Raw genomic sequence first — 53585 nt, 5'->3', positions numbered from 1 at the left:
TGAAAACCGTGTTGAACCAAAAAGCTGCTGACGCTGCTGCGAACTGAGGAATCTTCCCATGCCCAAACGTATCCTTCAAGGCGTCGTGACCTCGGACAAGAACGAGCAGACGATCACCGTCATCGTTGAACGCCGCTTCACGCACCCCGTTCTGAAAAAGACCATTCGTAAATCCAAGAAGTATCGTGCGCATGATGCGAACAATACCTTCAAGGTAGGTGACACCGTTCGTATCGAAGAGTGTGCGCCGATTTCGAAGACCAAGCGCTGGACGGTCGTCGTCGAGGCCTGATTTCCGCAAGGAATGACAGGCCCGGCGATAAACACCAGTTTATCGAAACCCTGGGGCGCCAACTGCATGGTCGTCTCCAAAGGTCGGGAGTAACCCTATGATCCAGATGCAGACCAATCTGGATGTTGCTGATAATTCCGGTGCTCGGAAAGTTCAGTGCATCAAGGTTCTGGGTGGTTCGCACCGTCGCTATGCGTCGGTCGGCGACATTATCGTCGTCTCCGTAAAGGAAGCCATTCCGCGTGGCCGTGTGAAAAAAGGTGACGTGCGTAAAGCCGTCGTCGTTCGCACCGCTAAAGAAGTTCGTCGTGAAGATGGCACCGCCATCCGTTTCGACTCGAACGCAGCAGTCATTCTGAACAACAACAACGAGCCCGTTGGTACCCGTATCTTCGGACCGGTTGTTCGCGAACTGCGCGCCAAGAACTTCATGAAAATCATCTCGCTTGCTCCGGAGGTGCTGTAATGGCTGCTAAACTCCGTAAAGGTGATAAGGTTGTTGTTCTGTCCGGTAAGGACAAAGGCAAACAAGGTGAGATCACCTCGGTTATGCCGGCTTCGAACAAAGCGGTTGTCGATGGCGTGAACGTCGCTATCCGTCACACCCGTCAAACCCAAACGAGCCAAGGTGGCCGTCAGCCGAAGGCAATGCCGATCGACCTGTCGAACCTCGCTCTGCTGGACGCAAACGGCAAAGCGACCCGCGTTGGCTTCCGCATGGAAGACGGCAAAAAGGTTCGTTTCGCCAAGACCACAGGGGACGTAATCTGATGCTCGATCAAGCTACCTACACCCCGCGCCTGAAGGCAGAGTACGAATCCAAGATCCGTGCTGCCATGAAGGAAGAATTCGGTCTGAAAAACGACATGATGATCCCGAAGATCGAAAAGATCGTGATCAACATGGGCGTTGGCGAAGCCACGAAAGACACCAAGAAAGTCAAGCAAGCCGCTGAAGAGCTGACGCTCATCGCCGGTCAGAAGGCTGTCATGACGAAAGCGAAGAAGTCCATTGCAGGCTTCCGCGTTCGTGAAGAGATGCCGCTCGGCTGCAAGGTGACCCTGCGCGGCACCCGTATGTACGAATTCCTCGACCGCCTGATCAACGTGGCACTGCCGCGCGTCCGCGACTTCCGCGGCGTGAAGCCGTCCTTCGATGGCCGTGGCAACTTCGCAATGGGCCTCAAGGAACAGATCGTGTTCCCCGAGATCGATTTCGATAAAGTCGACGAAGTTCTGGGTATGGACATCATCATCGTGACCACGAGCAATGATGACGTGCAGGCGAAGGCGCTTCTGAAGCACTTCAACATGCCGTTCACGGCTTGATCGCGAGGAGAGTGAACAATGGCTAAAAAATCCATGGTTGCGCGCGAAGTGAAGCGTGAGCGTCTTGTTAAACAATACGCCGCCAAACGCGCCGCGCTGAAAGAAGTCATCGCCGATCAGGATCGTCCGATGGAAGAGCGCTTCAAAGCTTCCCTGAAGCTGGCAGAACTGCCGCGCAATTCGTCGGCTGTCCGCTTGCACAACCGTTGCCAGCTGACCGGTCGTCCCCACGCTTACTACCGTAAGCTCAAAGTCTCGCGTATCAAGCTGCGTGACCTGGCCTCGTTCGGCCAGATCCCCGGCATGGTCAAGTCGAGCTGGTAAGGAGGTCGGAATATGTCTATGAACGATCCTCTCGGCGATATGCTGACCCGTATCCGCAACGCGCAAATGCGCGGCAAGTCCACCGTCAAAACCCCCGCGTCGAAACTGCGCGCATGGGTTCTGGATGTGCTTGCAGCGGAAGGCTACATCCGCGGTTACGAGTCGACCACCGACTCGCGCGGCCTGCCTGAGCTCACCATCAGCCTCAAGTACTACGAAGGCACGCCGGTTATCCGCGAAATCAAACGCGTTTCGACCCCCGGCCGTCGTGTGTACATGGCTGCAAAAGACGTCCCGTCGGTCCGCCAGGGCCTCGGCGTTTCCATCGTCTCCACGTCCAAGGGCGTGATGTCGGATGCAGAAGCTCGTAGCGCCAATGTTGGCGGCGAAGTCCTCTGCACCGTCTTCTAAGGAGGTCTCACGATGTCTCGTATTGGTAAGAAGGCAGTGGAACTTCCGAGCGGTGTAACCGCTTCGGTGTCCGGCCAAACCATCGAAGTGAAGGGCCCGAAAGGGACCCGGACCTTCACCGCCACCGACGATGTGACCCTCGCGGTTGAAGATTCGTCGGTTTCCGTGACCCCGCGTGGCCTGTCCAAGCGTGCGCGTCAGCAGTGGGGTATGGCCCGCTCGATGATCGCGAACCTTGTGACCGGCGTCACCACCGGCTTCAAGAAAGAGCTCGAAATTCAGGGTGTGGGTTACCGCGCCACGATGCAGGGCAACACTCTGAAGCTGGCTCTGGGCTATTCGCATGATGTGGACTTCGTTGTTCCGGCTGGCGTGACCATCACGTCGCCCAAGAACACCGAGATCGTCATCGAAGGCATCGACCAACAGCTCGTTGGTCAGGTTGCTGCGAATATCCGCGAGTGGCGCGCTCCCGAGCCCTATAAAGGCAAAGGGATCCGCTACAAGGGTGAGTATGTCTTCCGTAAGGAAGGCAAGAAGAAGTAAGGGGCGCGAAAATGGCGAACAAGAAAAGAGAACTGTTCCTGAAGCGCCGCCTGCGCGTGCGGAACAAACTGCGCAAAATGGCCAATGGCCGTGCGCGTCTGTCGGTTCACCGCTCGTCGAAGAACATCAGCGTCCAGCTGATCGACGACGTCAACGGTGTGACCCTTGCAGCAGCTTCGACCCTCGAGAAGGATCTGGGCCTGGTTGGCAAGAACAACGTGGAAGCAGCGACCAAAATCGGTGCAACCATCGCAGAGCGCGCGAAAGCGGCTGGCGTGACCGATTGCTACTTCGACCGCGGCGGTTTCCTGTTCCACGGGAAAATCAAAGCTCTGGCCGATGCAGCACGCGAAGGCGGTCTGAAGTTCTGATCCTTTCTGCCTCAGGGCAGGGTGATCGAAATCTCTCGAAGGGCGCCCCAAAGCGCCCTTCGATTTTAGAGCAGGGGGCAACCCCTCGATGATCCAGGGACATAAATCCACTTGGATTGGGAAAAGGACTTCGGTCCATATCAGGAGATGTTTTCATGGCAGAACGTGAAAACCGCCGGGATCGCCGCGACCGCGAAGAGACCCCGGAATTCGCAGATCGTCTTGTCGCGATCAACCGCGTGTCGAAAACCGTCAAGGGCGGTAAGCGCTTCGGCTTCGCCGCTCTCGTTGTTGTTGGCGACCAGCGCGGCCGCGTTGGCTTCGGCAAAGGCAAAGCGAAAGAGGTGCCGGAGGCAATCCGTAAGGCGACCGAGCAAGCAAAGCGCAACATGTTCCGTGTTCCGCTGCGTGACGCGCGTACGCTGCACCACGATATCGAAGGCCGTCACGGGGCTGGCCGCGTGATCATGCGCACCGCACCGCAAGGTACCGGTATCATCGCAGGTGGTCCGATGCGTGCCGTCTTCGAGATGCTGGGCGTTCAGGACGTGGTCGCCAAGTCGACCGGTTCGCAGAACCCCTACAACATGATCCGTGCGACGCTTGATGCGCTTCGTCAGGAACAAAGCCCCCGTAACGTCGCGGCTCGCCGTGGCAAGAAAGTGGCTGACATCCTGAAGAAGCCGGAAGCCGAATCGGCTGACGCGTAAGGAGATCAGGACATGGCTACTATCGTTGTGAAACAAATCGGTTCGCCGATCCGCCGTCCCGCTTCTCAGCGCGCTACGCTGAAAGGCCTCGGTCTGAACAAGATGAACCGCACCCGCGAGCTCGAAGATACCCCCGCCGTCCGCGGCATGGTAAACTCGATCCCGCACCTTGTTGCGATCGTCGAAGAAAAAGCCTGATTTCGTTCAGTATTTTTCACAAAACGCCCCGGCATTGTCCGGGGCGTTTTGGTATCAGCCTGTCCTTGCGGGAGAGTAATGATGGATATGAAAGACCAGAAGGCCGAGACCTTCCAGATTTTCGCCGAAATCGCCAAGATGGATGCCGTTCCGGAACAAGGCGTTGTGGCCTTCCAGTTCGTAATGGATGACGCCGGTGCCAACTGGGACGAGCTGTCGGACGCTGCCGAAGGGCTTGGCTACACTGTCGAGTTCTATGAGGCGCAGGATGATGAGGACGAGGCCGTGGCCGAGATCACGACGCCCGTCATCGCGTTGAATGCGGAGAGTCTGTGGACCCATGAAGAGCAGCTGACATTGCTGGCCTCGATCCACGGCTTTGCTCCCGACGGGTGGGCGTTTTCCGGTAAATGAGGGCAGGGGCCCTGCTGATTGGGCGCTCTGTCTAAACGGTTGCCTGTGGGCGTTTGCGGCTGTATAGCGGCGGCAGGCCCCCTCGCGGGGCCCGAATCAATTGCGTAAGCAGAACAAGAAATGCCGAGGCTGACCCAGCTACGCTTCTGGGGTCACGTCCGGCGATAGGAGAAGCGATATGAAACTTCACGAACTCCGTGATAATGCGGGCGCTGCCCAGAAGAAAAAACGCGTTGCCCGTGGTCCGGGCTCGGGCAAAGGTAAAACGGCTGGCCGTGGTATCAAAGGTCAGAAGTCGCGTTCGGGTGTTGCACTGAACGGTTACGAGGGTGGCCAAATGCCGCTCTACCGTCGTCTGCCGAAGCGTGGCTTCTCGAAGCCCAACGCCAAGCACTTCGCGGTTGTTAACCTCGGCCTGATCGAGAAATTCATCGAGGCCGGCAAAATCGACGCGAAAGCAGAGATCAACGAAGACGTTCTGGTTGCTTCGGGCCTCGTGCGCCGCAAGCTGGACGGCATCCGCGTTCTGGCCAAAGGCGACGTGAAGTCGGCTCTGACCCTGAACGTCACCGGTGCTTCGAAATCGGCTGTTGAAGCTGTCGAAAAAGCAGGCGGTAAACTCACCGTTGCGGCTGCCGCTGCCGAGTAAGGCTTAATCAGCTGTTGTGAGCAGGCCCCGGTCTGCTTACAAAGGCATAGGTTTTCTGGCGCCGCCGATCGGGATACCGGTCTGGCGGCGCTGACATGAAAGAGACAGGCATATGGCATCTGCTGCAGAGCAAATGGCGGCGAACCTCTCTTGGGGCGCCCTGGGCAAGGCCACCGAGCTTCGCCAACGGATTTTCTTCACCATCGGCTTGCTGATCATCTACCGGTTGGGGACCTATATCCCTGTTCCGGGGATCGACGCACAGGCCCTGCGCGACTTTATGGACAGCGCGGGCGCTGGCCTCGGGGGCATCCTCTCGATGTTCACGGGCGGCGCACTCGGCCGTATGGGTATTTTTGCTCTGGGCATCATGCCGTATATCTCGGCCTCCATCATCGTTCAGCTGCTGGCCGCAATGGTTCCGGCGCTGGAGCAGATGAAGAAAGAGGGCGAGCAAGGCCGCAAGAAGATCAACCAGATCACGCGTTATGGCACCGTCGCTCTGGCGACGTTCCAGGCCTATGGTCTGGCGAAATCACTTGAGGCCGGTGGTCTTGCGCACGATCCGGGTCTTTATTTCCAGGCAGCTGTGGTCATCACGCTGGTTGGGGGCACCATGTTCCTGATGTGGGTGGGTGAGCAGATCACCGCACGCGGCATCGGTAACGGGATCTCGCTGATCATCTTCGTCGGCATCGTCGCCGAAATCCCTGCGCATTTCGCGAGCTTCCTAGCCCAGGGCCGCGCCGGCGCGATCTCGCTGCCCGCGACCATCGCCGTGATCGTCATGATCATTGCCGTGATCGGTTTCGTGGTCTTCATGGAGCGCGCGCTGCGCAAGATCCATATCCAGTATCCGCGCCGTCAGGTGGGGATGAAAATCTATGATGGCGGCTCCTCGCATCTGCCGATCAAGGTGAACCCCGCAGGCGTTATCCCTGCGATCTTCGCTTCGTCGCTCTTGCTCCTGCCGACCACCATTGCGACATTCTCGGGCGGCAATACCGGCCCCGTGATGTCGACCATTCTGGCCTATTTCGGGCCGGGTCAGCCGCTTTATCTGCTGTTCTACGTGGCGATGATCGTGTTCTTCGCGTATTTCTACACGGCGAATGTGTCCTTCAAATCGGATGAAGTCGCGGACAATCTCAAGAACCAAGGCGGTTTTATTCCGGGTATCCGTCCCGGTAAGAAAACCGAAGATTACCTTGATTACGTGGTTTCGCGTGTGTTGGTGATCGGTTCGGCTTATCTGGCGGCTGTGTGCTTGCTGCCGGAGATCCTCCGCTCGTCGCTTTCGATCCCGTTCTACTTTGGCGGCACCTCGGTCCTGATCATCGTCTCCGTGACGATGGACACGATCAATCAGGTGCAGTCGCATCTTCTTGCGCACCAATACGAAGGTCTGATCGAAAAGTCGCAACTTCGTGGCAAGCGCAAGAAGTCCGGCCGTAAGGCCCCTGCGCGCCGCTAAAAGGAAAATTGATTATGACCAATATCATCTTGCTTGGCCCGCCCGGGGCCGGCAAAGGGACCCAAGCCGGTAAACTCGTCGCGGAACGCGGTATGGTCCAGCTTTCGACCGGCGACATGCTGCGCGAGGCCAAAACCTCGGGCACCGAGATGGGTCTGAAGGTTGCCGAGGTGATGGATCGCGGCGAGCTGGTCACCGACGAGATCGTGATCGGCCTGATCGAGGAGAAGCTGAGCAATACCGATGGTAACGGCTTCATCTTCGACGGTTTCCCGCGCACGCTGGGGCAGGCGGACGCCCTCAACGCGCTTCTGGCGCGTATGGGGCAGAAGCTTGATGCCGTGATCGAGCTGGTTGTCGATGATGCGATTCTGGTCGGTCGTATAGTGGGCCGCGCCGAGGAAGCTGCCGCCAAGGGGCTGCCGGTCCGCAAGGATGACAACGCTGAAGTTTTCGGTGATCGCCTGCGGGAATATTACAAGAAGACTTCGCCGCTGATCGGTTATTACTACCACTCGGGCGATCTGTTCCGTGTGGATGGTCTGGCCGAGATTGATACTGTCGCCGCGCAGATCGCGGCGATCCTGGATCAGCAGCAATAAATCATCAGGGAGGCTTGACGTTGCGGGCGGAACCTCGTAGGTGCAAGTCTCTCTTATGAGAATCAATTTTTCGACAGGATTTATACCCTGCCGGAATCAGGGTCCGAGACATGAGGTTTCGGGCCATCTGTTGTGAAAAAAGGTTCTGGAGCTACGGAACCGCAACGTGAAGGAAGCACGCTTTGGCACGTATTGCTGGCGTCAACATCCCGACCGGGAAACGCACCCCGATCGCATTGACCTATATCACCGGTATCGGCGACGACACCGCGCGTAAAATCTGTGAAGCCGTTGGCATCGACGCGACCCGTCGTGTGAACGAGCTGTCGGACGCAGAGGTTCTCGCGATCCGTGAATATATCGACGCAAACCTCACTGTTGAAGGTGATCTGCGCCGTGAAGTTCAAATGAACGTTAAACGTCTGATGGACCTGGGCTGCTACCGCGGTCTGCGTCACCGCCGGAACCTTCCGGTTCGCGGTCAGCGTACCCATACCAACGCTCGTACCCGCAAGGGCCCGGCAAAAGCCATTGCTGGCAAGAAGAAGTAAGGGGAGGCTTGACACATGGCACGTGAAAAGGTCCGCACGAAGCGTAAAGAGCGCAAGAACATCGCCGCTGGTGTTGTTCATGTGAACTCGTCGTTCAACAACACCAAGATCCTGATCTCCGACGTTCAGGGCAACGCCATCTCGTGGTCGTCCTCGGGCACCATGGGCTTCAAGGGTTCGCGTAAATCGACCCCCTACGCCGCTCAGATGGCTGCAGAAGATGCTGCACGCAAAGCACAAGAGCACGGTCTGCGCACCGTAGACGTCGAAGTTCAAGGTCCGGGTTCGGGTCGTGAATCGGCTCTGCGCGCACTGGCTGCTGTCGGTCTGGCTGTCACCTCGATCCGTGACGTCACCCCGATCGCGCATAACGGCTGCCGTCCGCCGAAGCGCCGCCGCGTCTGATTTTTGAATTCCGGTTGGGCCGTGTGGGGTTTACCGCGCGGCCCAATCGTGTCCGCATTCTATCCTCGGGCGTTCCCTGCTTAGGACATGGGTTGGGAACAGGTATGGAGGCACTGCATGATCCACAAAAATTGGGCCGAGCTGATCAAGCCGACGCAGCTGGAAGTGAAACCGGGTAACGATCCGGAGCGTCAGGCTTCGCTCGTGGCAGAACCGCTCGAGCGTGGTTTCGGCCTCACTCTCGGCAACGCTCTGCGCCGCGTTCTGCTGTCCTCGCTGCAAGGCGCGGCCATCACCAGCGTTCAGATCGATAACGTTCTCCACGAGTTCTCGAGCGTGGCCGGTGTGCGTGAAGACGTCACCGACATCGTGCTGAACCTCAAAGGCGTGTCGCTGCGCATGGACATCGAAGGTCCGAAGCGCGTGTCGGTCTCGGCCAAAGGTCCGGGCGTTGTCACGGCTGGCGATATCGCGGAGACCGCGGGTATCGAGGTTCTGAACAAAGAGCACGTTATCTGCCACCTCGACGATGGCGCCGACCTGTTCATGGAACTGACCGTGAATACCGGTAAAGGCTATGTTGCCGCCGATAAGAACCGTCCCGAAGATGCGCCCATCGGTCTGATCCCGATCGACGCGATCTACTCGCCGGTGAAAAAGGTTGCCTACGAAGTCACCCCGACTCGCGAAGGTCAGGTTCTGGACTATGACAAGCTGACCATGAAGATCGAAACCGATGGCTCGATCACGCCGGAAGACGCCGTCGCTTTTGCGGCGCGTATCCTGCAGGACCAGCTTTCGATCTTCGTCAACTTCGAAGAGCCCGAATCGGCGTCGAAGCAGGACGCGGAAGACGGTCTCGAGTTCAACCCGCTCCTCCTCAAGAAGGTCGACGAGCTGGAACTCTCGGTCCGTTCGGCAAACTGCCTCAAGAACGACAACATCGTCTATATCGGCGATCTCATCCAGAAAACCGAAGCCGAGATGCTCCGCACCCCGAACTTCGGCCGCAAGTCGCTCAACGAGATCAAGGAAGTGCTTTCGGGCATGGGGCTGCATCTCGGGATGGAAGTCGAAGACTGGCCGCCGGAGAATATCGAGGATCTGGCCAAGCGTTTCGAAGATCAGTTTTGATCTCGCGCTTACAGGCTTGACGGATAGGGGGGCGTGGGCTAAACGCCCCCCATTCAATGCCAGCGTAGGCTGGGAATATCGGGCTCCGCCCCAACTGAGGCACCGGCACGCATCGGCGCCCTGACAAAGCAAAACGCAATTACGGAGAATTCACATGCGTCACGCTCGCGGTTACCGCCGTCTCAACCGTACTCACGAACACCGCAAGGCGCTGTTCGCCAACATGTGCGGCTCGCTCATCGAGCATGAGCAAATCAAGACCACCCTGCCGAAAGCAAAAGAGCTTCGTCCGGTGATCGAGAAGCTGATCACGCTGGCAAAGCGCGGCGACCTGCACGCACGTCGTCAAGCGGCTTCGATGCTGAAGCAGGATAAAGACGTTGCCAAGCTGTTCGACGTCCTCGGTCCGCGTTTCAAAGAGCGTAACGGTGGTTACACCCGCGTTCTCAAAGCCGGTTTCCGTTACGGCGATATGGCTCCGATGGCCTTCATCGAGTTCGTCGAGCGCGATGCGTCGGCCAAAGGTGCTGCAGACCGTGCGCGCCTCGAAGCAGAAGAAGCTGCTGAATAATTCGGACCTACCTTTAGGTCTACAAGGTCAAACCCCGTCCCTCTGGGCGGGGTTTTTCAATGCTTTATTTAAGATTTTAGGGGAATGCTTGGGGCAGGCATCCGAAGGGGAGATCCGGTGCCATAATCGGTGTTTGGTTTGAATGACTGTCGGCGGCTTCGACCTAGCTGTTGGGGCGCGCACATATTTTGGCTAGATATTGGGATGCCATGGCATTTGATTCGGAAACAGAGGCATTGCTTGACGAGCTCGATAAGCTCGCCCCGGCCGGATATATGGTCGGACTGCATATCCGTCTGGCGCAGCCCCGTATCTATCACAGCAGCTACCCGCCCGACTGGGTGACGCGCTATAACGAGCGATCCTATTATCTGCGTGACCCTGCGGTGTTCTGGGGAATTTCCCATACCGGTGTGACACGATGGAGTGCAATCCGGCTGCCGGATCCGTTTGGTCTCTTCGATGAGGCGGGGCGGTTCGGGCTCTGTTTTGGCGCGAGCGCCTCGGCGGGTCCGATGTCCTCGCGGTCCATCATCGGCATCGCGCATGCAGAGCGCGAATTTTCGGATGAGGAGTTGGCAGCGCTGGCGCGGATCACGCAGGCGCTGCATGCCCATCACGAGGAGTGCCTGTCGCTCACGCCGGCCCAAGCGGAGGCATTACGCCTGCTTGCCTCGGGAGATCGCCATACCGCGGCGGCGGCCCGTCTGGGGATCAGCGAGAGCGCCTTCAAGGCGCGGCTGAAATCGGCGCGGCTCAGGCTCGAGGCGCGCACCACCTCCGAGGCGATCCGCAAAGCCCGCGAGCATCGCCTGATCTAGCTATTGCGCTTGGCGCGGAGCTTGGCGAACCAGTCCACCCGCTTGCGCATCTCGCGTTCGAATCCGCGATCGGGCGGGTCATAGAGCTGCGCACGGGGCACATTGTCGGGGAAGTAATTCTGTCCCGAGAACCCGTCCTCGGCATCATGATCATAGGCATAGCCCGCGCCATAGCCTTGCTCTTTCATAAGGCTGGTCGGCGCATTCAGGATATGCTTGGGCGGCGGCGCCGATCCGGTCTGCTTGGCCAATGCCCGCGCACCCTTATAACCCACATAGCCCGCATTGGATTTGGGGGCCAAAGCCAGATAAATCACAGTTTGCGCCAGCGCCAGCTCGCCTTCGGGCGAGCCGATGCGCTCATAGATCTCCCAGGCATGGAGGGCGTGGGTCTGGGCCTGCGGGTCGGCCAAGCCGATATCCTCGACCGCCATCCGCACGAAGCGCCGTGCCAGATAGCGGGGGTCCTCGCCGCCCTCGAGCATCCGCGCATACCAGTAAAGCGCCGCATCGGGGTCGGAGCCGCGCACGGATTTGTGCAGGGCCGAGATCAGGTTGTAATGCTCGTCGCCGGATTTGTCATATTGGGCGGCGCGGCGTTGCAGCCGCTGGGCCAGCTCTTTGGCATCCATCGGGGCGCTCACCCGGATCGCCGCGACCTGCTCGACGAGATTCAGCATGGCGCGCCCGTCGCCATCGGCCATCGCCACCAATGTGGCGCGTGCCTCTTCGGTCAGGGGCAGGGGGGTGCCACGGGCGGCCTCGGCGCGCGAAAGAAGCTCCCCTAACGCGCCCGCATCGAGCCTGTGCAGCACCATCACCTGAGCGCGCGACAAGAGTGCGCGGTTCAGCTCGAAACTCGGGTTCTCGGTGGTGGCCCCCACGAGCACGATGGTGCCGTCTTCCATATGCGGCAGGAAGCCGTCCTGCTGCGCCTTGTTGAAACGGTGGATCTCGTCCACGAAGAGGAGCGTCCCTTGGCCCGCGCGGCGGCGGGTCTTGGCCGCATCGAACACCTTGCGCAGTTCCGGCACCCCCGAGAAAATCGCGCTGATCTGCACGAAATGGCGGTCGGAGGCGTCCGCGAGAAGCCGCGCGATGGTGGTCTTGCCCACACCGGGCGGGCCCCAGAGGATCATCGAGGACAGTTTACCCGAGGCCAGCATCCGGCCCAGCGGGGCCTCCTCGGCCAGAATATGGGCCTGGCCGATTACCTCGTTGATATCTTTCGGGCGCAGACTGTCGGCCAGCGGCCGGTCGCGCGACTCGGGCTCGGTTGCGGGGCGCTGGTCGGCCATGTCGGGGCTGTTGTCGAAAAGATCGCTCATGGGTGCACAGTAATCGCCCTTTCAGGCAAGATGAAGACGGGATTTGCGGTGCATCATCCGTGCAGATATGGCACAAGCACACCAAAGATGAAGGATGCAGGGCCCGTCAAGGCGGCGGGTTCCGGCACGCAGGCGGGGCAAAAGCGCCTGCGATAGGAGATGAAGATGTTGTTGACGATGTTGCAAGTGGCGCTGGGTGGCGCGATCGGTGCCTCCGGGCGCTACCTCTCGGGGGTGGCGATCCTGCGGATGATGGGGCCTCAACAGATCCCGCTCGGGGTGATCTTCGTCAATATCGTCGGCTCGTTTTTGATGGGCGCTCTGGTGACGTTTCTGGGTCAGAAAGAATTGACCCACTGGAACGCCTTTCTGGCGACGGGGATCCTTGGCGGGTTCACCACATTCTCCTCCTTCTCGCTTGAAACATGGATGCTGATCGAGCGGGGCGAAACGGGGCTGGCTTCCGTTTATGTTGCGATCTCGCTCGGGGCGTCTCTTCTGGGTCTTATTTTCGGGGTGCATGTAATGCGCTGGGTGCTGGCATGAGCAAGGTTCAAAACGTCAAGGTCGATGCGGATGGCGCGGAAATGCGGCTCGACCGCTTCCTGAAGAAGCGCTTTCCGCAGATGACGCAGATCATGGTGGAAAAACTCTGCCGCAAGGGGCAGATCCGCGTGGATGGCGGGCGGGTAAAGCCGGCCCATCGTCTGGAAGAAGGGCAGGAGGTGCGTGTGCCCCCGTTGCCCGAAGAGCGCCCCGAGCCCAAGAATGATGGTGCGATCACCTCCGATCAGGAGAAGATGATCCAGTCCTGCGTGATCTGGAAGGACGAGCATATCATCGCGATCAACAAGCCGCCGGGTCTGCCTTCGCAGGGCGGGTCGGGGCAGGGCAATGTCCATGTGGACGGCCTCGCCGACGCTCTGATGTTCGGCTATAAAGAACGCCCGAAACTGGTGCACCGTCTGGACAAGGATACCTCGGGCGTGCTGCTTCTGGCGCGCACCGACCGTGTGGCACGCCGCCTGTCGGAGGCTTTCCGCCGCAAGACCACCCGCAAGATCTACTGGGCGGCCGTCGCGGGAGCACCGCAGCCGAAATTCGGCACAATCCGCTACGGGCTTGAAAAGCAGGGCGGTCACGGGCCGCATGGCGCGGGCGAGAAGATGATCTGCATCCATCCCGCCAAGATGAACGAGCATCCCGAGGCCAAGCGTTCTACTACCGATTATTTCACGCTGCATATCCTTGGCCAGCGCCTGTCATGGGTCGCGCTGGTGCCGATCACCGGGCGCACCCACCAGCTGCGCGCCCACATGGCCGAGATCGGTAACCCGATCGTGGGCGACGGCAAATATGGTGGCTCGAGCCAGGAAAACATGGGCGATGGCTGGGGCGCCCAGCTGGGTGGCGAGGTCTCGCGTAAGCTGCACCTGCATGCCCGCCAGATCAGCTTCGATCACCCGATCACCGGCAAGCGCATCACCGTCGAGGCGCCCTTGCCCGAGCATATGAAAAAGACATGGAAGTTGCTGGACTGGAACGAGAAAGATGTGCCCGCCGATCCGTTCGAGGATCTGATGTAATGCTTGCCATCTTCGACGTCGATGGCACGATCTCGGATAGCCAGCACCATATCACTCATGCGATGGCGCTGGGGTTCGAGGCAGTAGGGCTGACGCCTCTGCCTGCCTCCGAGGTGTTGTCGATCGTCGGGCTCTCGTTGCCCGAGGCTCTGATGCGGCTTCTGCCCGATGCGCCGCAAGCGACCCGCGATGCGGTGGTCGAGGGCTATAAGGCCAGCTACAAATCCGCCCGCGCGGCCAGCCCCGCTCCGCTCTATCCGGGGGCCAAGGACTTGCTGGACCGTCTGCAGGCGCGCGAGGATACCGTGCTTGCGGTGGCGACCGGAAAATCGCGCCGCGGATTGCGCGCGCTGGTCGAGCATCATGGGCTCGAGCGGCATTTTGTGTCGCTGCAATGCGCCGATGACCATCCCTCCAAGCCGCATCCTGCCATGGTGCAGGCGGCGCTCGAGGAAACGGGCATGGAGGCTGCGCAGGCGGTCATGATCGGGGATACGAGCTACGATATCGAGATGGGCCGTGCCGCCGGTTTGCGCACCATCGGGGTGGCATGGGGATATCATCCGCTGGACGCGCTGGAGGCTGCCGGTGTTGATCATATCGTTCACGATTTCAAAGAGTTGGAGGCGCTTCTGACGCGCCTAACGGAGGAGGTGGCATGAGCAGCTGGACTGCGAAACGTTTCTGGAAAGAGGCAACCGTAGTGGCGTCCGACGACGGGTTCGGCGTGGCGCTCGACGGGCGTCCGGTGAAGACCCCCGCAAAGGCGCCGCTGGTGGTGCCGACACAGGCGCTGGCGCTTGCGATTGCCGCCGAATGGGACGCGCAGGAGGGCGAGATCAAGCCCGAGACCATGCCACTCACCCGCGCGGCCAATGCCGCCATCGACAAGGTCGCCGTCCAGCATGAGGAGGTTGCGGCCTATATTGCGGAATATGGCGGCACCGATCTGCTATGCTATCGCGCCGATCAGCCGGAGCGTCTGGCCGAGCGCCAGGCCGAGGGCTGGGACCCGCTTCTGGCTTGGGCCAAGGCGCGTTACGGGGTCACGCTTGCGGTCACGCAGGGGCTTCTGCCCGTCCCGCAACCGGAAGTCGACCTCCGCAAACTGCATGACGAGGTGCGCGCGCTGACCCCCTTCGAGCTGTCGCCGCTACATGATCTGGTGGGAATCAGCGGCTCGCTGATTCTGGGTCTGGCCGTGATCGAAGGTGAGATCGACGCCGAACAGGCCTTCACGCTGTCGCGAATTGACGAGAGATTCCAAGCGGAAGAATGGGGCTTGGACGAAGAGGCCCATCTTGCAGATCTGGTCAAAAAACAGGCTCTTCTGGACGCCGCGCGGTTCTGGTCCTTGTTACACGAGTGAACGGCCTGTCTAAAAAGGCAAGTTTGAGTTCCTTTCCTGAGCAATTGCCTAATCGATGAGCGAATTTATTGCAAAATGATGGTTTGGGTTCTTGACCTTAAAGCCAATACGCGCTCACAATTCTGGCACTGGGGATAACCTCACAGTCTCCCGACGGCACAAAGCCGCGTGAGAACCGTTCAAGAACCGCCCTCAAGGGCGGCAACTCAGGAAGAGGTAATAATGAATAAACTAGCACTTCTCGGCGCTGTAGCTGCCACTGGTCTGACCGCAGCCGCGGCACAAGCTGCAACGCTGGATGATGTGAAGGCACGCGGCACGCTCAACTGTGGCGTGAACTCGGGTCTGGTCGGCTTTGCTACGCCGGATGCCAACGGTAACTGGACCGGCTTCGATGTCGCGATTTGTAAAGCCGTAGCCGCCGCCGTTCTGGGCGACGCGAGCAAAGTGAACTACGTTCCGGTCTCGAGCCAGAACCGCTTCACCGCACTCAGCTCGGGCGAGATCGACCTGCTGTCGCGGAACACCACCTGGACCTTCTCGCGTGATGTCGACCTGAAACTCGATTTCGCGGGCGTCAACTACTATGACGGTCAGGGCTTTATGGTCCGCAAGGATCTGGGAGTGACTTCGGCCAAGGAACTGGATGGCGCGACCGTCTGTATCCAGACCGGCACCACCACCGAGCTGAACCTTGCCGATTACTTCAAAGCCAATGGCATGACCTATAATCCGGTCTCGGTTGACACCAACTCGGAAGGCGAGCAGCAATTCCTCGCCGGTGCATGTGACGCATACACCACCGACGCATCGGGTCTGGCCGCAACCCGCGCAGCTTTCGCCAATCCGGGTGATTACATCATCCTGCCGGAAATCATCTCGAAAGAGCCGCTCGGACCGTCGGTCCGCCACGGCGATAACGAGTGGGGCGATATTGTCCGCTGGACGCTGAACGCGCTGATCGCTGCCGAAGAATACGGTATCACCTCGACCAATGCCGATGAGCTGGCAACCACCAGCGAGAACCCCGAGATCCGCCGTATTCTCGGTGCAGAGGGTGATCTGGGCAAGATGTTCGGTCTGGACGCCGAATGGGCCAAGCGCGCGATCAAGGCGGGCGGCAACTATGGCGAGATCTTCGCTGCCACCATCGGTGAGGATACCCCGATCGGTCTGGCGCGCGGTCTGAACGCACAGTGGACCCAAGGTGGTCTGCTTTACGCTCCGCCCTTCCGCTAATATAGATCCTGAAGGGGGGCGCTCGGGAGACCCAGCGCCCCTTTTCAATTCAACGAACAAAAAATGGCCCGCGGGCGAGGCAACGACCTCATTGGCGACAAACAGCCGCCCAGCACAGGCACAGGGGTATACCAATGGCAAATGCGCATGATGGGCCGGAGCGTGGCTTCCGGCTCAGCGATCTCATATACGACACGCGCTACCGGTCTTTGACCATCCAGACAATCACGCTAATCCTCGTCATGCTGGGCGTAGTCTGGCTGGTGGATAACGTGATCACCAATTTCCAAGCGCTTGGAAAAGATTTCAACTTCAGCTTCCTCGGACAGCGCGCGGGCTATGACATCGCCCAGACGCTGATTCCCTACAGCAATGACGATACCCATGCGCGGGCGGCTCTTGTGGGGCTGCTCAACACGCTCTGGGTCTCCTTCCTCGGCTGTATTGCGGCGACCATTATCGGGATCGTCGTGGGGATTCTGCGGCTGTCGAATAACTGGCTGATCTCGCGGCTGATGACGGTCTATGTCGAAGCGTTCCGTAACGTTCCGCTTCTGCTGTGGATTCTGGTGGCGATTGCCGTCATGACCGAGCTGACGCCCTCTCCGGCAAGCTATCGCGGCGAGAATTCCGCCTCGTCGATGCTGTTCTTTGACACGGTGGCCTTTACCAATCGTGGCACGCATATTCCGGGCATCGAGTTCACTCATGGCCTTGGTTCGATCGATACCGCGCTGGCGCCGATCTCGCTGAATTTCATCGCTTTCGTCATCGTGGTCGCCGTGTCGATCTTTGCCAACCGCAAGCTGCGTGATCATGCGGCGCGTGTGCAAAGCGCGACCGGCGTCCGCCCGACGACGTGGTGGAAATCACTCCTGATCCTCTTTGTGCCTGCGATCGCCCTTCTGGCCGCGCTTGGGATGACGCTGAACGCGCCGATGCTCGAGCGGTTCAACTTTACCGGCGGGATCGATGTGTCGAACGCGATGGTCGCGCTCTGGCTGGGGCTGTCGCTCTATACCGGTGCCTTCATCGCCGAGATTGTGCGCGCGGGCATCATGTCCGTCTCGCGCGGGCAATCCGAGGCGGCCTTCGCGCTGGGTCTGCGGCCCAACCGCACGATGAAGCTCGTGATCCTGCCGCAGGCACTGCGCGTGATCGTGCCGCCACTGATCTCGCAATATCTCAACCTCACCAAGAACTCGTCGCTGGCAATCGCCGTGGGCTACATGGACCTGCGCGGCACGCTGGGCGGTATCACGATGAACCAGACCGGTCGCGAGATCGAAGCCATCCTCTTGATGATGCTGATCTATCTCGCCGTTTCGCTGGCAATTTCCGGCGTCATGAACCTCTACAACCGGTCGGTAAAGCTGAAGGAGCGGTGAGATGAGCGATACACATGCACAATCCGTCGCCTATGTGCGCGACACCATGCTGCCCCAGCAACAACCGCCGTCAAATCAATCCGGCGCGGTGAAATGGCTACGCGAGAATATGTTCTCGGGCTGGGCGAACACGGTACTGACCCTTCTGGGCATCATCGTTGTCTATCTGTTCGTCTCGCATTTCTACGCGTGGTTCCTCCATGGCGTCTGGAATGCCGAGAGCCTGAGCGAATGCCGCCAGATCATCACCGAGAAATGGGGTGAGGGGGCAACCGGCGCTTGCTGGGCCGTGATCCATCACCGCTGGAACCAGATCATCTTCGGCTTCTACCCGCCAGAGCTCTACTGGCGCCCGGTTGTGGTCTTCCTTGGCCTGTTCGTGGCAATCGCACCGGTGCTGTTCTCGCAGCTGCCGCGCAAGATGCTGGCGTTCTCCGCCCTCTACCCGCTGGCTGCCATCTGGCTTCTGTGGGGCGGCTCGATCTGGCCGGTGGTCATGATCGCTGCGGGTTTCTTCATCGGCTATGTCCTGCTGAAAGCACTGGCGCCGGTGAACAGGGCCCTCGCTGTGATCGCTGCAATCCTCGTGCCGGTGCTCTTCTGGGTCTACGCGGTTGACCCGCTGGATGCGGGGCTGAGTGCCATCCTTCCGGTCGCGATCGCCTCTGTGGGGTCCAACCAGTTCGGTGGCTTCCTGCTGGCGATCGTCATCGGGGCAGGGGGCATCGGCCTGTCGTTGCCCTTGGGGATCATGCTGGCGCTTGGCCGCCAGTCGAATATGTTCCTGATCAAGACGCTGTCGATTGTCTTCATCGAGTTTATCCGTGGCGTTCCGTTGATCACGCTTCTCTTCGTGGCCTCGACGCTCCTGAACTACTTCCTGCCGCCAGGTACGAATTTCGACATCATCCTGCGGGTAATGATCCTCGTTACGCTGTTCTCGGCCGCCTATATCGCGGAAGTGATCCGTGGCGGTCTGGCGGCCCTGCCGCGCGGCCAATACGAGGCGGCGGATGCGCTGGGTCTGGATTACTGGAAAGCGCAACGGCTGATCATCCTGCCGCAGGCGCTCAAAATCTCGATCCCCGGCATCGTGTCGACCTTCATCGGCATGTTCAAGGACACAACACTCGTGACCTTCGTGGGCCTCTATGACCCGCTGAAATCCATCCCCGATGCGATCCGCAACAATTTCGAATGGAAGGGTGTCTATTGGGAACCCTTCCTCTTCGTGGGCGTGATCTTCTTCCTCTTCAATTTCGGCATGTCGCGCTACTCGATGTATCTCGAGCGCAAGCTGAAACGTGACCACCGATAAGGAGGCCAGAGACAAATGGCTGATATGACTATGGCAACCACCAATCCGAAAGCCTCCGACGAGGTCGCGATCCGTATCGAGGGCATGAACAAGTGGTACGGCCAGTTCCACGTCCTGCGTGATATCGACCTGACGGTCACCCGTGGCGAGCGCATCGTCATCGCGGGTCCGTCGGGCTCGGGGAAATCCACCATGATCCGCTGCATCAACCGTCTGGAAGAGCACCAGTCGGGCAAGATTGTCGTGGATGGCACCGAGCTGACCAATGATCTGAAAAACATCGACAAGGTGCGCTCTGAAGTGGGGATGGTGTTCCAGCACTTCAACCTCTTTCCGCATCTGACGATCCTCGAGAACTGCACGCTCGCGCCGATCTGGGTTCGCAAGATCCCGAAGAAGCAGGCCGAAGAAACCGCGATGCATTTCCTCGAGAAGGTGAAGATCCCCGATCAGGCCCATAAATATCCGGGTATGCTCTCGGGCGGCCAGCAGCAGCGTGTGGCGATTGCCCGTTCGCTCTGCATGATGCCCAAGATCATGCTCTTCGACGAGCCGACCTCGGCGCTTGACCCGGAGATGATCAAGGAGGTGCTCGACACCATGATCGAGCTGGCGGAAGAGGGGATGACCATGCTCTGCGTGACCCACGAGATGGGCTTCGCGCAATCCGTGGCCGACCGCGTGATCTTCATGGCCGATGGCCAGATCGTCGAGCAGAACAATCCGCATGATTTCTTCCACAACCCGCAATCGGAACGCACCAAGCAGTTCCTGAGCCAGATCCTCAACCACTGAGTTGGGCGGTGGAGGGGGCAGAGCCCCCGACCGGATTGGCTTGGGGTTCAATGCCCCAAGCCAATCCGGCCCCGCCATCACATGAAACCGGAAGGGGCCCGCGCGGCCCCTTTTTCCATGCCGCGTTGCAGCAGCAGTTGACAGTGCACGGGCGCAAGCGTTCTATCTGACTATTATGACACAAAAACCCTGCATCATATGCGTTGCCATTACCGGCTCGCTGCCCCGCAAAGCCGATAATCCGGCCGTGCCGATCACGGTGTCGGAACAGATCGAATCCACGCATGAGGCTTTTGAAGCCGGTGCGACCATCGTCCATGCCCATGTGCGCAACGACGACGAGACCACCTCTTCGGACCCCGAAAAATTCGCGGCCCTCAAGGAAGGTCTCGAGAAGCACTGCCCCGGCATGATCATCCAGTTCTCTACAGGTGGGCGTTCGGGCGCGGGCCAGACCCGCGGCGGTATGCTGCCGCTGCGCCCCGATATGGCCTCGCTTTCGGTCGGCTCGAACAATTTCCCGACCCGCGTCTACGAGAACCCGCCGGATCTGGTCGACTGGCTGGCCTCGGAGATGAAAACCTATGGCGTGCGCCCCGAGATCGAGGCGTTTGACCTCAGCCATATCCATCAGGCGGCGCGGATGTATGCCGATGGCCGTCTGGTTGATAGCCCCTATGTGCAATTCGTCATGGGCGTGAAAAACGCCATGCCGGTGGATCGCGATGTCTTCGATTATTACCGCAAGACCATGGCGCGGCTCTTGCCCGAGAGCGAATGGTGTGCTGCCGGGATCGGGCGCGACCAGATCACCGTCAACGAGTGGTCGGTGGCCAATGGCGGTCATGCGCGTTGCGGGCTCGAGGATAATATCCGTCTGGATAAAACCACATTGGCGCCGTCAAACGCCGCTCTCGTGCGCCGTGTCACAGATCTCTGCGAGACATACGAACGCCCCGTTGCCACATGGAACGAGGCGCGCGAACTGCTCAAGCTGCCTCTGCCGCAACCGGCCTGATCAGCGGTGGGGCCTCCTCTTGCGGGTGGCCCAGCCTCAGCCGCGGCGGCTCGGCGTGAAGAAATCGAGCACTGACCCTGTGCCGGGTTCCAGGTCGGACCAGCTGTCGATCTGGAAATCCACGATCAGCGTGGCACAGGTCACATAACGGCGGAAATCACCGCTCAGCGGCACCCGCGCAGGCAGGCTGGCCGCGAAATCGGCGATGCCCGGATTATGGGCCAGCATCATCACCGTGGGCATCGTCGCCTGTTTCAGCGAGGCCAGAAGCTGGGCGGCATTGGCCTGATAGAGCTCGGGGATGATATGCTCCTCGGGCAGGCTTTCAAGCACCGCGCCCTTGACCCTTGCCCAGGTCTCCTGTGTGCGAGCGGCAGGCGAGCACAGCACCTCTTCCGGCTCGAGCCCGCGGGAGGCCAGAAAATCTCCCAGCTCGCTTGCGGCAAACCGCCCCCGCGCATTCAGCGGGCGGTCAAAATCGTCCTGCGTCGGGTCATCCCAGCTGGACTTTGCATGTCGCGTCAGGATCAGTCGGCGATATCCTGCAGGAGTCGTCATATGGCAAGCCCTCTGGTCTAGTGTCGGAATATTGATGGGAACGCGGCCACTGTGTCAAGCCAGCGGACCCGCCGCAAGCCCCCATGCAAGGGGAGCTTGCGGATTTCGCACGGTATTTACGGGTAGGCTTAACCGTTCTTGGGCGCCACGCGCGGCGCGCTCGAGCGGATCATCGAGCCCGCACCGCCTTCGGTGAACAGCTCCAGCAGGCAGGCATTGTCCACGCGCCCATCAAGGATCACCACCGCACGAACGCCCGCCTCGACAGCAGCCAGCGCGGTTTCGGTTTTGGGGATCATACCGCCGGCAATGGTGCCGTCCTCGATCATTGCCCGGACATCCTCGGGGGTCATCTGGGTGACAACCTCGCCTTCCTTGTTCTTCACGCCCTTCACATCGGTCAGCAGCAGCAGGCGGTCAGCCTTCAGAGCACCGGCAATCGCGCCGGCGGCGGTGTCACCATTCACATTGAAGGTCTCGTTATCGTTCATGCCGGTGGCAACCGGCGCGATCACCGGAATGATTCCCGCATTGTAGAGATCGCGGATCACCTGCACATTCATCTCGACGGGACGGCCGACATAGCCCAGCTCGGGATCATCAGCCTCACACACCATCAGGTCGTCATCCTTGCCGGAGATCCCCACGGCGCGTCCGCCCTCATCCATGATCGCCTGAACGATCCGCTTGTTCACGAGGCCGGTCAGCACCATCTCGACCACTTCGACCGTGGCCTTGTCGGTGACACGCTTGCCGCGCACCCAATCCGATTTGATGTTCAGCTTTTCCAGCATCTCGTTGATCATCGGGCCGCCACCATGGACCACCACGGGGTTTACACCGACCTGTCGCATCAGCACGATGTCGCGGGCGAACTGGGCCATCGCCTCGTCATCGCCCATGGCGTTGCCGCCGAATTTCACAACAACGACGGCTCCGGTGTAGCGCTGCAGGTAGGGCAGGGCTTCCGAAAGGGTGCGGGCGGCGGCGGGCCAGTCTTGGTTCATGGTCTGGGGTCTCATGCGCTGTCTCCGAAAGGATGGTCCTTTGTTAAGCCGTTCTGGCCGGAGTGTGAAGGCCCCTCTCCGGCCGTCCGGTGACGCGGGGCGCGCGCGCAGAGCTAAGGCTTGCAGTTCCCGACGGAACTACTAGGGTTTAACCATTCGGTTTAAGGAGTCGTGCTGATGGACGAACGCAAAGTGATCCTGTTGACGGGCGCAAGCCGGGGGATCGGCCACGCGACGGTCAAACGCTTCGACAGCGAGGGCTGGCGGGTGCTGACCTGCTCGCGTCAACCCTTCGACCCGCGCTGCCCATGGGGCGGCGAGGAGGACCATATCCAGATCGATCTCGCCGATCCGCAGCAGACGATGGATGGGATCAGCGAGATCCATTCACGCCTCGATGGCAAGCTGCATGCGCTGGTCAATAATGCGGGGATCTCGCCCAAGACCGAAACCGGCGGGCGGCTCTCGGCGCTGGAAACGGATCTGCGGACATGGGGAAAAGTGTTCCATGTCAACTTCTTCGCCTCGATCGTTCTGGCGCGCGGGCTGAAGGAAGAGCTCTGCGCGGCCAAGGGATCGGTGGTCAATGTGACCTCGATCGTGGGCTCGCGGGTGCATCCCTTTGCGGGTGCGGCCTATGCGACCTCCAAGGCAGCCCTCAAGGCGCTGACCCGCGAGATGGCACATGATTTCGGTCCCTATGGTGTGCGGGTGAATGCCATCGCACCGGGCGAGATCGCAACCTCGATCCTCAGTCCCGGCACCGAGAAGATCGTCGAGAATATCCCGATGCGCCGTCTGGGCGAGCCGAAGGAAGTGGCCGATCTGATTTATTATCTCTGCTCGGATGCGTCGAGCTATGTCACCGGCACCGAGATCGAGGTCAATGGCGGACAACACGTCTGAGTGAGGCACCCGAAGCCGCCCCTCGGGGGCGGTCTTCGCGAGGCGCAAGGGGCTCGATGCCCCGCCGCGCCGAGGCCCGCCTTCCTCACCAGTGCGGCGGGCGCTGGTCGGCTAGCGGGATCGCGCTGCTATCGTCATATTCGCGCTGCGCCTCGCGCTCCAGCAACATCGATACCCGACGCTCCAGTTTAGTGATCTGCGCATCCTGCCGTGCGACGACATCCGACAGGTCCTCGACCGTGCGGGTCAGGTGGGCGAGTTTCTCTTCGAGTTCCGTGCTGCGGTCCATTGCGCTCTCCGTTCCGTGGGCGGCGCGTGCCGCCCGAAAGGTCTGGCGTGCTTATGCCACGCCCGTGCCCGAAGGGAAATCATCAATCCGACCCTGTCCCAAAGCACCCTGAAACCCCTCCCAAAGCCTTGCCCCCCTTGGCGCAAGCCGCTATTGCCTTGCGCACAACCAGTATTGGGAAAGACCATGGCCAAGCAGAAGAAACAGCCCCGCCCGAAGGCCGAAGCGCCGAAAGGCTTCCGCGACTACTTCGGTTCGGAAGTGACCGAGCGTCAGGAAATGCTCGCGACCATTGCCGAGGTCTATCGCTCCCATGGATTCGATCCGCTGGAAACCTCGGCTGTGGAAACGGTCGAGGCGCTTGGCAAATTCCTTCCCGATGTGGACCGCCCGAATGCCGGCGTCTTCGCATGGCAGGAGGAAGATGACGGCAAATGGCTGGCGCTGCGCTATGATATGACGGCTCCTCTCGCGCGGGTCGCGGCGCAGTTCCGCAATGACCTTCCGAGCCCCTACCGCCGCTATACGATGGGGCCTGTCTGGCGCAATGAGAAACCCGGTCCGGGACGCTTCCGCCAGTTCTATCAATGCGATGCCGACACGGTTGGTGCGGCATCGGTCGCAGCGGATGCCGAGATCTGCGGCATGCTCTCCACCTCGCTCGAGGCGGTGGGTATCCCGCGGGGCGACTATCTCGTGCGCGTCAATAACCGCAAGGTGCTGAACGGCGTGATGGAGATGGCGGGCGTGCTCGACCCCTCCGATCCGGCCCGCTTCGAGGACGAGCGCGGCACGGTCCTGCGCGCCATCGACAAATTCGACAAATTCGGCGAGGAGGGCGTGCGCCTTCTGATGGGCCCCGGCCGTCTCGACGAGTCGGGCGATTTCACCAAGGGCGCGGGGCTTTCCCCCGAACAATGCGACATCGTCATGGGCTTCATGTCGGCAAAACGCGAGAACGGCACCGCCACGGCCGCGCGTCTGCGTGAGCTTGTCGGCGGGTCGCTGATCGGCGCCGAGGGCGTCAACGAGCTTGAAGAGATCGCGGAACTCCTCGACATCCAGGGCTTCGGTTCCGACCGGATCGAGATCGATCCTTCCGTCGTGCGCGGCCTTGGCTATTACACCGGACCCGTCTTCGAGGCGGAACTCACCTTCGAGATCCTTGACGAGAAGGGCCGCAAGCGCCAGTTCGGTTCGGTCTCGGGCGGCGGTCGCTATGATGATCTGGTCAAGCGCTTTACCGGCCAAGAGGTGCCCGCCACCGGCGTCTCCATCGGTGTGGACCGTCTTCTGGCCGCCCTGCGGGCCAAGGGCCGGATCGGTGCCAGCCACCAAGGTCCCGTGGTGATCACGGTCATGGACCGCGACCGGATGGGCGAATACCAGTTGATGGCCGCAGAGCTGCGCGCCGCTGGCATCCGTGCCGAAGTTTACTTGGGCAATCCCAAGAACTTCGGTAACCAGCTGAAATATGCAGATAAACGTGAAAGCCCTGTGGCGGTGATCCAAGGCTCGGATGAGGCCGATCGCGGTGTGCTGCAGCTCAAGGATCTGGTTCTGGGCGCCAAGCTTGCGCAAGAGGCCAGCCTCGAGGAATGGAAATCGCAGCCCGCTCAGGTCGAGGTCTCGCGCGCCGATCTGGTGGCCGAGACGCGCAAGATGCTGGCCCGCTACGAGGTGAAATGATGGCGACCAAGACCGAGGCCCGTGCCACCGGCCAGCGCATCCTGCAATCCTTCCTCTCGGCCGGGGCGGCGGAGGTCCAGCCTGATATCCTGCAACCCGCCGAGGTGCTGCTGGACCTTTACGGCGAGGATATCCGCGCCCGTGCCTATGTGACCCATGATCCGGGTCAGGGCGAGATGATGCTGCGCCCCGATTTTACCGTGCCTGTGGTGCAGGCGCATATGGCCGGCGGCGCCGAGCCCGCGCGCTATTGTTACTTGGGCGAGGTTTTCCGTCGTCAGGACCATCTGGGCTCCGCCCGCGCGGTGGAATATCAGCAGGTGGGCTACGAGGTCTTTGACCGCGAGGATCCCGAGACTGCCGATGCCGAGGTGTTCGCGCTCTTCAACGGTCTGTTGTCGCGGCTGGGTCTGACCGCCACCATGGGTGATTTCGGTATCCTGCGGGCGGCTGTGGACGGGCTCGATACGATGCCCGCCCGCAAGGCGGCGCTCTCGCGTCATATCTGGCGGCCCGCGCGGTTCCAGAAGCTCTTGCAGCGTTATGCAGGTTTGGTCCCCGTGCCCGAGACCCGCCGCGAGACGCTGGGCGGCATGCGCTCGGAAGCGCCGTGGATCGGTCTGCGGTCTTCGGGCGAGATGGAGCTGCGGATTTCCGTGCTGAAGGAAGAGGCCGAGGCCGCGCCGATTTCCCGTGCCGATGTCGAGAAACTCGATGCGCTCTTTGCGCTCAACTGCGCCGCCGAGGATGCACCCGCCGCGCTTCGTGCGCTGGATATTCCTGCGATTGCTCCGGCGATCGCGCGGCTCGAAACCCGTCTGGCCGCCCTCAAGGCCCGCCGGATCGATCTATGTGCCTTGCGCTTTGACGCGAGCCACGGGCGCTCCACGATGGAATATTACGACGGGTTCGTGTTCAGCTTTGCCACCGAGAACCCCGATATGCCGCCTGTGGCCACGGGAGGGCGCTATGATGCGCTGACCCGTATTCTGGGGCAGGGCGCCGAAATTCCCGCCGTAGGGGGCGTCATCCGTCCGGGCGTTCTGGCAGATCTGGAGGCAGGCCGATGAGCATGATCAAGCTGGGTGTGCCGTCCAAGGGGCGGCTGATGGAAAAGACCTTTGCGTGGTTCGCCGAGCGCGGTGTGACGCTGAAACGCACAGGGTCCGACCGAGAATATGCCGGCGCGGTCGAGGGGGCCGAGGGCGTCGAACTGGTGCTTCTGTCGGCCTCCGAGATTCCGCGCGAGCTGGCGGCGGGGCGTATCCATCTGGGGGTGACCGGGTCCGATCTGGTGCGCGACAAGCTGGTCGATTGGAATAAACAGGTGGTGGATCTGGCCCCGATGGGCTTTGGCCATGCCGATCTGATCATCGCCGTGCCCGATTGCTGGGCCGATGTCGATACGCTGGAAGACCTTGATGCGGTGGCGCATGCCTTCCGCACGACCCATGGCATGCGCCTGCGGATCGCCACGAAATACCACCGTCTGGTGCGCGAGTTCCTGACCCGCGAGGGCGTGGCCGATTACCAGTTGGTCGATAGTCAGGGCGCGACCGAGGGCACGGTGAAAAACCTCACCGCCGAGGCAATTGCCGATATCACCTCCTCGGGCGAGACCCTGCGGGCCAACCACCTCAAGATCCTGTCGGACGGGTTGATCCACCAGTCGCAGGCGACGCTCTTTGCATCCCGCTCGGCAGACTGGGGTTCGGTTTGTGACAATTTCGCCCGCTTTGCGGCGCAGCTACAGGTCGAGACGCAGGATCTGTGACAGGAAAGGCGCCCCGTGGGGCGCCTTTTTCAATAGCCGCGGGTGCGGTCGACCAGATGCAGGAGCGGCTGGCCCGCTTCCGCGCTCGCGATATTCTCGGCAATCACCCTCGATGCCGTCTCGGGGCGGGTGGCCGCGGCGATATGCGGGGTCACGGTCACGCGCGGATGCGCCCAGAACGGATGGGTCGCGGGCAGAGGCTCCACGCGGAACACATCCAGCACCGCATGGCCGATTTCGCCGGCATCCAGCGCCGCCAGCAGTGCCTCGTCCACCAGCACCGTCCCGCGCCCCGGATTGAGGATTACAGCCCCCTCCGGCAAAAGCCCCAGATGGGCGGCATCCAGCAGATTGGTGGTCTGGGGCGTTTGCGGCAGCAGTGTCACGAGCATCTCGGCCTCGATCAACGCCTCTTTCAGCCCTGCATCACCCGAGAGGCAGGTAATCCTCTCGATCTCCTTCGGGCTGCGGCTCCAGCCGATGACGTTGAAGCCCACTTGCGCCAGCATCTTGGCGCAGGCTTGCCCCAAGGCACCAAGCCCCAGAACGGTTACCTTGCGGTCGGAGGCCAGAGGCGCTGCATGGCCATTGCGCCAAACGCCATCCTGATGGGCGGCAAAGAAGCCGATCCCGAGATGGTGCGCCATCACATGGCCCAGCACCCATTCGACCATCCCGCGCTCCAGCCCGTGGTCGACCATGCGGCAGAGGGGCTGGGTGAGGCTGGCGTTGCCCACGATCTTTTCGACCCCCGCCCAGAGGCTGAGCACGGCGCGGGCCTTGGTATAGGGGCTGAAATCCTGAAGCGGGCCTGCTGGCGCATAGACGATATAGTCTACCAGCGCGGGGTCCATGCCCTCATGCACGGGCACCAGCTCGGCCTGGATGCCCTTTTCCTGCAAGGCGCGGGGAAGGCAATGGCGGTAGTCGTGCCAGTCGTCTTCGGTGGCGGCAAAGAGGATACGGGGCATGGGGAATTCCTATCGGGTTCGGGGGCGGTGGATATGGGCGCTTTGCACGAGGCCGAAGGCCGCAAGCAAGATCATCATCGCGGTTCCGCCATAGGATACAAGGGGGAGGGGCACACCCACCACCGGCATCAGCCCCATCACCATCGCCATGTTGATCGCGAAGAACAGGAAGAATGTCCCCGCGATCCCCAATGTCAGCAGTGAGGAGAAGCGATCCTTGTTATGGAGGGCGGAATGGATGCAGAACCCGATAATCCCGCCATAGAGACAGAGCAGAGAGAAGGCCCCGACAAAGCCGAATTCCTCGGCCAGTGTGGTGAAGATGAAGTCGGTATGTTTCTCGGGCAGGAAGTTCAGCCGCGATTGGGTGCCCTGCATATAGCCGCGCCCATGCAGCCCGCCCGACCCGAGCGCGATCTGCGCCTGCATGATGTTATAGCCTGCGCCCAGCGGGTCCGCGCCCGGATCGAGGAAGGTATCGATCCGTTTGAACTGGTAGTCATGCAAGAGCTGCCAGTCGGTGCCGCGGCTTTCCATCACGGTAAAGACCAGGGCGCAGACGATGGCGATGACGGTCCCGAAATACCAGAGGCTGACACCGGCGCAGAACATCAGCAGCCCCCCGCCTGCCACGAGGAGGACCGCCGTGCCCAGATCGGGCTGGGTCAGCACAAGGAAGGTCGGGATTAAAATCAGTACCACAGGGATCAGCACCCAGAGGGGACGCGAGACCTTTTTCACATCGAGCCAGTCGTAATAGGCGGCCAGCAGCATCACCAAGGCGATTTTCATCAGCTCGGAGGGCTGGATACGCAACGGGCCGACCTCGAGCCAGCGCTGCGCGCCCATGCCGATCGCCCCGAACAGCTCCACCGCCAGCAGCAGAAGCAGCGCGATGATATAGATGACCGCCGAGACATTGCGCCAGAACCATATCGGCGTGAAGCCTACGATGAACATCGCCGCGATCCCGATGCCGAAGCGTTCCATCTGCGGCTGGGCCCATGTCTTGATGTCACCGCCTGCCACCGAGTAGAGCATCAAAAAGCCTACCGAGGCCACGGCCGAGAGCAGGATCACCAGCGGCCAGTTGATATAGAGGATCTTGCGCAGCCCTGTGGGGACGGTCTTGAGATTGGATTCGAGATAGCTCATGTCAGGCCCCTTTACGCTCTGCTGGTGCCCGAGGGCCTGGCCAGATCGGGATCGACGAGGTTGAGTTTCGAGAAGCGCTCCTCTATCTCGCCGCGCTGGCTACGCGGATAGGCATCAAGCGGCGGCAGGCCGTCGGCCAGGGCAAACAGCATCACATCGCGCGCGATTGGCGCCGCGGCGGTAGCCCCGCCCGAGCCGTGTTCGACAACCACCGAAATGGCATAGCGCGGGTTATCCACCGGCGCGTAGCACACGAACAGACCGTGGTCGCGGCGCCGCCATGGGAGTTGGTCGTTGCGGATCACCCCGCGGGCGCGCTCGGCGGCCGTGATGTTACGCACCTGTGCCGAGCCCGTCTTCCCCGCCATGCGCCATTCGGATTTCACAACCTTCGATTTGCCCGCCGTCGCATGTGTGCCGTTCACCACCATATCCATACCGCGGCGCACGTTGTTGAGCATCGCTTCGGGCAGGTCCATATGGGGCATCTCGGGGCGGGGCACCTCGATCCCGTTTTTCGATTTGACGAGATGCGGCACGATCTCCTTGCCGGAGGCGATCCGCGCCGTCATGATCGCCAGCTGCATCGGCGAGACCAGCACATAGCCCTGACCGATGGACGCGTTGACCGAATCGCCCACCTGCCAGTCCTTGCCGAACCGCTCGCGTTTCCATGCCCGAGTGGGCGCGATACCGTCCTGCACCGCAGACATCGGCAGATCGGGTTTGTGGCCGAAACCCAGACGCTCGGCCATGGCCGACATCCGGTCGATGCCGCAGCGCTGCGCCATCTCGTAATAGTAGCAGTCGCAGGACTGCTCGAGGCTCTGGGACATGTTGAGCCAGCCATGCCCCGAGCCTTTCCAGCAGTGGAAGCGGCGGCCCGCGATCTCGGTATAGCCGCGGCAATAGACCTTTTCGTCGGGGGTCACGAGGCCGGCCTCGAGCGCCGCCAGTGCCGCGACCGGTTTATAGGTCGAACCTGGCGGGTAAAGGCCCTGCACGGTCTTGTCGGCCAGCGGACGGTGGTCATCCTCGGTCAGGGTCTTGTAATCGGCCACCGAGATGCCGCGCACGAAGAGATTGGCGTCAAAGGACGGCGCCGAGGCACAGGCCAGCACATCGCCATTCGTGATATCGAGCACCACGCAGGCCGCCGATTCATCGCCCATCCGCTGCAGTGCGAAATTCTGGAGTTTGTAATCGAGTGTCAGTTGCAGGTTCTCGCCGGGCGTCCCCTCGCGGCGGCCCAGTTCGCGCATCTCGCGACCCGTGCTATTGACCTCGACCTCGCGCTGGCCCGCCTCACCGCGAAGCTCCTCCTCGAATTTCGCCTCCACACCGATCTTGCCCAGCTGCACACCGGGGAGCATCAGAACGGGGCTCGGATCGGGAATTTTCGAGAGATCGTAGCTGGAAACGGGGCCGACATAGCCCAGAACATGGGCGAAATCATCATGGCGGGGATAGATGCGCGAGAGGCCCACCTCGGGGGTGACGCCCGACAGCGAGGGCGCATTGACCGCCACGCGCGAGAATTCCTCCCAGCTGACACGGTCGGCCACGGTCACCGGCACGGTGCGGGCGCGCTTGCGCAATTCGTCGCGGATATCGGCGACCTGCTCATCGGTCATCGGGATCAGTGCGCGCAGATCGGTCATGACACGGTCCAGATCGTCCACATCCTCACGGGTAATGGAAATGCGGTAGAGCTGTTCATTCCCCGCAATCAGCACCCCGTTGCGCTCGTAGATCAGCCCGCGCGTCGGCGGGATCAGCCGGAACTTGACCGAGTTGCCCTCGGCCATCGTCCGGTATTGCTCGGAATCCTCGAGCTGCATCTTGCGCATACGCTCGCCCAGAATACCCATGACCCCCAACTGGATACCGCCCAGCATGAGCGCGCGTCGCGTAATGCGGCTTTTGCTCTCGCGGATCGTTTTCTCGGTCTGTTTCATGGGCGGTCCTTCCTTCGGAAAGGGGCTGAACTTCGGCGGGGCCGCGGGCAGTGGCTGCCTGCGGGAGTTTTTTGGTCAGACGCGATGTCCCAGATCGTCCACCTCGCCCGGCACGGCGCGTTTGACCCCGAAGGCCAGCCGCGACAGCGCCACGACGAAGGGATAGGCGATCAGCGTGGTCAGCGCCTGCAGCAGCACGCGGCCCAAGGGGGGCTGGTCGGCCATCATCAGGGTCATCACGATCCGTTCCAGGAAGACCATCATCACCAGAAGGGCGGCGATCATGGCCAGTTCCATGGCAAAGGGCATCTCGCGTAGGCGGGTCTCGCGGCGGCGCAACCATTCAGTGGCCATCAGCACGATCAGCGTCCACAGCCCCGGTGCGCGCCAGAAGACCAGATCCTGCACGAAAAATACCGCGATGATCAGGATGGCAGGCACATAATCGGGTTTGCGCTGCACCCATGCAAGGGCGAAGGCAAGGCACAGATCCGGCCCCGGTATCCCGTGATAGGTGGGCGAGATCGGTAGCAGGCGGATGAAGATGATGACCGAGATGATCACCACAAACAGCAGCCTGTGCGCCCAGATGCGGGAGGTGAGCGGGTCAACCATTGCTTTGCCCGGTGGATGTCTTGGGGGCGGGGGGTAGGGCCTGCTGCTCGCGGTCGATTTTGCCGACGGGCGGCGGGATGAGGGCGCCCACGCCCTTCAACTGCTCGGCCGGATAGGAGCGTAAGACCTTGAGGAATTCGAGCTGCTCGTAATCGGCGGCAAGCCGGACCCTCAGGCGGCCGTTGCGCTCGACCACCTGACCCACCAGCAGACCCGCCGGAAATACCCCGCCATCGCCCGAGCTGATGATGCGGTCGCCCGCACGGATCCGGTCGGGATGTTCGATGAAATCGAGCGCGGGGAAGGGGGAGTTGTCGCCCGACATGATCGCGCGCTGGCCGGAGGGCTGCAGCGTGACCGGAATGCGCGAGGAAGAATCGGTCAGCAGAACCACCCGCGAGGTGGTCTTGCCCACACCCGAAATGCGCCCCACGAGCCCCAAGCCATCCATCGTCGCCCAGCCATCCACGATCCCGTCACGCGAGCCGATATTCAGCAGCACCGACTGCCGGAAGGGCGAGCCGCTATCGGCCATCACCACGCCCGAGACGGAGGTCAGTTTGGGATCGAGCCGGACATTGTTCTGCGCCAGCAGCTTGGCGTTTTCCTGCTCCAGCTGGACGGCGGCCTCTTTCCACGCCTTCATCTGCTGCAGCTCGCGGCGAAGCTCCTGGTTCTGTTCATAGATCCGCGTGTAGGACTGGAAGCCCTCGGCCATGTCCAACACCTTGGTCACCGGCACCATCGCCCAGTCGAAGGTCGGCACATAACGGTCGATAAAGGCCGAACGCAGACGCTCGACGCGCGGATTGTCCACGCGCCACAAGATGACCGCTGCCACGAGGGCGAGCACGAGAATGGCAATGACGATCCGGCGCAGGGGGCCGAGATAGTCCTCTTCGTCGCGGTTTCGTGCCACTGTCCACTCCGGAATTCTGGGGTTGGGCACGAGCGGCCCGATCTGGCGGGGTTATAACGAAAACGGGCGCCCCGCTCAACGCAGCAGACGCCCGCCTCTCATCACATTCCTACACGCGTCTTAGCTGTCGAAATCGATCACATGACGCAGCTGTTTTTCGTATTCCAGTGCCTTGCCGGTGCCGAGGGCCACACAGTTCAGCGACTGGTCCGCGATCGAGATCGACAGGCCCGTCTGCTCGCGCAGCGCCAGATCCAGTTCGCCCAGAAGCGCGCCGCCACCGGTCAGCATCACGCCACGGTCGACGATATCGGCGGCCAGATCCGGCGGGGTTGTCTCGAGCGCCTGCATCACCGCATCGCAGATCTGCTGCACGGGTTCGGCCAGCGCCTCGGCGATCTGCGCCTGCGTGATCTCGACCTCTTTCGGCACGCCGTTGAGGATATCGCGGCCACGCACCGACATGGAGGTGCCACGCCCGTCATCGGGCATACGGGCCGAGCCGATGGAGGTCTTGATCCGCTCGGCGGTGGCTTCGCCGATCAGGAGGTTCATGTTGCGGCGCAGATAGGAGATCACGGCTTCGTCCATGCGGTCACCGCCCACACGCACCGAACGTGCATAGACGATATCGCCCAGCGAGAGCACGGCCACCTCGGTGGTGCCTCCGCCGATATCCACGACCATCGAGCCCGTGGGGTCGGTGATGGGCATGCCTGCACCGATGGCTGCGGCAATCGGCTCGGCGATCAGGCCGGCGCGGCGGGCGCCTGCCGAGATCACCGACTGGCGGATCGCGCGTTTTTCCACCGGCGTCGCGCCATGGGGCACACAGACGATGATCTTGGGCTTGGACAGGGTCGAGCGGCGATGCACCTTACGGATAAAATATTTGATCATCTCTTCGGCGCTGTCGAAATCGGCGATGACGCCTTCGCGCATCGGGCGGATCGCCTCGATGGAGCCGGGCGTCCGGCCCAGCATCAGTTTCGCGTCCTCGCCCACGGCCAGCACCTGCTTCTTGCCGTCCTTGACGTGGTAAGCCACCACGGAGGGCTCGTTCAAGACGATGCCACGCCCTTTCACGTAGACCAGCGTGTTCGCCGTCCCGAGGTCGATCGCCATGTCTGATGAAAAGATTCCGCCCAAGCTAACCATGTTTCGTCCTGCACTGCCCTGTAAAGCCTTCGGCGACTCATACGGTCGCCCCCAGACCGTATAGTCAAGGAATAGGGACGCGGAAAGTCCAATTGCCCTCACGACATTGCAATGACGCCCCTATCCGCCAATCACATACTTGCGAGTGTGATTTACGCAATTTTTGGCCGTCAAATAGGCGGTTTTCTGCGTGGATAGTGTCACTTTTCGAACATGCCTGATTTTCACGCGATGGTGTCGGACCTGTGCCTTCCGTCTTGTCGTTACGCGCGTCAGGAGGAGCCATGACACAGAGTTTGCAATGGGCCGGACGTGACGCGCAGCCGCATCCAAGAACGCAATCCACGCGGATTGCCGCGATCGAATGGACGAAGATCCTATTCGCGCTCTCGATCGTGTGTCTGCATACCGGTATTTTCAGCGATCTGTCGCGCCCTCTGAATATCCTTATCGGAAACAATCTCGCGCGGCTCGGGGTGCCGTTCTTCCTGTTTGTGACGGGGTTCTATTTTGACAGACAGGTTAAACGCGGGATCGGGCACCTCTTGAGGCGGATGGCGGGGCTCTACGCGATCTGGACACTGATCTATCTGCCGTTCTGGATCAGCGATGCGACCCTTCCGCTCTTCGTCACCAATGTCATCGTGGGTTACTGGCAACTCTGGTATCTGCTGGCGGCGCTGATCTCGGCGGTGATGCTCTATCTGGTGCGGGGGCTCTCCCCGAAAGTGCTGATCGGGCTTGCGGTGGCGATCCTCTTCCTCGGCGCGGCGCTGCAATATGGCCAGCGGGTGGACCAGAGCCCGGTCCATGAAAGCCTGCCGATTTCGGCGGATGGAGCATTGGCGCGGAATTTCCTATTTTTCGCCTTTCCTTTCATGGCACTGGGATATGTGGCAGCACGGCTTCAGGGCCGCTGGGATGGGCTGACACAGACGGGTCGGCGCCTCCTTCTGGGCGTTACAGGCGCGATCTTCGCCGCCGAGATCGGGATGAACGATCTGGTCTTCAACGCGGTCGGGCCGTTCGACATCTTCCTGTCGAGCGCGCTCTTTATCCCTGTGCTGTTCCTGACGCTGAAAGGGCAGGGCGGCGGCTGGCAGATCTCGCCCGTATGGTCCACGGGGATCTATCTGGTCCATGTGCTGTGGATCAATGTGCTGGGGATGGCGCTGCCCGACTTGCCAAAGCTGGCGCTGGGGCTGGCGGTGATCGCGCTGTCACTGGCCTCGGTGCCGGTCCTGCGGCAGGTCAACCGGTCTATTCCCGTCTTGTGAAAACGGCGCGGGGGATGCCCGCGCCGTTCTGCTTTATTCCTTGAAGGAGACCGTCTTCATATCGGCATCCGGTGCCGTCTTGGTGCGGCGCAGAATCAGGCGGTTGAGCGCACCGACATACGCCTTGACCGAGGCCAGAATGGTGTCGGTATCCGCCGCCGAACCGGTCACGATACGGCCATCCTCTTCCAGACGCACCATCACGGTGGCCTGCGCATCAGTGCCATCGGTCACGGCCTGCACCTGATAGAGCTTCAGGCGCGCGCCATGCGGGAAGATCTGTTTGACCGCATTGAAGCAGGCATCAACGGGGCCGTCGCCCTCGCAGGTGGCCTTTTTCTCCTCGCCCGCAACGGTCATCACCAGATCGGCTTCCTGACCGTCCGAGCCGCAGACCACGCGCAGTTTCTTCACCTGCAGATGGTCCTCGCCGGTATTGACGACGCTATCGGTCATCAGCGCGAGGATGTCCTCGTCATAGACCTCTTTCTTGCGGTCGGCCAAAGCCTTGAAGCGTACGAATACGTCCTGCAGCTGGTTATCGGCCAGATCGTATCCCAGTTCCTTCAGCTTCGAGCGCAGCGCGGCACGGCCCGAATGCTTGCCCATCGCGATATTGGTCTCGGTGATGCCGATATCGGCGGGCTTCATGATCTCGAAGGTCTCGACGTTTTTCAATACGCCGTCCTGGTGGATGCCCGATTCATGCAGGAACGCGTTCTTGCCGACGATCGCCTTGTTGAACTGCACCGCAAAGCCCGACACTTGGGACACGCGACGCGAGAGGTTCATGATCTTGGTCGTGTCGATCTTGGTCTCGTAGGGCATCAAATCTTTACGGACGCGCAGGGCCATGACGACCTCTTCGAGCGCGGTATTGCCCGCACGCTCGCCCAAGCCGTTGATCGTGCACTCGATCTGGCGCGCACCTGCCGAAACCGCCGCCAGGCTGTTGGCGGTCGCCATGCCGAGGTCATTGTGGCAATGGGTGGCAAAGATCACATCCGAGGCACCCGGAACCTTCTCCAACAGCATACGGATGATGTCGGCCGATTCGTCGGGCAGGGTGTAGCCTACGGTGTCGGGGATGTTGATTGTGGTGGCGCCGGCCTTGATCGCGGTTTCGACCACGCGGCAGAGATAGTCACGCTCGGTGCGGATCGCATCCATTGCCGACCATTGCACATCCTCGCACAGGTTGCGGGCATGGGTGACGGTCTCGAAGATGCGCTCGACCATTTCGTCCTGATTGAGCTTGGTGATCTCGCGGTGGCTGGGCGAGGTGCCGATGAAGGTATGGATGCGCGGGCGGGCGGCGTGTTTCACGGCCTCCCAGCAGCGGTCGATATCCTTGAAATTGGCGCGGCTCAGGCCGCAGATCACCGAATTCTTCGAGTTTTTGGCAATATCGCTGACAGCAGCGAAATCGCCTTCGGAGGCGATCGGGAATCCTGCTTCGATAATATCCACGCCCATTTCATCGAGCAGCCCTGCGATCTCGAGCTTCTCGTTATGGCTCATCGTCGCACCCGGCGATTGCTCGCCATCACGCAAGGTGGTGTCAAAAATCAGAACTTGGGAATTATCGGTCATGTTCGCAGCCATGGTTGTCTCCTCGTAATCGGCTCTTAACGCGTCTGAACCCCGATGGCCAGCAAACCGCTTGGGCATCGGGTGGCTTGGGCGCTGGCTACCTCCGAGCGGTCGCGCCCAAGGGCACGCTCAGAGGCGCGTAAGAAGAAGGAGAAGGCCGCGCAGCGCACCGCCACCAGCCGTCAGGCCACGCCCTTGGGCGGCCAGCGAGGTGGGGTTATGTGCGGTGCGTGTCATCATGGGCTGGACTATAGGGGCAGATTCTACGATGAAAAGCCCAAAATGGCCGGACCGGTCCTTTTTTTGGGGTTGAAATCATGCTGCGGCGCGGCAATTTCAGGAAGGGAGCTTAGGGAGGCACTTATGCGTGCACTGATCATTGGCGATACCGGCGGTATTGGCGGCGCCTTGCGCGACCGTCTGGAACAGGGCGAACACGAGGTCATCGGGCTTTCGCGCGCGCGGGACGGGTTCGATATTTCCCAAGAGGCCAAGATCGAGGCGGTGATGTCGGGTCTCGACGGCACATTCGATCTGGTCTTTATTGCCTCCGGTATTCTCGGCACGCCCGAGAAGTCGCTCTCGGCACTGAAGGCCGAGGATATCATGCGCCAGTTCGCGGTAAATGCGATGGGGCCCGCGCTGGTGATCAAGCATGTGCGCAGGCTTCTGCCGCGCGACAGGCGAGCCACGCTGGCCGTGCTGTCGGCGCGGGTGGGATCGATTGGTGATAACCACCTGGGGGGCTGGTATTCCTATCGGGCTTCCAAGGCCGCGCTGAACCAACTCGTGCATACCTCGGCCATCGAATTGCGGCGCAAATTCCCGCAGCTTGTAGTGGCTGCCCTCCATCCGGGGACTGTGGCTACGGCCTTCACCAGCAATTACACCGCCGATAAGGTTTCTCCCGAAGAGGCGGCCGAACGGCTGTTGACCGTGGTTCAGGGTTTGACGCCGGAACAAAGCGGTGGTTTCTGGGATTATTCCGGCAGACCAGTGGAGTGGTGACTATATGAAGACGGCGATCGTAACGGGGGCGGCCTCGGGGATCGGGCGGGCGATTGCGCTGCGTCTGGTCAAAGAGGGCTGGCAGGTTGCGGCGCTCGATATCGACGAGGAGGCGCTTGCGACCCTGCCGCACGAGATGGCGCTATGGGATTTTGTCTGCGATCTGGGCGATGAGGCCTCGGTCAAGTCGGCGGTGGAGCAGGCGGGTTTCGACCGGCTGGATCTGCTGGTCAATAACGGCGGCCCCGCCGACCCGTTCTCCGGCCCGATCGAGACCATGACGCTCGCCGATTGGGATCATTGGCTGGAGCCCCATCTGACCGGCACCTTTTTGATGGTGCGTGAATGTGCACCCGCTCTGAAGGCGGCCAGGGGTGCTGTGGTGAATATGGCCTCCACCCGCGCCTTCCAGTCGCAGCCGCAGACCTATGGCTATGCCGCGGCCAAAGGGGGCGTGGTGGCACTGACCCATGCGCTGGCGGTGGGGATGGGGCCCGATGTGCGGGTCAATGCCATCGCTCCGGGCTGGATCGATACGGTGGGCGAGCCGCTCAGCCCGCGTGATCATATGCAGCATCCCGTGGGGCGTGTGGGCCTACCCGAGGATATTGCCGATGCGGTGATGTATCTGGCGGGGGCGGGGTTTGTGACGGGGCAAGTATTGCCCGTCGATGGCGGCATGACACGGCGGATGATCTATGGCGAATAAACGACGCCTCGTTCTGGTGCTGGGCGACCAGCTGACGGCCGAGGGTGCCGCCCTGCGCGCCGCCGACAAGACCCGCGATGTGGTCATGATGGCCGAGGTCCGCGCAGAGACCGATTATGTGGGCCATCACAAGCAGAAGATCGCGCTGGTCTTTGCCGCGATGCGGGCTTTTGCCGAGGGCTTGCGGGCCGATGGCTGGACCGTGGCCTATACGCGGTTCGGCGAGACGGGAAATAGTGGCTCGATCACCGGCGAAATCCTGCGCCGCGCCGAGGAACATAGGGCGGCTTCGGCTGTGACGATTGCACCGGGCGAGTGGCGGCTGCGGCAGGCATTGGAGGATTGCCCGATCCCCGTGGTGCAATTGCCCGATGACCGCTTCCTGTGCTCGGAGGCAGAGTTTGCCGAATGGGCCAAGGGCCGTAAATCGCTCAGGATGGAGTATTTCTACCGTGAGATGCGCCGCAAAACGGGGCTCTTGATGGCAGGAGATGATCCAGAGGGTGGGCAGTGGAATTACGACGCCGAGAACCGTAAGCCCGCGCAGGCCGACCTATTCCGTGTGAACGCGCCGCGCTTTGCGCCGGATGGCACCACGCGCGAGGTGCTGGATCTGGTGGCGCGGGAGTTTGCCGATAACTTCGGCGGGCTCGAAGGGTTCAATTGGGCAGTGGACCGCAACGGGGCCCAAAAGGCGCTCGCTCATTTCATCGCGCATAATCTGGCGGATTTCGGCACCTATCAGGATGCGATGCTGGAAGACGATCCGCTTCTCTATCACTCGCTCCTCTCGCCCTATCTCAATCTTGGCCTGCTGGGGCCTTTGGAGGTGTGTCAGGCGGCAGCCCGCGCCTATGCGGCGGGCAAGGTGCCGCTCAATTCTGCGGAAGGCTTTATCCGGCAGATCATCGGCTGGCGCGAATATGTGCGCGGCATCTATTTCCATGAGGGGCCGGACTATACCGCGCGCAACCATCTGGATCAGCACCGCAAACTGCCTTGGGCCTATTGGGGCGGCAAGACAGAGATGAACTGTCTGCGCCACGCCGTGGCCCAGACCCGCGATCTGGCCTATGCCCACCATATCCAGCGTCTGATGATCACCGGCAATTTCGCGCTTCTGGCGGGGGTGGATCCCGCGCAGGTGCAGGAGTGGTATCTGGCGGTCTATATCGATGCGTTCGAATGGGTCGAGGCGCCCAACACGGCGGGCATGAGCCAGTTTGCCGATGGCGGCGTGATCGCCTCCAAACCCTATGTCTCCTCGGGCGCCTATATCGACCGGATGTCGGATTATTGCGGGTCTTGCGCCTATTCGGTGAAGAAGAAAATGGGTGAGGGGGCCTGCCCGTTCAATCTGCTCTATTGGCACTTTCTCGACCGCAACCGCGATAAATTCGCGGGGAATCCGCGTATGGCTGTCATTTATCGGTCATGGGACAAGAGAAAACCCGAGGACCGGAAGATGATCCTCGGGCAGGCCGAAACGATGCTCAACAAGATCGCGCAGGACGCGTTTTAATCGAGGCCCGTTCTTAATCGAGACCGGCGATGATCGCGCGGAGCGTCTCGATGCCAACGCCCTTGTCCGACGAGGTCAGGATGATCTCCGGATGCGCGGCTGCGTGTTTGGCCAGAGCCCCCGAGACCTGCTTGAAGAGCGCCTCGTGATCCTTGGCATTGATCTTGTCGGCCTTGGTCAGCACCACCTGGAACGTGACGGCGGATTTATCCAGAAGCGTCAGGATCTCCTCATCCACGGCCTTCACGCCGTGGCGCGAATCGATCAACACAAAGACGCGGCGCAGGGTCGGGCGGCCCGCCAGATAGGCGCGCAGCAACTCTTGCCATTTCTTCACGATCGGCACGGGCGCTTGGGCAAACCCATAGCCCGGAAGGTCGACCAGATAGGGGCCGTCCTGCGTGGTGAAGAAGTTGATCTCCTGCGTCCGGCCTGGGGTATTGGAGGCGCGTGCAAGGTTCTTGCGGCCCGTTAAGGCGTTGATCAGGGATGATTTCCCGACATTCGAGCGGCCCGCAAAACAGACTTCGATCCGGTCGGCAGGCGGCATGCCCGACATCGCCACAACGCCTTTGAGAAACTCGACAGGAGCCGCGAACATCAACCGGCCACGTTCGGCGGCGAATTGCTCGGGGGCGGGGGCTTCCTTGAATTGGATTTGCATCAGATCACCTCGATTTTGCTGCCGGTCGCGATTTGGCCGGGTTTCGTGACGCGCACGAAAATCCCGAAATTTGTATGCCCATAGCGGTCTTTCAGCAGTTTGAGAAGGTCTTGATCACGCGCACCGGTTTCGGGGTTGCCGTCGGTGGCGCGGCAGCGACCTACGGGTTCGACCACTTCCAGCTCCGCCTCGCCCAGACGCAGGCGCTTCTCGACCAGCTCCTGCTCGGCCATGGCACCCCAACCCGAGACCCAGAGATTGGCACGGAACCGGCGCATGTCGAGGGTGGTGCCCGCCGCCTGCGACAGATCGCCCAGCGAGCCGGTGCCGATCAGCGACAGGACCGGCGTTTTCTGGTCGGTCAGGGGTTGATCGATTGCCGCGACCAGTCCGGTGGGGCGGGGACGATGCGCGGGCCAGAGATCGTCAAGCCATGCCAGAAACCGCGCGTGGTCCTCGGCGTTTTGCGGTGAGAAAACCAGTGGATCTTTCGTAGGATGCGAGAGGCAGAATGCCTCGCCGCGCGTCTCGAGCGTGACAGCCATCAGGGCAGGGGCGGAGACGCCCACCACGAAATTGAGTTTTTGAGCCCAATCGGCGCGGCCCTCGCGGAGTTCGATCTTGGAGCGCTCGTGCAGCACGGCCCAGACCCTGTCCAAAGGCAGAGCGCGCCCCTCTGTGAGGGACGCGCTGTTGATGGCTTCCGCCCCGATCGCTTTGATCGGATGGCGGAAGATATGGCTCAGAATGCCGGTCATTTGGCCTTTCCGTCGGCTTTCTTCTTCCCGAAGCTCGACTTGATGTTGCCAAAGATGTCCGGGCGTTTCCCGTGCATCGACATGATCGTATATTGCTGGATGAAGGTGATCGTGTTGTTCGCGATCCAGTAGAGCACGAGGCCCGACGCGAAGCTACCCAGCATGAACATGAAGATCCACGGCATCCATGCGAAGATCATCGCCTGGCTCTTGTCGGCGGGGGCGGGGTTCAGCTTCTGCTGGAACCACATCGACACGCCCAAGAGGATCGGCAGGATGCCGAGGCTGAGGATGAACAAGAAGCTGCCCGGTTCCGGCGTGCCCCATGGCAGCAGGCCGAAGAGGTTCAGGATCGAGGTCGGATCGGGAGCCGAAAGGTCATGGATCCAGCCGAACCACGGCGCGTGATACAGCTCGATCGTGACATAGATCACCTTGTAGAGCGAGAAGAAGATCGGGATCTGCAGCAGGATCGGCAGACAGCCCGCGGCGGGGTTGACCTTGTTCTTCTTGTAAAGCTCCATCATGCCCTGTTGCAGCTTCTGGCGGTCGTCGCCTGCGCGCTCCTTGAGGGCTTCCATTTCGGGCTGCAATTCCTTCATCTTCGCCATGGAGATGTAGGATTTGCGCGCCAGCGGGAACACGATCAGCTTGATAATGCAGGTCAGCGCGATGATTGCCCAGCCCATATTGCCGATGGCGGCATGCAGCCAGTGCAGGAGCCAGAAGATCGGCTTCGTCAGGAAGTAGAACCAGCCCCAGTCGATGGAATCGACGAATTTGGTGATCCCGAGATTGTCCTGATAGCCTTTGATGACCTCGTATTCCTTTGCACCGGCAAAGAGATAGGTGTCTGCCGACTGGGTTGCCCCTGCAGCCACGGTCATCACGGGCAGGCGGGTCTCGGTCTGGTAGATATCGGAGTTCTCGCCCGAATATTTGACGACCGAGGTGAAGGGGCCGGTTTTCGGCGCCAGCGTGGTCATCCAGTATTTATCGGTGAAACCGGTCCAGCCGCCTTCGGAAACCGAGATCAGCTCGGCCTGACCCTCGCCCGCGCTTTGCTCGAGATCGCCGAATTTCTTGTATTTGATCTCTTCGAGTTTGCCATCGCTCATGCGCACGGCGCCCTCATGCAGGACATAGGTCGCTTTCGACGGCGGCAGGCCGTGACGGGCGATGATGCCATAAGGCGCGAGACGGACCTCGGTGTCTGTGGTGTTCTCGACCGATTGCTGGACGGTGAACATGTAATCGTCATCGACCGAGATCGTGCGGCGGAAAATCAGGCCAGCGCCATTGTCCCAGGTCAGGGTGACGGGGGTGTCGGGGGTTAGCTTGGCGCCTTCAGGGGCGGTCCAGACCGTGCGGGGCCCGGGAACCTGATCGGCCGAATAGCCGCCTGCGGGGGACCACCCATAGACCACATAATAGGGTTTGGCGGCGTTGGGCTCGGTGCCGCTGATCGGCGCGAGCAGCCGCACATCAGGGGAGTCGTCGGCCAGCGTTTCCTTGTATTTCTCGAGAGAGAGGTCGTCGAAACGGCCGCCCATCAGCGAGATGGAGCCTTTCAGATCCGGCGTCTGGACCGGAATGCGGGGAATGTTCGCCAGCTCATCGCTGGTGGCATTCGCTACATTCTTGGCGTCCTGCGTCGCGGTATTCAGCGCATCCGGTGTCGGTGCGATGGTGGGCGCGGTTGCCGAGGCGGCCTGATCCGAGACGGTTTCACCACCCTCCGGATTGGTCGTCTGCTCCGGCGGGAAGAAGACTGTCCAGCCGATCAGCACGAGTGCGGATAATACGGCTGCGATGATGAGGTTCTTATTCTGGTTTTCCATGGGCGATGAGGATCCGTCTGCCTTTCGGGAAGTCGTGTCGGTTCAACAGAAGGGGGGGCAAAAGGTCAAGCCCTTTCCCCCCGTTCCTTCGCTTCCCAATAGGATTCGTGATGATCGCGCCGGTTTTACGACCCTCGGCGGGTATTCAGCCTTGGTGTTTTCTCCAGCTTGGCCATGTGGCGGGCGATCCAGTCATGGGTTTCTTCCAGCGGCATCGGGCTGGCAATACCGCGGCCCTGCACATGGTTGCAGCCCAGCTGCGCAAGCATTGCGTGCTCTCCGATGGAACCTACCCCCTCTGCGATGGTCTGGATGCCCAGCCCCTCGGCAAGCGAGATGATGGCGGCGACAAGGCGCTGTTGTTCGGCATCGTGATCGACATGGGCCACGAAGCTGCGATGGATGCGGATCCGCTCGGCGCAGGCATTACGGACCGAATTGATCGAAGCCGGGCCGCTTCCGAAACCGGCAAGCTCGATCTTACAGCCCATCTTGCGGCAGGCGCTGAGCGTATGGGAGATCATATCATCGCTGAGCTTCGAAACGATCTCCTGTTCGAGCACCAGACGGATCTGGTCCGCAGGAAGCTCGAACCGGTCGAATTCCCATTGCAGGCGCTCGGGCATCTTCGGGTTGGCGAGCAATTCCTCGTTGATGGGCAAGGAGATCACGCCGACCAGTTCTTCCCGCGCATTCCATTCCTTCAGCCCGTTGAAGACCTGGAACATCATGACTTCGTAGAAGCGGGTGCGCAGGTTTGCGGCCATGACTGCGGGCATAATATCGGTTTCACCCAGCACGCCGCGATCACGGTGCAGCCAGCGCGGCATCGCCTGCATACCGGAGATCAGGCCGGTATCGGTGCAGATCTGCGGCTGGAAATAGGCGACGATCTCGCCGTTCTCCAACGCATCGCCCACCTCTGCGGAAAGCGCCGAGCGGATTTCGGCAGAGCGGCGGATTTCGTTGGAAAAGGCGCGGATCGCCGATGTGCCGTTGCGCGAGGCTTCCTCTGCCGCAATCTCGGCGGCGTCCAGAATGCTTTCAGCATCTGGCTTAGGGCTGCGGCTCATTTGGCAGAACCCGATATGGAAGGTGGGCGACAGGGTGCGCCCGCCGATGGAGAGTGGCTCTTCCAGCGTGCTTTGAAGCCGGACGGAAAGCTGGATCATGCTTTCGAGATCGGGATTGGGTGTCGGTTTCAGCATCACCATGAAGCGCGCGCCGCCCAGGCGCGCGATGTAATCCGAATCGCGTAGCACGGAGCGCAGACGCTCCGCCGAGCGACGCATCGTATCATCGAACTCGCGGGTACTGGTATTGGCAGTAAAATTCTGCGGATCGTCGATGGCGATCACGAAACAGCTCGTCAGGCGATTGCTCGTGCGCGCTTCGGCCATGATCTTGTCCATCATCGGTAGGGCCAGTTCGCGTAGCGGTAGCCCCGTTGCCGGATCGAGAGTGGTCATTTCCAGATCATCGGAAGGCAGGACAGGGCGGGTCATCCAGCCCACCGCCAATGCGGTAACGCCGAGGAGGATCATCGCTTCCAGCCCGATCCAGTAGCCCGCCAGAATGATCGCCGGGACAAAGGCGATCATTTCACGACGCATGAGAATCGGGCCCCCTTTCAGGGTGGGTTTTCGATTCTTTTCCTTCGACATCACCATACCTCGTCAAACGGCGCATAAATTAATAGCCGTAGTCTTAGGCGGGTTTTGTCAGTGATCGGTTAATCGTGCTGGCGCAAATCGGGGATGTTATCGTTCAAATTTGAATCACCGCCCGCTTTCAGCGAGAGGCCGGCAAAGTCGAACAATCCCGTATCCAGCAGATGCGAGGGGCGCGCATTCATCAGCGAACGGAACATGACCTGTCTCCGTCCAGGGCGGTTTTTCTCCCATCCATCAAGCATTTGCTTGACCTGCTGGCGTTGAAGCCCGTCTTGGCTGCCGCAGAGATCGCAGGGGATGATCGGATAGTTCATGTCGCGGGAGAACTTCTCGCAATCCTCCTCGGCCACGAAAGCCAGCGGGCGATAGACGAAAAGATCGCCCTCCTCGTTTACCAGCTTCGGCGGCATCGTTGCCAGACGCCCGCCATGGAAGAGATTCATGAAGAATGTCTCGAGGATGTCGTCGCGATGGTGCCCCAGTACAACGGCCGAGCACCCTTCCTCACGCGCGATACGGTAGAGATTGCCACGGCGCAGACGCGAGCAGAGCGCACAATAGGTGCGGCCCTGCGGAACCTTGTCCATCACGACCGAGTAGGTGTCCTGATACTCGATCCGGTGCGGAACCCCCATTTTCTCAAGAAATTCGGGCAGAACGGTGGCCGGAAAACCCGGCTGGCCCTGATCGAGGTTGCAGGCGAGGATCTCGACCGGCAGCAGCCCGCGCCATTGCAGCTCATGCAGGACCGCGAGCAGCGTATAGCTGTCCTTGCCGCCCGAGAGGCACACAAGCCAGCGGGCACCACGCTCGATCATGCCATATTGCTCGATTGCCTCGCGGGTCTGGCGCACGATGCGCTTGCGCAGCTTCTTGAAGGCCGTCGTCGAGGGGGCGTCGGCAAAGAGCGGATGGATCGGGGCGTCGTCATCGTCCAGCATGGTCATGCTCCTTTGCACAATGGCATTTCGCGTCATGGTCGGGGTCGGCGCCCGGAACGGGGTCATAGCCGTGTCCGCCCCACGGGTGGCAGCGCAGGATGCGCCGGACGCCCGTATAGGTGCCTTTGACGGCCCCATGCAGGGCAAGCGCTTCCAGCATATAGGCCGAACAGGTCGGTTGATAGCGGCAGCCATTCCCGACCCACGGGCTGGCGACCAGCCGGTAAGCACGCACGGGCAGGGCGATGATATGGGCCAGAGGGCTCATGTCTTGCCTTTGCCGCGGCGCGGGCCACGGGGAATGTTCGGCTTAGGGCCGCGGGGCTTGGGTGGACGGTAATCCTCGGCATGGACCCGCTCCAAGGCACGGACCAGATCGTCCTGCATCGCCTTGAAATCATGCGTGGCGGTGGCGTCTGCACGCCCGATCAGCACATAATCCCAGCCGGGCTTGCCATGTTGCGGCAGCACAAGCCGCGCGATCTCGCGCAGGCGACGCTTGGCGCGGTTGCGGGCCACCGCATTGCCGACCTTTTTGGAACAGGTAAAGCCTACCCGCACCAGACGCGGCGAGACGTGGTCATCCGAACGTAGCTGTGCCTGCAGGAGCCCTGCCGGCATGCCGGCACGACGCGCGGAGGCCGCACGCAGGAAATCTGCCCGTTTGCGAAGGGTCGCAACGGGTGGCGGGGTGGCGGGATGGCTGGCATCCGCGCATGAAGAAACCGCCGGAGCCGTGCCCGCGTCCTGACCTTGGGGGTCTGTCACGGAAGTCTCCGACGGTGTCATAGGATTAGCCTGTCGCCAGTCGTGACGGCTTATGCCGACAGCGACTTCCGGCCTTTTGCACGGCGTGCATTCAGGACCTTACGGCCACCTTTGGTTGCCATACGGGCGCGGAACCCGTGGCGACGGGCGCGAACGAGGTTCGAGGGCTGGAAAGTGCGTTTCATCGCTTAACTCCGGGTTCTGATACGGTAGGGCAACACGACGCCAAACGGATTCGGCTGCCGCTCATATTCGAGGCCCGGTCTTTAGTCAGGATAAGATCACAAGTCAATTGACCCGGGGCAGTTTTTTGCCGATTGCCCCGAAGTTGATGTCGAATTCACGATAATTCGGGCGGTTGTCTCTTTTGTCTTTTGCCATCACGCCCTATTTATCGCAACAAAGCAACAATATTTGCAGATCCGTCCCGCAGTCATAGTCGCGGAGCCACCCGAGACAGGTAATGAAGATCAACTCGCTTTCCGGCCGTTTCCTTATCCTGACGACGATCTTCGTCGTCCTGGCGGAGCTGTTGATTCTGCTGCCGGGAATCGCGACCTACCGCGAGAACTATCTGCTCACGCGTCTGGAGCGTGCCCAGATCGCCTCTCTCTCGCTGCTTGCCACGGATCAATCGACTATCGATCCCGATCTGGAGAACGAGCTTCTGGCCAATGCAGGCGTCTATAACGTGGTGTTGCGCCGCGATGCGGTGCGTCAGCTGGTGCTGTCCTCGCCGCTCCCCGAGGCGATCTCGGGCACCTATGACATCCGCAATGCCTCGCTCTGGAGCCGGATCCACGACGCGCTCAGGATCCTGATCGACCCGGAGAACCATATCATCCGCGTGGTGGGGGAACCGGTGCAGAGAGGCGGGCAGGTGATCGAGATCACGCTCGACACGAAACCGATCCGAATCGGGATGATCGAATACGGGCTACGCCTGCTGACCTTGTCCGCGGTGATCTCGGGGATTACGGCCGTGCTTCTCTTCGCCTTGGTGCAGCGCCTGATGGTGACCCCGATCAAGAGGCTGGTGGCGCATATGTCCTCCTATTCGGAGGCGCCCGAGGATAACCGCCGTATCATCGCGCCCAATGCCCGTATTCAGGAGCTGCGTGTGGCCGAGGATGCCCTGGCCGATATGCAGACCCAGTTAACGGCGGCCCTGCGCCAGAAGGAGCGTCTGGCGCAGCTGGGGCAGGCGGTGGCCAAGATCAGCCACGACCTGCGCAATATCCTGACCACGGCGCAACTCTTTGCGGACCGGATGGAGTTCTCCGAGGATCCGGTGGTAAAGCGCGCCGCCCCCAAGCTGATCAATTCGATCGGGCGGGCGGTCAATCTGTGCGAGACGACACTGGCCTTCGGCAAGGCCGAGGAGCCGCCGCCCTCGCTTTCGCGTTTCATGCTGGCGCCGCTGGTGGCCGAGGTGGTCGAGAGCGAGCAATCGCTCGAGGGGGCGGGACTTGTCGATTTCATCGTTGATATCGCGCCGAATCTTACCATCCGTGCCGACCGCGAGCAGCTTTATCGCGTGATCTCCAACCTCGTACGCAATGCGCGTCAGGCGCTGGAAGCCACGGGCGAGCATGGCACGATCGAGGTGGGCGCGGGCGAGACGCGCGATGATTGGTGGATCCGCGTTCAGGATACCGGTCCGGGCCTTCCCGCCAAAACGCGCGAACATCTGTTCCAGCCTTTCACGGGAGGCTCGCGCAAGGGCGGCACGGGGCTGGGGTTGGCGATCTCGGCCGAGCTGATCCGAGGCCATGGTGGCCGGCTGGAGCTGAACCGGAGCGACGAGACGGGTACGCAGTTCATGCTCTATCTGCCGCAGGAGCTGTCGATGCAGCCTGTCTGAGAAGCGCATTTCCCGAGAAATGCGGTCTTGTGAAAAAACTTTCATTTTTCCTCTTGCGCCCCCCCGACTTACCCAATAGATAGCCCCCCACGACGGACCCGTAGCTCAGCTGGATAGAGCACTTGACTACGAATCAAGGGGCCGGGCGTTCGAATCGCTCCGGGTCCGCCACTGCCTCTGGCTTTGCCAGAAACGACATAGCCTGATTACTCAGGTGCAGATATTGCGGACCCGTAGCTCAGCTGGATAGAGCACTTGACTACGAATCAAGGGGCCGGGCGTTCGAATCGCTCCGGGTCCGCCACTGCCTCTGGCTTTGCCAGAAACGACATAGCCTGATTACTCAGGTGCAGATATTGCGGACCCGTAGCTCAGCTGGATAGAGCACTTGACTACGAATCAAGGGGCCGGGCGTTCGAATCGCTCCGGGTCCGCCATTTCTGAAACTGTCGAATGTCAGACGAAACTGGCTTTTCTTTCACATAGATGTCCACGAATATGATCTTGGCGCATGTTTGGCATGTTGGTCGATTGATCGGGTTGGCCTAGGATCAGGGCGCAGCCAATGCCCAATCCCGAAAGCCTCGCGTGGCAAAAAGTCGACCTGTAGATCCCGATGCCCATTTCGCGCCGCTGCCGCTGACCGTGCAGCACGAACGCTCTTAGCCCGCCTCGTCTCTGCTAACGCGGTTGGCCGCGCGCAATGGTGCACCCTCTGTCTACCAGTTCTGCGCCGACCTGGCCTTTCCTGTCGATCCGCTTTTCCGTGGCGAGCCTCTGGCAATCGCCCAGCTTGCGCAGCTCGCAGGTTGTGACGCGGCTGCGCTGGCGCGGGTCTCCATCCGCCATCTTGGCCATAGCCGCTTCCGCCTGCGCGACGAGATCGCGACGACGCATAGCCTGCAGCGCACGCGCATACGCATCTGCCCTGTATGCCTGCGCCGAGAGGTGCCGTCGGCGGAGGAGGCATGGCGGATGCCCCGCAGGCTGCAGTGGAAGTTTACCTCGGTACGAAGCTGTGTCGATCATGGTTGTCTGCTGGTGACATTGCCGCCCGAGAAATTCACGAAAGACGGACGGGATTTTACGGCGCAAGTTCGTAAGCATTTTGGCTGGGTGTTGTCGCAAGGCATTGTTCCCGCAGAGACGGGCTCATTCGAGCACTATCTTTCGCAACGTATTCTCAACGGGCGGGGCGATGCGTGGCTCGACGGGTTCGAGCTCAATATCGCAGCGCGCCTCTGTGAGGTCCTTGGTCTGCTGTTAGAGAAGGGGCCAGAGGCGTCATTGAGCGGCCATAACGAGCAAGATTGGGCAAGGTATGGAGAAGCAGGCTTTCAGGTGCTCAAAGGGGGCGAGCTGGCCTTCTTGGGCTGCCTGCAGGAGCTGGCCGAGCAACATGCCGAGAAGCGCTTCTTCGGGCGGATTTACGGGCCTCTGGTGACATGGCTTCAGGGCAGGGGGCTAGGAAATGAAGTCGAGCCGCTACGTGCTTTGATGCGGCGAGAAATCTTTGCTCGTTTCTCGATCCGCAAAGGCGTTCTGGTCTTTGGTGTGCCCTCTGAGGGTATAGCTGCGCGCAATGAGGCGCTTGTTCCGTCAATCCAGGGCTTCTCCCTTAATGAGCAAGAACTGCTTGTCCGCAGGGCGCTGGCATATAGGCAAGAGGATGAAACAGTCGCCACTAAAAGCTTTGTCACCGAGGCTATGCTTGCTGCCTTCAGGCGTGAACTAGGGGAGTGGATCGAGGCTGATGAAGATCGGAGTGAAGTGGATGAGCTGGAATCTATAGCCTATCCGATTGCTGAGGCAGCAAGCTATTTGCGCATAACTGTAAGGACAGCCAGCTACCTTGCGCATGCCGGCTTTCTAAGTCGTGCCCATTGCAATGCTGAGGCTCGTATCGGAGCGCTGCAGGTATCTCGCAAAAGCCTTGAGGCTTTTCGTCAAAGATTCATCTCTCTCGGAGAGCTCGCGAATTCTACGCGAAACCCCGTAGGGGCTTTGTCCGCTCGTTTGCGAAACAAAGGCGTGGCCACGCTACCTATGCCACCTGACCTAAGCCGCATTTATTGGCGCTCCGATTTGACCATATCTGGTTGCTTGGCCGAGTGCGATGCAGGGAACAGTCGCGTCGCCCGTTAGTCGATAGCGAAATAAGTGAGTTTGTAGCTTTCGGCCCATTGCCGCCGTTCGCATCCTATTGCTTGAACGTCCGCTATCTAACTAGCTCTTAAAACGACAGGCCGATCACGATATGAAGCTTGCGCTTAGCTCAGCATTAGCGCCAGCAGATATTGCGCGATGGCGAAGACTACATGGGCTACGAGAACATAGGCGATCATGCCTGCGGTGTTGGGAAGTTTGCGCGCGAAGACACCACCGCCCATGCCCGGCATCAGGATCACAAGACCTGCAAGGGTGCTGATGACAATGCCAATCCAGAAGAACGGCCCGAATGTCGGCGCTGCAATAAAGTCAGTCCCCCAGACCAGTGGAATAACCAGCGCATATCCCAGACCGATCAGATAGTGGAAGATCCAGCCGGTTGCGGCCTCGGAGGCGGTGAACGGGCGGGTATCGGATCCGTCAAAGACGAGGCGTCCTGCGGGAAGCCCCTGTATCCAACGCCCGACGGAGGGCCAATGCGTACCGGGCATCCAGCCAATCTTGCCAGTGAACACACCCCACAGGTCCAAGGCAATTGTCGACCCGATGCCCACAACGAGCGTAAACAGAACTATATCGGTAAACATGACTCACTCCTCCATCTTTGCAGAAGACGTAGCGCCAAGTGGAGCAGCTGATAAATTCTTTATTACCTGCCAGATTGATAGCGATTTAAGATTAATAAAGTTGGAGGAGCTGATCCAGCTTGCCATTACGCTCAAGCGCCATCAGTTCCGAGCACCCGCCGATATGGATGTCGCCGATAAAGATCTGGGGCACTGTATGTGCGCCGCCCGCGCGTGCGATCATCTTCTGGCGCTTCTCCCGCGACACCGCATCGATTTCCCTAAAAGCGACCTTCTTGCTTTTCAGGATCGATTTCGCCCGCGAGCAGTAGCCGCAGAATGGGGTGGTATAGATTTCGACTTTTGCCATTACTCATTCCTTTGCTCGGCCCTTTGATCGGCCCTTTTACAGAGTGTGGGGGCCAAAGCCCCCACATGCTTTCAGGCATCCGCGGCAGCGGTAATCTCCGGCGTGACTTCGATTATCACACCCGCCTTCTTGGCCAGATTGCCGACGACACAGACCTTGTCTGCGGTCGCGACAGCCGCTTCGGCCGCCGAGAAATCCTCGGCCGTGGCATTCGCTTCCATCACCAGCTTGGCACGGTGATGGATCGAGAATTCCTTATCGGTCGCCACGGCAAAGGTCTCGACGTCGATGGACTTCACCGGCACCTTCTTGTTTTCGGTGATCGCGCGCAGGGTCGCGGTGAAACAGGCCAGCGTCGAGGCGGTGAAGAGCGATTTCGGGTCCGCACCCGCGCCCGAGCCACCTAGATCTGTCGGGATGCCGATGCCGACATTCCAGCCTTCACCTTCGATCTTGCCTTCGCCTTTGAACCCGCCGGTCCAGCTCGAGGTCATTTTTATATCGGACATGTTAGTTCCTTTCTGGGAAATTCGGGGATCAGGAGGCCGCCTTGACGACCTGCGTGTAGCGGTCCTTCGGGTTCAGCCCGACAACCATATCGACCGGCTGGCCGTCTTTCATGACCACCACGGTCGGCACCGAACGGATGCCGAAAGTGCCAGCGATCTCGGGCGCTTTGTCGATATCGACCTCGGCAAAGCCTGCGCTGTCCTTCATTTCGGTGGCGACCTCGTTGAAGACCGGCTCGAGCGCGATACAGGGGCGGCACCAAGTGGCCCAGAAGCGCAGCACTTTCACACGGCCGGGGCTATCCATGAATTCGGAGAAATTCGCGACATTCAGGCTGGTTACATCATTGGACATAGTCGTTTCCTTTCGGGTTTGGGTCAGGCTGTTTCGGGCACGCTCAAGGGCAGACCGGCCAGATAGCGGTCGGCTTCCAGTGCCGCCATGCAGCCCTGACCGGCAGCCGTCACGGCCTGCCGGAACTGGTCATCGGTGACATCGCCTGCGGCGAAGACACCGGGGATATTGGTGGCGGTGCTATCGGGGGCGGTTTTCAGATAACCGCCAGGCTTAAGATCCAGCTGACCGGCAAACAGTTCGGTCGCGGGGCTATGGCCGATGGCCACGAAGACACCGTCGGTAGCAAGGCATTGCAGGCTGCCATCGCGCGTGTCGCGCAGGGTGACGCCGGTCACAACCTTCGGCATTTCGGTGCCGGTGATCTCGGCAATCTCGCTATGCCATTGCACCTCGATCTTGGGATGGGCAAAGAGGCGGTCTTGCAGCACCTTCTCGGCGCGCAGGCTGTCGCGGCGGTGGATCAGCGTCACATGATCGGCGATATTGGCCAGAAACAGCGCCTCCTCGACGGCCGTATTGCCGCCCCCCACCACGACCACGCGGCGGCCACGATAGAAGAAGCCGTCACAGGTCGCACAGGCCGAGACCCCTCCGCCCTGATAGGCTGCCTCCGACGGCAATCCCAGCCAGCGTGCCTTGGCACCTGTCGCGATCACCAGCGCATCGCTGGTATAGGTCGTTCCGGCATCGCCGGTAAGCCGGATGCCATCCTGAAGCTGGGCTTCGGTGATCATATCGGTCACGATCTCGGTGCCCATGGCCTTGGCCTGATCGCGCATCTGCTCAACCAGCCACGGCCCTTGAACCGGATCGGCAAAGCCCGGATAATTCTCGACATCGGTCGTGATGGTCAGCTGACCGCCCTGTTCCAGGCCGGTCAGCAGAAGCGGCTCCAGCCCCGCGCGTGCAGCATAGATCGCTGCCGTATAGCCGGCAGGGCCCGAGCCCAGAATGATAAGTTTGCGGTGCATTGTCATCATGCCCCTTTGCTTGCAATCTTCGATACGCTTCTCATATATGCGTCAGGTAGTGATGTTTAATTTCTGATTGGATATCGCTATATATTCGCTAATTGCATCAATCGGAGGCTGGAATGGAAATCAAGGAACTGCGCTGTTTTCTGCGGGTGGCCGAGACGCTCAATTTCAACCGTG

At 60.8% G+C, this 53585-nt stretch carries 63 protein-coding genes and 3 tRNA genes (1 of these 66 running past the window's edge); 42 read left to right on the top strand and 24 right to left on the bottom strand.

Annotated elements, in window-relative coordinates; all coding sequences use genetic code 11:
• The 20 genes from rpmC to VSX56_RS16160 form a co-directional block, all read left to right on the top strand.
• On the top strand, nt 1–47 hold the end of the coding sequence (gene rpmC / locus VSX56_RS16255; RefSeq protein ID WP_339114379.1) for a 50S ribosomal protein L29. 157 nt of this gene lie to the left of the window's left edge; the window shows 47 of its 204 coding nt (coding positions 158–204); its start codon lies beyond the left edge, outside the window; the stop codon is at nt 45–47.
• Nucleotides 48–58: 11 nt separating this feature from the next.
• Nucleotides 59–292: a 30S ribosomal protein S17 gene (rpsQ, locus tag VSX56_RS16250; RefSeq protein ID WP_339114380.1), complete on the top strand. Its 234-nt coding sequence runs from the start codon at nt 59–61 to the stop codon at nt 290–292.
• Between the two features lie 97 nt (nt 293–389).
• Complete coding sequence (gene rplN / locus VSX56_RS16245; RefSeq protein ID WP_339114381.1) at nt 390–758, top strand: 50S ribosomal protein L14; 369 nt, start codon at nt 390–392, stop codon at nt 756–758.
• Complete coding sequence (rplX, locus tag VSX56_RS16240; RefSeq protein ID WP_339108077.1) at nt 758–1063, top strand: 50S ribosomal protein L24; 306 nt, start codon at nt 758–760, stop codon at nt 1061–1063. Before rplN ends, rplX begins: the two co-directional genes overlap by 1 nt.
• Nucleotides 1063–1620: a 50S ribosomal protein L5 gene (gene rplE, locus VSX56_RS16235; protein ID WP_339114382.1), complete on the top strand. Its 558-nt coding sequence runs from the start codon at nt 1063–1065 to the stop codon at nt 1618–1620. The genes rplX and rplE overlap by 1 nt, the downstream gene beginning before the upstream one ends.
• Nucleotides 1621–1638: 18 nt before the next feature.
• Entirely contained in the window at nt 1639–1944 is a 306-nt protein-coding gene (gene rpsN, locus VSX56_RS16230; protein WP_339108075.1) for a 30S ribosomal protein S14, read from the top strand.
• 12 nt (nt 1945–1956) lie between these two features.
• Nucleotides 1957–2355 carry a 30S ribosomal protein S8 gene (gene rpsH, locus VSX56_RS16225; RefSeq protein ID WP_339114383.1) on the top strand — a complete coding sequence of 133 codons (399 nt, stop codon included), beginning with the start codon at nt 1957–1959 and terminating at the stop codon, nt 2353–2355.
• Between the two features lie 12 nt (nt 2356–2367).
• The gene (gene rplF / locus VSX56_RS16220; RefSeq protein WP_350938619.1) at nt 2368–2901 is read left to right on the top strand and encodes a 50S ribosomal protein L6; all 534 of its coding nucleotides are present in this window, start codon (nt 2368–2370) and stop codon (nt 2899–2901) included.
• 11 nt (nt 2902–2912) lie between these two features.
• Nucleotides 2913–3272, top strand: coding sequence for a 50S ribosomal protein L18 (rplR, locus tag VSX56_RS16215; RefSeq protein WP_339114385.1), 360 nt, complete (start codon nt 2913–2915; stop codon nt 3270–3272).
• 155 nt (nt 3273–3427) lie between these two features.
• Nucleotides 3428–3982 carry a 30S ribosomal protein S5 gene (gene rpsE / locus VSX56_RS16210; RefSeq protein ID WP_339114386.1) on the top strand — a complete coding sequence of 185 codons (555 nt, stop codon included), beginning with the start codon at nt 3428–3430 and terminating at the stop codon, nt 3980–3982.
• Between the two features lie 12 nt (nt 3983–3994).
• The gene (rpmD, locus tag VSX56_RS16205) at nt 3995–4180 is read left to right on the top strand and encodes a 50S ribosomal protein L30 (protein WP_339114387.1); all 186 of its coding nucleotides are present in this window, start codon (nt 3995–3997) and stop codon (nt 4178–4180) included.
• Nucleotides 4181–4258: 78 nt separating this feature from the next.
• Nucleotides 4259–4594, top strand: a complete 336-nt coding sequence (locus VSX56_RS16200; RefSeq protein ID WP_350938616.1) for a ribonuclease E inhibitor RraB — start codon at nt 4259–4261, stop codon at nt 4592–4594.
• A 178-nt stretch (nt 4595–4772) separates the two neighbouring features.
• Nucleotides 4773–5243: a 50S ribosomal protein L15 gene (gene rplO / locus VSX56_RS16195; RefSeq protein ID WP_339114389.1), complete on the top strand. Its 471-nt coding sequence runs from the start codon at nt 4773–4775 to the stop codon at nt 5241–5243.
• 112 nt (nt 5244–5355) lie between these two features.
• Nucleotides 5356–6717, top strand: a complete 1362-nt coding sequence (secY, locus tag VSX56_RS16190) for a preprotein translocase subunit SecY (RefSeq protein WP_339114390.1) — start codon at nt 5356–5358, stop codon at nt 6715–6717.
• A gap of 14 nt (nt 6718–6731) precedes the next feature.
• Entirely contained in the window at nt 6732–7319 is a 588-nt protein-coding gene (locus VSX56_RS16185; RefSeq protein ID WP_339114391.1) for an adenylate kinase, read from the top strand.
• Nucleotides 7320–7501: 182 nt separating this feature from the next.
• Entirely contained in the window at nt 7502–7870 is a 369-nt protein-coding gene (gene rpsM / locus VSX56_RS16180) for a 30S ribosomal protein S13 (RefSeq protein WP_339114392.1), read from the top strand.
• Nucleotides 7871–7885: 15 nt separating this feature from the next.
• On the top strand, nt 7886–8275 hold the full coding sequence (gene rpsK / locus VSX56_RS16175) for a 30S ribosomal protein S11 (RefSeq protein ID WP_339114393.1): 390 nt from the start codon (nt 7886–7888) through the stop codon (nt 8273–8275).
• A 117-nt stretch (nt 8276–8392) separates the two neighbouring features.
• Nucleotides 8393–9409: a DNA-directed RNA polymerase subunit alpha gene (locus VSX56_RS16170; protein WP_339114394.1), complete on the top strand. Its 1017-nt coding sequence runs from the start codon at nt 8393–8395 to the stop codon at nt 9407–9409.
• A gap of 154 nt (nt 9410–9563) precedes the next feature.
• Nucleotides 9564–9980 carry a 50S ribosomal protein L17 gene (rplQ, locus tag VSX56_RS16165; protein ID WP_339114395.1) on the top strand — a complete coding sequence of 139 codons (417 nt, stop codon included), beginning with the start codon at nt 9564–9566 and terminating at the stop codon, nt 9978–9980.
• Nucleotides 9981–10189: 209 nt separating this feature from the next.
• Entirely contained in the window at nt 10190–10801 is a 612-nt protein-coding gene (locus tag VSX56_RS16160) for a helix-turn-helix transcriptional regulator (protein ID WP_350938612.1), read from the top strand.
• On the opposite strand, the gene VSX56_RS16155 is transcribed toward VSX56_RS16160, so the two are convergent.
• Nucleotides 10798–12129 (bottom strand): replication-associated recombination protein A, encoded by a 1332-nt coding sequence (locus VSX56_RS16155; protein WP_350938610.1) that lies wholly within the window; start codon nt 12127–12129, stop codon nt 10798–10800. The genes VSX56_RS16160 and VSX56_RS16155 overlap by 4 nt on opposite strands.
• A gap of 165 nt (nt 12130–12294) precedes the next feature.
• On the opposite strand from VSX56_RS16155, the gene crcB reads away from it, so the two are divergent.
• The 9 genes from crcB (at nt 12295) to VSX56_RS16110 (ending at nt 20842) form a co-directional block, all read left to right on the top strand.
• Nucleotides 12295–12675, top strand: coding sequence for a fluoride efflux transporter CrcB (gene crcB / locus VSX56_RS16150; protein ID WP_339114398.1), 381 nt, complete (start codon nt 12295–12297; stop codon nt 12673–12675).
• The gene (locus tag VSX56_RS16145) at nt 12672–13715 is read left to right on the top strand and encodes an RluA family pseudouridine synthase (RefSeq protein ID WP_339114399.1); all 1044 of its coding nucleotides are present in this window, start codon (nt 12672–12674) and stop codon (nt 13713–13715) included. The genes crcB and VSX56_RS16145 overlap by 4 nt, the downstream gene beginning before the upstream one ends.
• Nucleotides 13715–14377 (top strand): HAD-IA family hydrolase, encoded by a 663-nt coding sequence (locus VSX56_RS16140; protein WP_339114400.1) that lies wholly within the window; start codon nt 13715–13717, stop codon nt 14375–14377. Before VSX56_RS16145 ends, VSX56_RS16140 begins: the two co-directional genes overlap by 1 nt.
• Complete coding sequence (locus tag VSX56_RS16135) at nt 14374–15084, top strand: ATP12 family chaperone protein (protein ID WP_350938607.1); 711 nt, start codon at nt 14374–14376, stop codon at nt 15082–15084. The genes VSX56_RS16140 and VSX56_RS16135 overlap by 4 nt, the downstream gene beginning before the upstream one ends.
• Nucleotides 15085–15306: 222 nt before the next feature.
• Complete coding sequence (locus VSX56_RS16130; protein ID WP_339114402.1) at nt 15307–16323, top strand: amino acid ABC transporter substrate-binding protein; 1017 nt, start codon at nt 15307–15309, stop codon at nt 16321–16323.
• 134 nt (nt 16324–16457) lie between these two features.
• The gene (locus VSX56_RS16125; protein WP_339114403.1) at nt 16458–17711 is read left to right on the top strand and encodes an amino acid ABC transporter permease; all 1254 of its coding nucleotides are present in this window, start codon (nt 16458–16460) and stop codon (nt 17709–17711) included.
• Nucleotide 17712: 1 nt separating this feature from the next.
• Nucleotides 17713–19029, top strand: a complete 1317-nt coding sequence (locus VSX56_RS16120; protein WP_350938604.1) for an amino acid ABC transporter permease — start codon at nt 17713–17715, stop codon at nt 19027–19029.
• A 24-nt stretch (nt 19030–19053) separates the two neighbouring features.
• A complete protein-coding gene (locus VSX56_RS16115; protein WP_339114469.1) occupies nt 19054–19824 on the top strand; it encodes an amino acid ABC transporter ATP-binding protein in 771 nt (256 codons plus the stop codon).
• 175 nt (nt 19825–19999) lie between these two features.
• Nucleotides 20000–20842 (top strand): 3-oxoadipate:acetyl-CoA acetyltransferase, encoded by an 843-nt coding sequence (locus VSX56_RS16110; RefSeq protein WP_350938602.1) that lies wholly within the window; start codon nt 20000–20002, stop codon nt 20840–20842.
• Between the two features lie 36 nt (nt 20843–20878).
• On the opposite strand, the gene VSX56_RS16105 is transcribed toward VSX56_RS16110, so the two are convergent.
• Together VSX56_RS16105 and argB are read right to left on the bottom strand one after the other, a co-directional pair.
• Nucleotides 20879–21400, bottom strand: coding sequence for a SixA phosphatase family protein (locus VSX56_RS16105; RefSeq protein ID WP_350938600.1), 522 nt, complete (start codon nt 21398–21400; stop codon nt 20879–20881).
• Nucleotides 21401–21528: 128 nt separating this feature from the next.
• On the bottom strand, nt 21529–22422 hold the full coding sequence (argB, locus tag VSX56_RS16100; protein ID WP_339114407.1) for an acetylglutamate kinase: 894 nt from the start codon (nt 22420–22422) through the stop codon (nt 21529–21531).
• A 162-nt stretch (nt 22423–22584) separates the two neighbouring features.
• On the opposite strand from argB, the gene VSX56_RS16095 reads away from it, so the two are divergent.
• Nucleotides 22585–23313: an SDR family NAD(P)-dependent oxidoreductase gene (locus tag VSX56_RS16095; protein ID WP_339114408.1), complete on the top strand. Its 729-nt coding sequence runs from the start codon at nt 22585–22587 to the stop codon at nt 23311–23313.
• Nucleotides 23314–23398: 85 nt separating this feature from the next.
• Here the strand turns inward: VSX56_RS16095 and VSX56_RS16090 are convergent, their stop codons facing one another.
• Nucleotides 23399–23602, bottom strand: coding sequence for a SlyX family protein (locus tag VSX56_RS16090; protein ID WP_339114409.1), 204 nt, complete (start codon nt 23600–23602; stop codon nt 23399–23401).
• A 186-nt stretch (nt 23603–23788) separates the two neighbouring features.
• Here VSX56_RS16090 and hisS point away from each other — a divergent pair, with 186 nt between their 5' ends.
• From hisS to hisG, 3 genes are read left to right on the top strand one after another with little or no spacing between them, the layout of a single operon-like run.
• Nucleotides 23789–25291 (top strand): histidine--tRNA ligase, encoded by a 1503-nt coding sequence (hisS, locus tag VSX56_RS16085; RefSeq protein ID WP_350938597.1) that lies wholly within the window; start codon nt 23789–23791, stop codon nt 25289–25291.
• Nucleotides 25291–26361 (top strand): ATP phosphoribosyltransferase regulatory subunit, encoded by a 1071-nt coding sequence (locus VSX56_RS16080; RefSeq protein ID WP_350938595.1) that lies wholly within the window; start codon nt 25291–25293, stop codon nt 26359–26361. Before hisS ends, VSX56_RS16080 begins: the two co-directional genes overlap by 1 nt.
• On the top strand, nt 26358–27065 hold the full coding sequence (gene hisG, locus VSX56_RS16075; protein ID WP_339114411.1) for an ATP phosphoribosyltransferase: 708 nt from the start codon (nt 26358–26360) through the stop codon (nt 27063–27065). Before VSX56_RS16080 ends, hisG begins: the two co-directional genes overlap by 4 nt.
• Nucleotides 27066–27094: 29 nt before the next feature.
• On the opposite strand, the gene VSX56_RS16070 is transcribed toward hisG, so the two are convergent.
• The 6 genes from VSX56_RS16070 to VSX56_RS16045 all read right to left on the bottom strand — a co-directional run bounded on the left by VSX56_RS16070 (nt 27095) and on the right by VSX56_RS16045 (nt 33841).
• Entirely contained in the window at nt 27095–28036 is a 942-nt protein-coding gene (locus tag VSX56_RS16070) for a 2-hydroxyacid dehydrogenase (RefSeq protein WP_350938592.1), read from the bottom strand.
• 9 nt (nt 28037–28045) lie between these two features.
• Nucleotides 28046–29191 (bottom strand): rod shape-determining protein RodA, encoded by a 1146-nt coding sequence (gene rodA, locus VSX56_RS16065; RefSeq protein WP_339114413.1) that lies wholly within the window; start codon nt 29189–29191, stop codon nt 28046–28048.
• Nucleotides 29192–29202: 11 nt separating this feature from the next.
• Nucleotides 29203–31149 carry a penicillin-binding protein 2 gene (mrdA, locus tag VSX56_RS16060; RefSeq protein ID WP_350938590.1) on the bottom strand — a complete coding sequence of 649 codons (1947 nt, stop codon included), beginning with the start codon at nt 31147–31149 and terminating at the stop codon, nt 29203–29205.
• A 75-nt stretch (nt 31150–31224) separates the two neighbouring features.
• Nucleotides 31225–31764 carry a rod shape-determining protein MreD gene (locus tag VSX56_RS16055; protein WP_350938588.1) on the bottom strand — a complete coding sequence of 180 codons (540 nt, stop codon included), beginning with the start codon at nt 31762–31764 and terminating at the stop codon, nt 31225–31227.
• Complete coding sequence (gene mreC, locus VSX56_RS16050; RefSeq protein WP_339111873.1) at nt 31757–32683, bottom strand: rod shape-determining protein MreC; 927 nt, start codon at nt 32681–32683, stop codon at nt 31757–31759. Before mreC ends, VSX56_RS16055 begins: the two co-directional genes overlap by 8 nt.
• 120 nt (nt 32684–32803) lie before the next feature.
• Complete coding sequence (locus tag VSX56_RS16045; RefSeq protein ID WP_339111874.1) at nt 32804–33841, bottom strand: rod shape-determining protein; 1038 nt, start codon at nt 33839–33841, stop codon at nt 32804–32806.
• Nucleotides 33842–34125: 284 nt separating this feature from the next.
• Here VSX56_RS16045 and VSX56_RS16040 point away from each other — a divergent pair, with 284 nt between their 5' ends.
• The gene (locus VSX56_RS16040) at nt 34126–35118 is read left to right on the top strand and encodes an acyltransferase family protein (protein ID WP_339111875.1); all 993 of its coding nucleotides are present in this window, start codon (nt 34126–34128) and stop codon (nt 35116–35118) included.
• A gap of 33 nt (nt 35119–35151) precedes the next feature.
• Here the strand turns inward: VSX56_RS16040 and VSX56_RS16035 are convergent, their stop codons facing one another.
• Entirely contained in the window at nt 35152–36711 is a 1560-nt protein-coding gene (locus VSX56_RS16035; RefSeq protein ID WP_350938647.1) for a 2-isopropylmalate synthase, read from the bottom strand.
• Between the two features lie 363 nt (nt 36712–37074).
• Here VSX56_RS16035 and VSX56_RS16030 point away from each other — a divergent pair, with 363 nt between their 5' ends.
• The 3 genes from VSX56_RS16030 to VSX56_RS16020 are packed head-to-tail and all read left to right on the top strand — an operon-like array spanning nt 37075 to nt 39950.
• Nucleotides 37075–37719: an SDR family NAD(P)-dependent oxidoreductase gene (locus VSX56_RS16030; protein WP_339111876.1), complete on the top strand. Its 645-nt coding sequence runs from the start codon at nt 37075–37077 to the stop codon at nt 37717–37719.
• Nucleotides 37720–37723: 4 nt separating this feature from the next.
• Nucleotides 37724–38428 (top strand): SDR family oxidoreductase, encoded by a 705-nt coding sequence (locus VSX56_RS16025; RefSeq protein ID WP_339111877.1) that lies wholly within the window; start codon nt 37724–37726, stop codon nt 38426–38428.
• Nucleotides 38418–39950, top strand: coding sequence for a cryptochrome/photolyase family protein (locus tag VSX56_RS16020; RefSeq protein ID WP_350938585.1), 1533 nt, complete (start codon nt 38418–38420; stop codon nt 39948–39950). The genes VSX56_RS16025 and VSX56_RS16020 overlap by 11 nt, the downstream gene beginning before the upstream one ends.
• Before the next feature lie 13 nt (nt 39951–39963).
• On the opposite strand, the gene yihA is transcribed toward VSX56_RS16020, so the two are convergent.
• From yihA to rpmH, 8 genes are all read right to left on the bottom strand, one after another.
• The gene (gene yihA, locus VSX56_RS16015; RefSeq protein ID WP_339111879.1) at nt 39964–40614 is read right to left on the bottom strand and encodes a ribosome biogenesis GTP-binding protein YihA/YsxC; all 651 of its coding nucleotides are present in this window, start codon (nt 40612–40614) and stop codon (nt 39964–39966) included.
• The gene (locus VSX56_RS16010) at nt 40614–41372 is read right to left on the bottom strand and encodes an MOSC domain-containing protein (protein WP_350938582.1); all 759 of its coding nucleotides are present in this window, start codon (nt 41370–41372) and stop codon (nt 40614–40616) included. The genes yihA and VSX56_RS16010 overlap by 1 nt, the downstream gene beginning before the upstream one ends.
• Nucleotides 41369–43213, bottom strand: a complete 1845-nt coding sequence (yidC, locus tag VSX56_RS16005) for a membrane protein insertase YidC (protein ID WP_339111881.1) — start codon at nt 43211–43213, stop codon at nt 41369–41371. The genes VSX56_RS16010 and yidC overlap by 4 nt, the downstream gene beginning before the upstream one ends.
• A gap of 125 nt (nt 43214–43338) precedes the next feature.
• A complete protein-coding gene (locus tag VSX56_RS16000; RefSeq protein ID WP_350938580.1) occupies nt 43339–44826 on the bottom strand; it encodes an EAL domain-containing protein in 1488 nt (495 codons plus the stop codon).
• Between the two features lie 119 nt (nt 44827–44945).
• Nucleotides 44946–45827: a tRNA 2-thiocytidine(32) synthetase TtcA gene (gene ttcA / locus VSX56_RS15995; RefSeq protein WP_339111883.1), complete on the bottom strand. Its 882-nt coding sequence runs from the start codon at nt 45825–45827 to the stop codon at nt 44946–44948.
• A complete protein-coding gene (gene yidD, locus VSX56_RS15990) occupies nt 45814–46095 on the bottom strand; it encodes a membrane protein insertion efficiency factor YidD (protein ID WP_339111884.1) in 282 nt (93 codons plus the stop codon). The genes ttcA and yidD overlap by 14 nt, the downstream gene beginning before the upstream one ends.
• A complete protein-coding gene (gene rnpA / locus VSX56_RS15985; RefSeq protein ID WP_350938577.1) occupies nt 46092–46595 on the bottom strand; it encodes a ribonuclease P protein component in 504 nt (167 codons plus the stop codon). The genes yidD and rnpA overlap by 4 nt, the downstream gene beginning before the upstream one ends.
• Nucleotides 46596–46645: 50 nt before the next feature.
• On the bottom strand, nt 46646–46780 hold the full coding sequence (gene rpmH, locus VSX56_RS15980) for a 50S ribosomal protein L34 (RefSeq protein ID WP_339108028.1): 135 nt from the start codon (nt 46778–46780) through the stop codon (nt 46646–46648).
• A 278-nt stretch (nt 46781–47058) separates the two neighbouring features.
• On the opposite strand from rpmH, the gene VSX56_RS15975 reads away from it, so the two are divergent.
• The 5 genes from VSX56_RS15975 to VSX56_RS15955 all read left to right on the top strand — a co-directional run bounded on the left by VSX56_RS15975 (nt 47059) and on the right by VSX56_RS15955 (nt 50604).
• Nucleotides 47059–48459 carry a sensor histidine kinase gene (locus tag VSX56_RS15975; protein WP_339111886.1) on the top strand — a complete coding sequence of 467 codons (1401 nt, stop codon included), beginning with the start codon at nt 47059–47061 and terminating at the stop codon, nt 48457–48459.
• A gap of 94 nt (nt 48460–48553) precedes the next feature.
• A tRNA-Arg gene (locus VSX56_RS15970) sits at nt 48554–48630 on the top strand.
• A gap of 56 nt (nt 48631–48686) precedes the next feature.
• Nucleotides 48687–48763, top strand: a tRNA-Arg gene (locus VSX56_RS15965).
• A 56-nt stretch (nt 48764–48819) separates the two neighbouring features.
• Nucleotides 48820–48896, top strand: a tRNA-Arg gene (locus tag VSX56_RS15960).
• Nucleotides 48897–49137: 241 nt separating this feature from the next.
• Nucleotides 49138–50604: a TniQ family protein gene (locus tag VSX56_RS15955; RefSeq protein WP_350938645.1), complete on the top strand. Its 1467-nt coding sequence runs from the start codon at nt 49138–49140 to the stop codon at nt 50602–50604.
• Between the two features lie 125 nt (nt 50605–50729).
• Here the strand turns inward: VSX56_RS15955 and VSX56_RS15950 are convergent, their stop codons facing one another.
• From VSX56_RS15950 to trxB, 5 genes are all read right to left on the bottom strand, one after another.
• The gene (locus tag VSX56_RS15950; RefSeq protein WP_350938574.1) at nt 50730–51215 is read right to left on the bottom strand and encodes a DUF2938 family protein; all 486 of its coding nucleotides are present in this window, start codon (nt 51213–51215) and stop codon (nt 50730–50732) included.
• A gap of 91 nt (nt 51216–51306) precedes the next feature.
• On the bottom strand, nt 51307–51564 hold the full coding sequence (gene grxC, locus VSX56_RS15945; protein ID WP_350938572.1) for a glutaredoxin 3: 258 nt from the start codon (nt 51562–51564) through the stop codon (nt 51307–51309).
• Between the two features lie 71 nt (nt 51565–51635).
• On the bottom strand, nt 51636–52073 hold the full coding sequence (locus tag VSX56_RS15940; RefSeq protein ID WP_349295480.1) for an OsmC family protein: 438 nt from the start codon (nt 52071–52073) through the stop codon (nt 51636–51638).
• 28 nt (nt 52074–52101) lie between these two features.
• Nucleotides 52102–52428: a thioredoxin family protein gene (locus VSX56_RS15935; RefSeq protein WP_350938570.1), complete on the bottom strand. Its 327-nt coding sequence runs from the start codon at nt 52426–52428 to the stop codon at nt 52102–52104.
• Nucleotides 52429–52451: 23 nt separating this feature from the next.
• The gene (gene trxB, locus VSX56_RS15930) at nt 52452–53411 is read right to left on the bottom strand and encodes a thioredoxin-disulfide reductase (RefSeq protein WP_350938568.1); all 960 of its coding nucleotides are present in this window, start codon (nt 53409–53411) and stop codon (nt 52452–52454) included.
• Nucleotides 53412–53585 lie beyond the last annotated feature (174 nt).

Source organism: Thioclava kandeliae (genome assembly GCF_040297545.1).
GTDB lineage: Bacteria > Pseudomonadota > Alphaproteobacteria > Rhodobacterales > Rhodobacteraceae > Thioclava > Thioclava kandeliae.
Note: the sequence above shows the minus strand (reverse complement) of the source record. Positions and strands in the feature narration are given on the sequence as shown.

Coding starts and splice junctions, on each gene's coding strand:
- rpsQ (WP_339114380.1), top strand. CDS start 59: ATGCCCAAACGTATCCTTCAAGGCGTCGTGACCTCGGACAAGAACGAG.
- rplN (WP_339114381.1), top strand. CDS start 390: ATGATCCAGATGCAGACCAATCTGGATGTTGCTGATAATTCCGGTGCT.
- rplX (WP_339108077.1), top strand. CDS start 758: ATGGCTGCTAAACTCCGTAAAGGTGATAAGGTTGTTGTTCTGTCCGGT.
- rplE (WP_339114382.1), top strand. CDS start 1,063: ATGCTCGATCAAGCTACCTACACCCCGCGCCTGAAGGCAGAGTACGAA.
- rpsN (WP_339108075.1), top strand. CDS start 1,639: ATGGCTAAAAAATCCATGGTTGCGCGCGAAGTGAAGCGTGAGCGTCTT.
- rpsH (WP_339114383.1), top strand. CDS start 1,957: ATGTCTATGAACGATCCTCTCGGCGATATGCTGACCCGTATCCGCAAC.
- rplF (WP_350938619.1), top strand. CDS start 2,368: ATGTCTCGTATTGGTAAGAAGGCAGTGGAACTTCCGAGCGGTGTAACC.
- rplR (WP_339114385.1), top strand. CDS start 2,913: ATGGCGAACAAGAAAAGAGAACTGTTCCTGAAGCGCCGCCTGCGCGTG.
- rpsE (WP_339114386.1), top strand. CDS start 3,428: ATGGCAGAACGTGAAAACCGCCGGGATCGCCGCGACCGCGAAGAGACC.
- rpmD (WP_339114387.1), top strand. CDS start 3,995: ATGGCTACTATCGTTGTGAAACAAATCGGTTCGCCGATCCGCCGTCCC.
- VSX56_RS16200 (WP_350938616.1), top strand. CDS start 4,259: ATGATGGATATGAAAGACCAGAAGGCCGAGACCTTCCAGATTTTCGCC.
- rplO (WP_339114389.1), top strand. CDS start 4,773: ATGAAACTTCACGAACTCCGTGATAATGCGGGCGCTGCCCAGAAGAAA.
- secY (WP_339114390.1), top strand. CDS start 5,356: ATGGCATCTGCTGCAGAGCAAATGGCGGCGAACCTCTCTTGGGGCGCC.
- VSX56_RS16185 (WP_339114391.1), top strand. CDS start 6,732: ATGACCAATATCATCTTGCTTGGCCCGCCCGGGGCCGGCAAAGGGACC.
- rpsK (WP_339114393.1), top strand. CDS start 7,886: ATGGCACGTGAAAAGGTCCGCACGAAGCGTAAAGAGCGCAAGAACATC.
- VSX56_RS16170 (WP_339114394.1), top strand. CDS start 8,393: ATGATCCACAAAAATTGGGCCGAGCTGATCAAGCCGACGCAGCTGGAA.
- rplQ (WP_339114395.1), top strand. CDS start 9,564: ATGCGTCACGCTCGCGGTTACCGCCGTCTCAACCGTACTCACGAACAC.
- VSX56_RS16160 (WP_350938612.1), top strand. CDS start 10,190: ATGGCATTTGATTCGGAAACAGAGGCATTGCTTGACGAGCTCGATAAG.
- VSX56_RS16155 (WP_350938610.1), bottom strand. CDS start 12,129: ATGAGCGATCTTTTCGACAACAGCCCCGACATGGCCGACCAGCGCCCC.
- crcB (WP_339114398.1), top strand. CDS start 12,295: ATGTTGTTGACGATGTTGCAAGTGGCGCTGGGTGGCGCGATCGGTGCC.
- VSX56_RS16145 (WP_339114399.1), top strand. CDS start 12,672: ATGAGCAAGGTTCAAAACGTCAAGGTCGATGCGGATGGCGCGGAAATG.
- VSX56_RS16140 (WP_339114400.1), top strand. CDS start 13,715: ATGCTTGCCATCTTCGACGTCGATGGCACGATCTCGGATAGCCAGCAC.
- VSX56_RS16135 (WP_350938607.1), top strand. CDS start 14,374: ATGAGCAGCTGGACTGCGAAACGTTTCTGGAAAGAGGCAACCGTAGTG.
- VSX56_RS16130 (WP_339114402.1), top strand. CDS start 15,307: ATGAATAAACTAGCACTTCTCGGCGCTGTAGCTGCCACTGGTCTGACC.
- VSX56_RS16125 (WP_339114403.1), top strand. CDS start 16,458: ATGGCAAATGCGCATGATGGGCCGGAGCGTGGCTTCCGGCTCAGCGAT.
- VSX56_RS16120 (WP_350938604.1), top strand. CDS start 17,713: ATGAGCGATACACATGCACAATCCGTCGCCTATGTGCGCGACACCATG.
- VSX56_RS16115 (WP_339114469.1), top strand. CDS start 19,054: ATGACTATGGCAACCACCAATCCGAAAGCCTCCGACGAGGTCGCGATC.
- VSX56_RS16110 (WP_350938602.1), top strand. CDS start 20,000: ATGACACAAAAACCCTGCATCATATGCGTTGCCATTACCGGCTCGCTG.
- VSX56_RS16105 (WP_350938600.1), bottom strand. CDS start 21,400: ATGACGACTCCTGCAGGATATCGCCGACTGATCCTGACGCGACATGCA.
- argB (WP_339114407.1), bottom strand. CDS start 22,422: ATGAGACCCCAGACCATGAACCAAGACTGGCCCGCCGCCGCCCGCACC.
- VSX56_RS16095 (WP_339114408.1), top strand. CDS start 22,585: ATGGACGAACGCAAAGTGATCCTGTTGACGGGCGCAAGCCGGGGGATC.
- VSX56_RS16090 (WP_339114409.1), bottom strand. CDS start 23,602: ATGGACCGCAGCACGGAACTCGAAGAGAAACTCGCCCACCTGACCCGC.
- hisS (WP_350938597.1), top strand. CDS start 23,789: ATGGCCAAGCAGAAGAAACAGCCCCGCCCGAAGGCCGAAGCGCCGAAA.
- VSX56_RS16080 (WP_350938595.1), top strand. CDS start 25,291: ATGGCGACCAAGACCGAGGCCCGTGCCACCGGCCAGCGCATCCTGCAA.
- hisG (WP_339114411.1), top strand. CDS start 26,358: ATGAGCATGATCAAGCTGGGTGTGCCGTCCAAGGGGCGGCTGATGGAA.
- VSX56_RS16070 (WP_350938592.1), bottom strand. CDS start 28,036: ATGCCCCGTATCCTCTTTGCCGCCACCGAAGACGACTGGCACGACTAC.
- rodA (WP_339114413.1), bottom strand. CDS start 29,191: ATGAGCTATCTCGAATCCAATCTCAAGACCGTCCCCACAGGGCTGCGC.
- mrdA (WP_350938590.1), bottom strand. CDS start 31,149: ATGAAACAGACCGAGAAAACGATCCGCGAGAGCAAAAGCCGCATTACG.
- VSX56_RS16055 (WP_350938588.1), bottom strand. CDS start 31,764: ATGGTTGACCCGCTCACCTCCCGCATCTGGGCGCACAGGCTGCTGTTT.
- VSX56_RS16045 (WP_339111874.1), bottom strand. CDS start 33,841: ATGGTTAGCTTGGGCGGAATCTTTTCATCAGACATGGCGATCGACCTC.
- VSX56_RS16040 (WP_339111875.1), top strand. CDS start 34,126: ATGACACAGAGTTTGCAATGGGCCGGACGTGACGCGCAGCCGCATCCA.
- VSX56_RS16035 (WP_350938647.1), bottom strand. CDS start 36,711: ATGACCGATAATTCCCAAGTTCTGATTTTTGACACCACCTTGCGTGAT.
- VSX56_RS16030 (WP_339111876.1), top strand. CDS start 37,075: ATGCGTGCACTGATCATTGGCGATACCGGCGGTATTGGCGGCGCCTTG.
- VSX56_RS16025 (WP_339111877.1), top strand. CDS start 37,724: ATGAAGACGGCGATCGTAACGGGGGCGGCCTCGGGGATCGGGCGGGCG.
- VSX56_RS16020 (WP_350938585.1), top strand. CDS start 38,418: ATGGCGAATAAACGACGCCTCGTTCTGGTGCTGGGCGACCAGCTGACG.
- yihA (WP_339111879.1), bottom strand. CDS start 40,614: ATGCAAATCCAATTCAAGGAAGCCCCCGCCCCCGAGCAATTCGCCGCC.
- VSX56_RS16010 (WP_350938582.1), bottom strand. CDS start 41,372: ATGACCGGCATTCTGAGCCATATCTTCCGCCATCCGATCAAAGCGATC.
- yidC (WP_339111881.1), bottom strand. CDS start 43,213: ATGGAAAACCAGAATAAGAACCTCATCATCGCAGCCGTATTATCCGCA.
- VSX56_RS16000 (WP_350938580.1), bottom strand. CDS start 44,826: ATGCGTCGTGAAATGATCGCCTTTGTCCCGGCGATCATTCTGGCGGGC.
- ttcA (WP_339111883.1), bottom strand. CDS start 45,827: ATGCTGGACGATGACGACGCCCCGATCCATCCGCTCTTTGCCGACGCC.
- yidD (WP_339111884.1), bottom strand. CDS start 46,095: ATGAGCCCTCTGGCCCATATCATCGCCCTGCCCGTGCGTGCTTACCGG.
- rpmH (WP_339108028.1), bottom strand. CDS start 46,780: ATGAAACGCACTTTCCAGCCCTCGAACCTCGTTCGCGCCCGTCGCCAC.
- VSX56_RS15975 (WP_339111886.1), top strand. CDS start 47,059: ATGAAGATCAACTCGCTTTCCGGCCGTTTCCTTATCCTGACGACGATC.
- VSX56_RS15950 (WP_350938574.1), bottom strand. CDS start 51,215: ATGTTTACCGATATAGTTCTGTTTACGCTCGTTGTGGGCATCGGGTCG.
- grxC (WP_350938572.1), bottom strand. CDS start 51,564: ATGGCAAAAGTCGAAATCTATACCACCCCATTCTGCGGCTACTGCTCG.
- VSX56_RS15940 (WP_349295480.1), bottom strand. CDS start 52,073: ATGTCCGATATAAAAATGACCTCGAGCTGGACCGGCGGGTTCAAAGGC.
- VSX56_RS15935 (WP_350938570.1), bottom strand. CDS start 52,428: ATGTCCAATGATGTAACCAGCCTGAATGTCGCGAATTTCTCCGAATTC.
- trxB (WP_350938568.1), bottom strand. CDS start 53,411: ATGATGACAATGCACCGCAAACTTATCATTCTGGGCTCGGGCCCTGCC.